This is a genomic window from Streptomyces sp. NPDC088553, from assembly GCF_044752965.1.
GTDB lineage: Bacteria > Actinomycetota > Actinomycetes > Streptomycetales > Streptomycetaceae > Streptomyces.
On the sequence record NZ_JBIVMG010000017.1, the window covers coordinates 1 to 55,975 of the forward strand.

Genomic DNA, 55,975 nt, shown 5'->3' on the forward strand with positions numbered 1-55,975 from the left:
CGCCACCATCGACTGGCCCACACTCCTCCAGCCCTACCAGGCCCGCACCGTCGAACTCCCCCCCTACCCCTTCCAGCGCCAGCACTACTGGCTCGCACTCGAAGCTCCCGCGGCGGCGCCCAGCGCACCCCGTCCGGTGGCGCAGGCCGCCGAGTCGGCAAGCCTGCTGGGTGTGCGGCTCCCGTCGTCGCCGCTCGCGCAGGCGCAGTTCTCCCCGCCGCTCGACCCGTCGGCGCACCCCTGCCTCGGCGACTTCGTGGTCGGCGGGCGGCCGGTGGTCAGCGCCGGAGTGTTCGTGGAGTCGCTGATCGAGGCGGTCACCGAACTCGCCGGACCGGGACCGGTGTCCGTCCAGGACCTGGAACTCCCCGCCGATCTCGCGCTCGCACCGGCCGGTACCGAGCGCGCGGCTCAAATCATCGTGAACGGAGACCAGTTCAGCTACTACGCGCAGGACTCGGCCGGTGGATGGGAGCTGCACGCGCAGGCCCGGGCCCAGTCGGGCGCGGCGGCCGCGGCGACGGTGGCGCTCGCGGCGGGCGGGTCCGGCCGGGAGCTGACCGGCGACGAGCTGTACCGGCTGCTGTGGCAGCGCGCCCTCTACCTGGGCTCCGCCGCCCGCTGGGTGGAACGGATCAGGCTCGGCCGTAACGAGGCCACCGCCGAGATCCGGTCCGCCGTGCCCGGTGAGACCGAGGCGTACGTGATCCACCCCGGGCTCGTCGACGCGATGTTCCAGACCGCGCTGGCCTGCTTCCCTGCGGACGGCCCGGCCCTCGTGCCGGCCGGACTCGAACGCTTCGTCCACTACGACCGCGGCGGCCCCCAGGACGGGCTGCGATGTCACGCCGAACTGTTCGAAGGCGGCACCCGGGCCCGTATCCGGCTCGTCTCGGCCAACGGCCGGCTGGTGGCCGAGGCCGACGGCGTACGGTTCGTCCCCGCCCTGACCCGGCCGGTGACGGAGCCCGGGGCGCGCCAGGCCGTGGTGGCCCCGGCTGGCGTCACCACGACGGCCCCGGGTGTCGGCACCACGACGGCCCCGGCTCACGTCACCACGACGACCCCGGCCGCAGCGGACGAGGCGCCACCCGCCGTGGAGCCCGAGGCGGCGCGGACCCTCGTGACCCGGACCGTCGCCCGTGCCCTCGGGACGACGGCGGCCCGGCTCGACGCCCAGCAGTCGCTGCAGGCGCTCGGTCTGGACTCGCTGATCGCGATGAAGATCCGGACCTCGCTGAACAAGGAGTTCGACGTCCTGCTGCCGATGGCGGCGTTCCTCGAAGGCCGCACCACCGAGGACATCGCCGACGACATCCTGGCCGCCCTCGGCTCCGGCACGCAGAGCCACGAGGGTACGGAGGCGGAAGTCCCGCAGGCCGGCGGCGAAGTCCCCCAGAGCGACGGTGGAGCCGTCGTCGTCGAGGACGACTCCGAGGCCTACGAGCCGTTCGGTCTGACCGACCTCCAGCAGGCCTACCTCGTGGGCCGCGGCGACGCCTTCGAACTCGGCAACACCTCCACGTACTTCCAGATCGAGATCGACCTGGAGAACGTGGACCTGGACCGGCTCGGCGCGTCCTTCCGGGCGATGATCGAGCGCCACGACATGCTGCGGGCGGTCTTCACCGCCGAGGGCGAGCAGCGCATCCAGCGCGAGGTCCCGGCCTATGTGATCCGGGAGACCGACGCCTCCGCCCTGGACCCGGCCGAGCGCGAGGCCGAACTGGTCGCCGTGCACGAGGAGATGCGGCACCAGGTCTTCGACACCACGCGCTGGCCGCTGTTCGACGTGCGGGTGACCCGCGTCGACGAGCGGGTGATCCGGCTGCACGCCGGCTTCGACGCCCTGATCATCGACGGTTTCAGCACGTCGATCCTGTTCAAGGAGTGGGCGGCGCACTACCGCGGTGAGGCGCTGCCCGAACTGCGGCTGCGCTACCGGGACTACGTCAGGGAGGCCCGCGCCCTGGAGGCCGGACCCGAGTACGACCGGGCGCTCGCCTACTGGCGTGACCGGCTCGACACCCTGCCGCCCGCGCCCCAGCTGCCTCTGGCGGTCGACCCGTCGAGCCTGGACCGGCCGGTGTTCAACCACCGTGGCGCGACCCTGGCCAAGGAGGACTGGGACCGGTTCAAGCAGCACGCCGCGGCGGCCGGGGTCAGCCCGTCGGCGGCGCTGTGCACCGCGTACGCGCAGGTCATCGCGGAGTGGAGCGCCACTCCCGACTTCTCCCTGAACCTGCTCTACTTCAACCGGCTGCCGCTGCACCCGCAGGTCGGTGATGTCATCGGTCAGTTCTCCACGACGCTGATGCTGGAGATCCGCGACGTGGCGACCGACTCGTTCGCCACCCGAGCCTCCGCGGTCCAGAGCCGGCTGTGGAGCGACATGGAGCACAGCCAGGTCAGCGGTGTGCAGGTGCTCCGGGAGCTGAACCGGGCGCGTGGCGCCTCGGTGCGGGCCGCCGCACCGGTCGTCTTCACCAGCCTGGTGAACATGGCCGGTCAGCAGGACGGCGAGCGCGGTGGCGTCGTGCGGCACCTCGCCGGGATCGGTGAGAACGGCCGCCAGGTGAGCAGCTCGGTCCGCACCCCGCAGGTGTGGCTCGACCACCAGGCGGTCGAGGAGGCCGGTGAACTCCTCCTGAACTGGGACGTGATCGAGGAGCTGTTCCCGGCGGGCTGCATCGACGCGATGTTCGCGGCCTACCAGCGGACGCTGCGCGATCTGTCCCGTGACGCGGCGGCCTGGCAGCGGCCCAGGCCGGCCCTCGCACCCGTCGCCGACCTGGAGGTACGGGCCGAGGCCAACGCCACCGACGGGCCGGTGCCCGACGGGCTGCTGCACGACGCCGTGCTCGCCCGGGCGGCGGAGACGCCCGACGCGCCCGCGGTCATCACCGGGTCGCTGACCCTGACGTACGCGGATCTGGAGCGCAGGTCCCACCAGGTGGGTCACCGGCTGCGCGCGCTGGGGGCCGGCCCCGGTGACCTGGTCGGCATCGTCATGGACAAGGGCTGGGAGCAGGTCGTCGCGGCGCTCGGCATCCTGCGGGCGGGTGCGGCGTACGTGCCGATCGACGCCCGGGTGCCCGCCGAGCGGCTGCATGTGCTGCTGGACAGCGCCGGGATCAGCCGGGTGGTCACCCAGCCGTGGGTGGACGACATCGCCGACTGGCCGCAGGACGTGGCCAGGACCGTGGTGCGGGCCGACGAAGGGGCCGGCGAGCAGGGCGACGGCGCGGGCCGGGAACCGGGCGACGAGCTCGAACCCCTCGGGCCGTCCGGGGCCAAGCCCACCGACCTCGCCTATGTGATCTTCACATCGGGCTCCACCGGGCTGCCCAAGGGCGTGATGATCGAGCACGGCGCGGCCCTGAACACGATCGTCGACGTCAACGAGCGATATCGCGTCACCGCGGCGGACCGGGCCCTCGGACTGTCCGCGATGCACTTCGACCTGTCGGTCTACGACGTGTTCGGACTGCTGTCCGCGGGCGGCGCCCTGGTGCTGCCCGAGCCGTCGGCGCACCGCGAGCCCGCCCGCTGGGCGGAGCTCGTCACCGAGCACGGGGTGACGATCTGGAACAGCGTGCCCGCGCTGATGGAGATGTTCACCGAGCACGCCCTCGCGAACCGGCTCACCGGGCTGCCGCTGCGGCTGGTCATGATGAGCGGGGACTGGATCCCGGTGACCCTGCCGGGCCGGATCCGGCTGCTCCTGGAGGACGCCGAGCTGTGGAGCATGGGCGGCGCCACCGAGGCGTCGATCTGGTCGATCCTGCACCCCATCGGGGAGGTCAACGAGGACTGCGTGAGCATCCCCTACGGCAAGGCGATGCGTAACCAGCGCTTCCACGTGCTCGACGCCGCGATGCGGCCGTGCCCGGTGTGGGTGCCCGGCGACCTGTACATCGCCGGGGTCGGGCTGGCCCGCGGGTATCTGAACGACGAGGCCAAGACCAGCGCCGCCTTCCTGCACCACCCGGTCACCGGTGAGCGGCTCTACCGCACCGGCGACCTGGGGCGCTTCCTGCCGGACGGCACCATCGAGTTCCTCGGCCGGCAGGACTCGCAGGTCAAGATCCAGGGCTACCGCATCGAGCTGGGCGAGGTGGAGGCCGCTCTCACCCAGTGCGAGGGCGTACGGGCCGCCGCGGTCGTCGCGGCGGGCGAGCAGCACGGCCCCAAGCGGCTGATCGCGTACGTCGTCCTGGACGACGGGCGCGACGACACCGAGCAGCGGATCACCGAGTCGCTGCGCAAGGTGGTGCCGCAGCACCTGGTGCCGCAGCGCATCCTCGTCCTGGACGAGCTGCCGCTCAGCGACAACGGCAAGGTCAATCGGGCGGCGCTGCCCGCACCCGACGAGGTCGCCGTCGAGGGCGCCGGCTTCGTCGCCCCCCGTGACGAGGTGGAACGCCGACTCGCGGACATCTGGGCGGAGTTCTTCGGTGTCACCGAGGTCGGGGTGACGGCGAGCTTCTTCGACCTCGGCGGGGACTCGCTGCTCGCGGTGCGTCTGATGGCCAGGATCGCCCGCGGTCTGGGCCGCAGCCTGCCGCTGTCCAGCCTCTTCGCCCGGCCGACGATCGAGCTGCTCGCCCAGGCGGTACGGGAGGCCGGCAGCGTCGAGGACGGCCGCCGGGCGCTGGTGCCGGTGCGCACCACGGGCTGGCGGACGCCGCTGGTGTTCGTCCACCCGGTCGGCGGTGATGTGCTCTGCTACGCGGAGCTCGCCGAACTCCTGGGCCACGACCAGCCGTTCTACGCGCTGCAGCTCCCGGACACGGAGCTGTTGAGCGTCGAGGACATGGCCGCCCACTATGTCGCCGCGGTGCGTGAGGCGCTGCCCGACGGCCCGTACCGGGTCGGCGGCTGGTCGATGGGTGGTGTCATCGCCCTGGAGATGGCGGCCCAGCTGACCGCGGCGGGGGCCGAGGTGGAGCTGCTCGCCGTGGTCGACCTGATGGAGCGGCCCGGACCGGCCGAGGGCGCGCCGGTCTCCGACGAGGTGCTGCTGTCCTGGTTCGCCCGGGACCTGGCGGGCCTCGCCGGGGTGGAGTGGGAGCTGCCGGCCGAGGCGTTCGACGGCCGTCCGCCGGTGGAGGTGCTGCACGCCGAGGCGCGTGCGGCGGGGGCGTTGTCCGAGGACATCGACCTCGACACGCTGAGTTCCATCGTCGGCCGGTTCCAGAGCAACTACCGTGCCCTGCTGCGGTACGCGCCCAGCTCCTTCGCCGGCCGGGTGCTGTCGCTGCGGGCGGCGGACGGCGGCGCGTCCGTCGAGACCGCGTCCCGCTGGATGGAGTACTTCCCCGGCGACGCCGCCCTCGTCGACGTACCGGGCGACCACTACACGGTGATGCGCGGTGAGCGGCTGCGGGTCCTGGCGGACGAGCTGAGCCGGGCTCTCGACGCCCACTGAACCGTCCCGGCCGGGCCGCCCCTCCGGCGGCCCGGCCGGTCCACCCCGGGCCGGTCCTTCGGGTTCCACGGGTCCAGGTCCAAGAAGTGAGGACAATCGGTATGGGAATTGATCAGGCCGACCCGGTACGCCGGGAGGCCGGTGAGCGGACGAGCGCGCTGCCGGCCACCGTGCCGGTCGCCGTCGTCGGAGCGGGCCAGTCGGGGCTCGCCGTCGGGTACCACCTCCGGCAGGCCGGCGTGGAGTGCGTGCTGCTCGACGCGGGCGGCGCGGTCGGCGAGACGTGGGAACGGCGCTGGGACTCGCTGACGCTGTTCACGTCCGCGCAGTTCTCGGGGCTGCCGGGCCGGCCCTTCCCCGGCGACGGCAGGCATTACCCCGGCAAGGACGAGGTGGTGGCGTATCTGCGGGACTACGCCGAGCGGTTCGACCTGCCGGTGCTGCCGGACCACCGGGTGCTGTCGGTACGCAGGGACGGCGACGGCTATCTGCTGAGCACGACGCACGGCGACTGCCGGGCCGGGCAGGTCGTGATCGCGACCGGGGCGTTCGGCATACCCCGTCTTCCGGAGTTCGCCGCCGCGCTGAGCCCGGAGGTGCCCACCCTGCACACCACCGAGTACCGGAGCCCCGCGCAGGTGGCGCCGGGGACCGTGGTGGTCGTCGGCGACGGCAACTCCGGCCGGCAGATCGCCGCCGAGCTGTCCGCGACCCACGACGTGGTGCTCAGCTGCAGCGAGGCCGTCTCACCGCCGCTGCCGCAGACGGTCGTCGGCCGGGACATGTTCTGGTGGATGAGCGTCCTCGGGGTGATGCGGCTGCCCGTGAGCATGCAGGCGCCCGATCCGGTCGTCGGCGACCGGGTGCCGGAGCTCGTCGCGGCGGGCGGGATCCGGACCGTGGGCCGGATCACGGCGGCCGACGGCGCCGAGCTCCTGGTCGCGGACGGCGAGCGCGTGAAGCCGTCGACGGTGATCTGGGCGACCGGCTTCCGTACCGACTGGAGCTGGCTCGACCCGGAGATGCTCGACGCCGACGGGCAGCCGCGGCACACCGAGGGCACGGGGGCCGTGCCCGGCAGCCACTACGTGGGGCTGTACCGGATGCGGACCCGCGGCTCGGCGCTGATCGGCTTCGTCGGCCGTGACGCCGAGCATGTCGCGACGGCGCTCGTCGCCGCCGCCCGGGGCAAGGACACCACGACCGCTCCGTCCACTCCGACCACTCCGACCACTCCGACCACGACAGAAGGCCGGCCGTCATGACCAGTGCCATCTCCACCGAACTCGATGTGCTGGGGGCGCTGCTGGCGTTCGACTTCATCGGGTTCGCCCAGAAGTCGGCCGCTCTCGACCCCACCGAGCCGCGGTACGGACAGGCGGTCGGCGTCGCCTTCGGGATCGCGGCCCGCCGTCGCTTCCCGGAGGGCGCGACGCCGCCGGAGATCAGCGGTTACGTCGCGGAGGTCCTCGGCTCGCTGGACGCCGGCGCGGAGGACTTCGACCCGGTCTTCCTCGAAGGGCTGGTCGCCGCCGGACTCGACGGGGGTGCGGCGCCCGGCGGTGAGCACCCGGACCCCGAGACGACGATCCAGGCCCGGCTCGTGCTGACGCTCCGGCTGGTGAGGGAGCTGGGGCTCGACGCCGGCCAGCAGCGGGAGCTGCTGGCCGAGACGGCGGACCGGCTGGCGGCCTGAGGCCGGCGGACCGGCGACGGCTGAGGGAGCGGCGATCCGGACGGTCCTGGTGCTCCAGGGCGTCCGGGGCGCCGCTCCGTCGTTCACTCCCGGGGCGCGCCGGGCCCCGCGGGCGTCTGCGCGTCGGAGTCACCGGGGCCCGGGAGCCAGACGTCCAGCGACCCTTCGGCGTACAGGGTGCGTACGGCCCGCTTGTCGTACTTGCCGACGCTGGTCTTGGGCACCGCGTCCACGAACGACCAGCGCTCCGGCACCCACCAGCGTGCCACCCGCCCGGCCAGGAACTCCCGCAGCTCGTCCCCGCCGGCCTCGGCGCCCGGCGCCAACGACACGCAGGCCAGGGGGCGTTCCTCCCAGCGCGGGTCGGGGACCCCGACCACGACGGCTTCCAGGACGGCGGGGTGCTCGATGATCGCGTTCTCCAGCTCGATGGTGGAGATCCACTCGCCGCCGCTCTTGATGCCGTCCTTGAGGCGGTCGCTCACCACCACCCAGCCGCCGGGCTCGATCACGCCCAGGTCGCCGGTGCGCAGCCAGCCGTCGTGGAACTTCTCCGGGGAGTCGGGGGTGTTGTAGTACGAGCCGGTGACCCAGGGCCCGCGCAGCTCCAGTTCGCCCACCGAGGTTCCGTCCCAGGGCTGTTCGGTGCCGTCCTCGGCGATCAGCCGTACGTCGACGTAGGGCATCACCCGGCCGCTCTTGGCCAGCCAGCCGACCTCCTCCTCGTCGGGGGTGCCGTACGGGGGGACGGCGAAGGTGGCGAGGGGGCTGGTCTCGGTGAGTCCCCAGCCCTGCGTGAGGCGGACCCCGTAGCGGTCCTTGAGCTGCTGCAGCAGGGCGCGCGGCGGGGTCGCGCCGCCGCAGCCCGCGAGCCGTACGCTGCTGAGGTCGAGCGGGTGCTGTTCGCCGTGGTGGACCAGGCTGTTCCAGATCGTGCAGATCGCGGCCACCGCGGTGGGCCGCTCCTCGTTGATGATGCGGACCAGGTCCGGGGTGTGCAGCTGCCGGCCGTTCATGATCAGGTCGGAGCCGGCGAGCCAGGCGGAGTACGGCCAGCCCCAGGCGTTGGCGTGGAACATCGGCACGATCGGGAGGACGCGGTCGCCGTCGTGCATCGCGAAGCCGGAGCCGCCCGAGACGCCGAGGGTGTGCAGGGAGATCGAGCGGTGGCTGTAGGCCACGCCCTTGGGGTCCCCGGTGGTGCCGGTGGTGTAGCAGAGCGCGGCCGCCTCCCGCTCGTCCAGGTCGGGCCAGACGTAGCCGGGCCGCTCGGCCGCGAGGAGGTCGTCCCAGCGGTGCACGGCGATGTGCCCGGGCAGGTCGACCTCCGGCGCGTCGCCGATGACGACCACGTGGCGCACACTGCCGAGCCGGTCCCGCAGGGGGGTGAGCATGTCCTGGAGGGTCGAGTCGACCAGGAGGACGGAGTCCTCCGCGTGCTCGACGATGTAGCCCAACTGGTCGGGGTGGAGGCGGAGGTTGAGGGTGTGCAGCACGGCGCCCATGCTCGGTACGGCGAGATAGGCCACCAGGTGTTCTGGGGTGTTCCAGGCGAGCGTGGCGACGCGCTCGCCGATCCGCACGCCCAACCCGGACAGTGCGGCGGCGAGTTGCTCGGCCTGGGCGGCGATGTCGGCGAAGGTCTGTAAGGACCGTTCGTTCTGGGCGTCGGCACATCGGATCACCCGGCTGTCCGCGTGGACGCGTTGCCCGTGGGCGAGGAGGTCACGGACGAGCAGCTCGCGGTCCTGCATCGTGCTCTTCATGGTGCGGCCCCTTGGAGGTTGCGCCGTCAGAAGGGCGGAGCCGGCCCCTGGGGGGAGCCGGCTCCGGTGGCGGTCGACGGCGACGTGCCGTCGACCGCCCCTGTGTTGTGGCCCCGGTCGGGGTCAGCCCGTGAAGAAGATGTCCCCCAGCATCTTGGAGGTGACGTGGTCGTGGTCCAGCAGGTTGACCCGGGCGTTCATCTTGCCGCTGCCGGTCGCGAACGCGAAGTTGCCGGTCCCTCCGGTGATCTGGAACGTACCGGTCGGGTAGACCAGGGTGTCCGCGGTCAGCGGCGCGGTGAGCTGGTACGTGAGGGTGAGCTGGTCGCCGTCGCTCTCCGTGATGGTCGCCGTCCCCTTGATGTCGTACTTGCCGGGGATGGTCGCCGTACACACCACCTCGGTCTGCGTCCACGTCCCGCCGGTGGTGGGCTTGCCGGTGGCGGTTCCCGTGCCGGTCACGTTGTAGCCGTTGCAGCCCACGGTGTCGGGGTGCGTGGTCGCGACCACGGCGAAGTTCGCGGTGCTGTTGACCGGCGGGTCGTAGGCCACGACGGTCGCGGCCGCGCGGTCCGTCTCGGCCGCGAACGAGGCGCCGGCCGTGCCGCCGGTTATCAGTACCGCCGTGGCCGCAATGCCTGCCGTACGCGCCAGCCACATGTGAGCGGTTCTCTTCATCTTCTCCCCCGGAATGATGCGGAATGTGCTCAACTGCGCCTATATGAAGGCCTGTTGGGGACAGCTTCCCTGATCGAAAGCCCTTCCGTCGAGGCATTCCGGCTTTTCCGTCCGGGAGGCTCGGATTCCGAAACATGCCCTCTCCATCCATCCGCGCGGGGAGCCCATCAGCCGAGCTGGCGGCGTACGAGCGCGTGGAACGGACCGCTCGTGTCGGCGAGCAGTTCGGCCGGCGGTCCCTGCTGGGCGACCCGGCCGTCCGCCATGACGATCACCCGGTCGGCGTCCATGATCGTGGACAGCCGGTGGGCGATCACGACACGCGTGGCGCGCAGCGCGCGCGTGGACTCGATGACGACGCGCTGGGCCTCGTTGTCCAGGGCGCTGGTGGCCTCGTCCAGGAAGAGGACCCGCGGCTTGCGGATGAGGGCCTGGGCGATCATCAGCCGCTGACGCTGGCCGCCGGAGACCGTGCCGCCGCCGTCGGACAGCATGGTGTGCATGCCCATGGGCATGGCCTTGATGTCCTCGGCCAGACCGGCCATCGCGGCCGCCTCCCATGCCTCCTCCGGCGCGTACGGCTCCGCCCCGCGGATGCAGTCGAGGATCGAGCCGGAGAACGGCTGCGCGTTCTGCAGGACGACGCCGCACTGTCGGCGTACGGCCGCCCGGTCGAGCGCCGCCAGATCCTGACCGTCGTACAGCACACTGCCCGCGACCGGCCTGTCGAAGCCGATGAGCAGGCGGAGCAGGGTCGACTTGCCGCAGCCGCTGGCCCCGACGATCGCGACGAACTCGCCGGGCCGCACCTGCACCGACACGTCGTCCAGGACGAGCGGGCCGTCGTCGGTGTACCGGTAGGACAGGTTCTTCGCCTCGACGGCCCCGCTCAGCACCCCCGGCCGGGTACTGGAGCCGCGCACCTCGGGGGTCTCCCGGAAGACCGGCCCGATCTGCTCGAACATCGGCTGCACGGCGGCGGCCGAGATGAGCGCGCCGGTCAGCTGGGTGACCGAGGACAGCAGGATCGTCACGGCCGTGCTGAAGGTGAGGAACTCGGCGGCGGACATGCTGCCCCGGGCCGGTCCCGCGAGCAGCATGAACATCACCAGCATGCACAGCGGCGAGCAGACCGCGTTGAGGACGGTGATGGCGTTCTTGATCCGGCCGATCCGCTGCTGGAGCTCCCGGGTGCGGGCGAACTCCCGCGCCCAGGCGGCGTAGGCGAAGCTCTCGGCGGCGGCCACGCGCAGCTTGGGCAGCCCGCGCAGGGTCTGGAACGCCTGGTTGTTGAGCTTGTTGCCGAGCGTGAGCAGCCGCCGCTGGTAGCGCAGTTGCCACAGTCCGAGCCCCAGGAAGAGGGCGGCGATGACGAACAGCATGGCGAGCGCGGCCAGGGCCAGGGGCACGCTGTAGAAGAGCAGCAGGACGAGGTTCATCGTGCCGACGGTGCTCGCCTGCAGACAGACCGAGCCGATGCCGGAGAGCACGCTGCGGATGGCGCTGACCCCCATCGCCGCGCTCGCCAGCTCTCCGGTGGAACTGCCGGCGAAGAACGTCACCGGCAGCCTCAACAACCGGTCCCAGACAGCCGGTTGCAGGGTGGCCTCGATACGGCCCTCGATCCGCAGGATCGCGATGTTCTGCAGCAGCATGAAGGCGGCCGAGACGACACTCGCCGCGACGAGCGCGAGCGCCGTCTGCACGATGAGGCTGTCCTCGGCGCGCGGTACGTACTCGCCGAGGACCTTCCCGGTGGCGATGGGGACGAGCGCGCCGAGGCCGACCGCGACCAGACCGCCGACGAAGAGGCCGCGCAGGTCCCCGCCGTTCCCCCGCAGGCTGAACCGGAGCAGCCGCGGCAGGCTCGGCCTCCCGTCGGGCAGCGGTCGGTAGAACATGACGGCGCCGGGTTCGAAGGAACCCTCGTCGGCGGCGCCCACCCGCTCCCGGGTGCCGGTGGCGGGGTCGACGGCCTCGTAGCCGCCGCGCCGCCACAGCAGGGCGACGGGTGCGCCGTCCCGCTCCCGCCTGCCCACCAGGGGTCCGCTGTTCTCGCGCCACCAGCGGCCGTGGAGGCTGACGACCCGGGTGCGGATCCGTGAGGCGAGCGCGATGCGTTCGACGGGGTCGGTCCGCCCGGCGTCGGCCCCGGTCCCGACCGGCTCCGACAGGGTGATGCCCGCCTCGCGGGCCACCAGCCGGCAGACGGCGAAGGCCGCGTCGTCGCCCCCGCCGCGCCCGGACGCCCCGCGCGACCGGCCGCCGGGGCGGCCGATGGAGGCGAGCAGGGCCTGGTCGGCCTGGGTCCGGGCGGCCTCACCGGCCTCGATGCCGGCCGCCGTGCGGTCCTCGTGGGCGCGCTCGACCTGCTCGATCCAGTGGTCCAGGGCGTACAGCAGCCGGTACTGCTGGTCGACCATGCCCTGCCACATCGCCCCGTCGACGAGGAGCGCGGCCGCGGTGTCGTACCCGTCGTACCCCTCGTACACGGCGCCGTACCGGACGCTGCCCGGGGTGATCTGCATCCACAGGACGTCGTCGTCGGCCGCGCCCGGGCCGGCGGTGGCACGGCTCTCCAGAGGTGCCTGGTAGAGGACGCGCAGTCCGCGCCCGATGCCGAGCGCGAAGGCGTTCTCCAGGGGGCTCAACGGCACCTCGGCGACGCCGTACTCCCCCGGTCCGTACGCCTCCGGCCCGAACCGGCCCTGCCCGTACGGGTCGTAGCCGTACTCCCCGTGGCCGTACTCCCCCTGTCCGTAGTCCCCGTGGCCGTACTCCCCCTGTCCGTACGGCTGCAGCTCGCGCAGTTCGATGCGGCGCAGCAGGCAGCCCTGCAGGGGGCGGCCGATCAGGGTGTGGCCGGGGCCCTCGGCCGGGCCGAGCAGCAGCGTGCCCGGTGCCAGGCGGCCCAGGAAGTGCCAGTGGCCCTCCTGCGCCGCGTCGATCGCGAACAGGTCGAGTTCTCCCTCGACGACGAGCCACAGCACGAGCGGCCCTTCCAGGGACAGGCTGCGCGTGCCCGTGCAGTCGAGGGGCGTGCCGAGCCCGCCCAGGGCGGCCACGACCGGGTCCACGGCGACGGGTGCGGGGTGGGGGGACGTCACCTCAGTGCTCCTTGACCAGTTCGGCGTACGCGCCCCGCGCCGCGAGCAGCCGCTCGTGCCGCCCGCGCTCGACGACGGTGCCCCGCTCCAGGACGACGATCTCGTCGCTGTCGCGGACGGTGCTCAGCCGGTGGGCGATGACCACACAGGCGCAGCCCCGGCGCCGCAGGTTGTCGATGACGAGACGCTCGGTCGCCGCGTCCAGGGCGCTGGTCACCTCGTCGAGGACCATGACACTGGGACGACGCACCAACGCCCGCGCGATCTCCAGGCGTTGGCGCTGGCCGCCGGAGAAGTTGCGGCCGTCCTGCTCGACCCGGCTGTGGATGCCGCCGGGGCGGCGCGCGATCACCTCGTACACGGCGGCGTCCTGGAGGGCGGCCACGACGGCCTCGTCGGGGATGGACGGGTCCCAGAGGGCGACGTTGTCGCGGACGGTGCCCTCGAAGAGGAAGACGTCCTGGTCGACGAAGGAGACGGAGGCGGCGAGCGCGCCGCGCGGGATGTCCTCCAACCGCATGCCGTCGATGCGGATGGTGCCCTCCCAGGGGGCGTAGAGCCCGGAGATCAGCCGCGAGACGGTGGACTTGCCGCTGCCGGAGCCGCCGACGAGCGCGACCTGCTGCCCGGGGCCGACCGAGAGCGAGAAGTCCTTCAGGAGCGGGGCGTCCAGCGGGCTGTAGCCGAAGGTGATCCCGTCGAGCACCACATGGCCCTTGAGGCGCCGGGTGGCGGCGGGCGGCTCGCGCCGTGAGTAGATCGGGTCGACGGGGAAGTTCTCGACGTCCTTGAGCCGGGCGACGTCGGCCGCGAAGTCCTGGACGCGGCCGGCCACGCCGTTGAGGCGGGTGATCGGCGTGGTGAAGCTGGTGATGAGGGCCTGGAAGGCGACGAGGAGGCCGACGGAGAGGTGCCCCTCCACCGCGCGCAGGCCGCCGATCATCAGGATCAGCGCGCTGTTGAGCGCGGCGAGGGTCGGGGCGACGATCGCCAGCCACATGCTGGGCACGCCGAGCCGCTGCCGCACGTCGAGGGTGACGGCGTGCTGGCCCGCCCAGCGGCGGAAGAAGCCGTCCTCGCCGCCGGTGGCCTTCATCGTCTCGATGAGCTGCAGGCCGCTGTACGAGGTGTTGGTCAGCCGGGCGCTCTCGGCGCGGAGTTTCTGGGTGTCGGTGGCCCTCACGTGGATCACGATCCGCATGGCCACGACGTTGAGCAGCGCGATGCCGATGCCGACGACCGTCAGCTGCGGGTCGTAGGTCCAGAGCAGCACCGCGTAGAGGACCACGACCACGGCGTCCACGCCGGCGGCGGCGAGGTCCCGTGCCAGGGTCTCGGCGACCGCGTCGTTGGACTGCAGGCGCTGGACCAGGTCGGCGGGGTTGCGCTGGGAGAAGAAGGTGACGGGAAGGCGGAGCAGATGCCGCAGGAAGCGGGCGCTGCCGAGCGTGGAGGAGATGATGCGGCCGCGCAGCAGGTTGGACTGCTGGAGGAGGGTGAGCACGGCCGTGAGCAGCAGGGCCGCCGCCATCGACGCGAAGAGCACGCCGAGCAGTGAGGTCTGCTCGCCGATCAGGAACATGTCGATGTACGTACGGCTCAGCGCGGGTATCGCGGCGCCGACCACGACGAGGAGGAGGCTGGCGAGCACGGCGGCGAGGAGGGTGCCCGAGGTGCCGCGCAGGCGGGCGGGCATCGCACCCATGACGCCGGGCTTCCGCCCGGTGCGGCGGAAGCCCTCGCCGGGCTCGAAGGTGAGCACGACGCCGGTGAAACTGGTGTCGAACTCGTCCATGGGCACGAAGCGCCGGCCCTTGGCCGGGTCGTTGATGTGGACGCCGCGGCGGCCGAGGCGGCGGCCGACGCCCTCGTAGACGACGTAGTGGTTGAACTCCCAGAAGAGGATGGCCGGCGGCCCCACTCCGGCGAGCGCGGCCAGGTCCATCTGCATGCCCTTGGCCTTGAGGCCGTAACGGCGGGCCGCCTTGAGGAGGTTGCTGGCGCGGGATCCGTCGCGGGAGACGCCGCAGGCGATGCGGAGCTCCTCCAGGGCGACGAACCGGCCGTAGTGGCCGAGCACCATGGCGAGCGCGGCGGCGCCGCACTCCACCGCCTCCATCTGCAGCACGGTGGGGGTGCGTACGGGGCGGGGCGTACGGCCCTTCGGGACGGTCCCGCGGCGCCGGGGGCTTCGGCCGGCCGGCTCGGGGCGGCGGCGCCGGCTGCCGCCCTGCGGCGCGGGGCGGTGCCGCCGGCGCCCGGCGGGCGGGAGCTGGGGGGTCTGGGTCGTGTCGGGCGACGCGGTCACGGGTGCGGCCAATCGGGCTGGGGGGTCGTGTCGGGCGACGCGGTCACGGGAGCAGCCAGTCGACGGGGCGCTGCGCGGCGAGGTGGACGGTTCCGGTGACGGGCGTCGTGGAGTCGAGGGCGTACGGGGGCCCGTCGGCCGAGGACCACCGGTAGCCGGACGGGGTCGCGGCCGAGCGCTCCAGCTGGACGAGCACCGCGACGGGGTTGCCGTTCCGGGCGAACTGCGCGGCGAGCCTGCTGTCGCCGAGGAAGCCGCTGATCTGGGCCGGTGTCTGGGGGGCGCGGCCGACCGCCGTGACCCGGCCGCGGAGCACACCGAACCGCTGCTGGGGCGCGGACTGGACGCCGAGGTCGACCTGGGCGCCGACGGGGATCGCCGCGCCGCTGCCGCCGGGCACGTAGAGCATGGCCACGAGCGGGTCGTCCGGGTTCCTCACCCGTTCCACGGTCGCCACGTCGGCGCCGGTGGTGACGACGAGACCGGTCTTGGCGAGGAGGGCCGTCACCCGCCCTCCTTCGACCGCACGGACGTCCCGGTCGCCCTGTGGCGTCCGGACCGTGAGCAGGGGCGCGCCCGGGGACACCAGCTGCCCCTCCTCGGCGCGGACGGCGGTGACCTGTCCCGCGTACGGGCTCTGCAGGAGGTAGCCGCCCTCGGGGCGGGTGAGGACGCCGGGTGCGCTCAGCTTGGAGGACACGGATCCGGTGAAGGCCCAGAACGTCGCGGCGGCCATCACGACGACGGTGACGGCGAGGACGAGCCGGCCCTGCGGGCGGGCGAACCGTACCGGCAGGTCGAGTTCTTCGGGCGATTGCAGCTTGGAAAGCGCCTTCTGACGGAACTGCACGGACTCTTCCTTCGACTGCATTCTTCACGGGCTGCCGAATTGACCGGCGGAAGCCCGCCCTTCAGGGGCGGGAAGGGCAGCCGTGAACCCCGGAACGGGAATGCGTTCCGGGGTTCACGGATATATCGCTCAGAGACCGGCGATACCGACGTTGACACCGGCGAGGCCCGTGACGACGCCCGGCAGGGACTGCACGCCCTGGACGGTCTGGAGCGAGGTCACGGTGCCGAGGACGGTGCTGACGTCGCCGACCACGGCGCCGGCGAGGCCGCCGGAGATGGCGAGGCCGCCGGAAACGGCGTCAAGGTCGGCGTCGGCGATCTCACGGGTCTCGATGTCGTTACGCATGTGTGCGCACCCTTCAATTCAAGTGAATGTTTTTACCCGGCCGGAATCAAGCACCGTTCGGCGGTGGCCGCGATGTGCAGATGTAAGCACGCGAACGGGTTGCCCGGCCAACCGAGTTGAGGTGCCGCGGCACACGAATTCATCACCGGATCGAAGGGCGCTTCGATCTATTTGGCAGATCGCCAGGAGATCGCCACAGGTTCTCCGCAGGATCGAGTAACAAAATCGACGCTCCGTCGCCCCGGCGGAACACAAGGGGACATAACCGCCTCGAACGACGGGAGCGCGGCCGTCGTGTCGGGGGGCGACACAAGGGGAGGGGTTCCCTCCTCTTGCACGATGTGAAGATTCGCCGGAGCGACGCTCGGTGAGGGGGCCGACACCCCGGGTGCCGGCCGAACTTCGAGCGCCGCTCCGGCGACGAGGGCCCGACTAGGACACCGACGCCTTCTCGGGAGCGGGGGCGGTGGCGGCCGACGGCGTCTCCGCGGCGGGGCGGGGCGCCGCGCGCCCCCGCAGGCCGAGGCCCGCGATCAGCGCGACCAGGGCGAACGCCGTGGCGCCGATCCAGAAGGTGAGGGTGAAGCCGGACTCCGCCGGCAGCGGCGGGACGCCGGCCGGGAGGTGCTCGATGGTCGCCGAGGCGAGGATCGTGGTGACGACCGCGCTGCCGATCGCGCTGCCCGTGGAGCGGGAGATGGAGTTGATGCCGTTGGCGATGCCGCTCTGGTGGTGCGGGACGCTCGACATGATGACGGCCGGCATGGCCGCGTAACCGAAGCTGACGGCCGCGCCGACGACGATCCCCGCCCCGATCACCGAGGCCGTGTGGCCGTGGCCGAGGGCGAGCCAGGCGAAGCCGACGGCGCCGAGGCAGGCGGCGAGGGCGAGGGCCGTGCGCGGTCCGCGGTGGCGGACCAGCTGGCCGCCGATCGGGGAGGCGAGCAGCGAGACGATCGCACCGGGGAGCAGGAACTCCACGGAGGCACGCAGGATGGACGCGTCGAAGCCGTAGCCGGTGAGGGCCTCGGGCATCTGGACGAGGTAGGAGACGCCCAGGAAGTTCGCGAACATGCCGAAGCCGACGAGGATGCCGGCCAGGTTGGCCATGAGGACCGGGCGGTGGACGAACATCCTCATGTCGACGAGCGGTTCGCGGACCTTGCGCTCCACGAGGACCCAGACGACGGCCATGACGGCCGCGCCGGCGAAGCTGCCGAGCGTCCGCGCCGAGGCCCAGCCCCACTCGTGGCCCTGCGAGATGGGCAGCAGGAGCAGCAGCAGCGTGATGCCGAGGGTCAGCGCGCCGAGGAAGTCGGTCCGGCCGCCGGTCTTGTGGCGGGTGGCGGGGACGAGGAACACGACCGCGAGCAGGGCGAGCGCGGCGAAGCCGGTCGCCATCCAGAAGGCGCTGCGGTAGTCGGCGTCGGAGCCGGAGGTGAGCAGGCCGGTCGCGACGAGCGCGAGGCCGCTGCCGAAGGCGAGGGTGCCGCTGACCAGGGACATGGCGCCGGGCAGCTTCTGCGGCCTGACCTCCTCGCGCAGGACGGAGAGGGCGAGCGGGAAGATCGCGGTGGCGGCGCCCTGGAGGACGCGGCCGAGGATCAGCAGGGGCAGCGAGGTCGCGAGGGCGGCGACGACGGAGCCGACGACCATGACGCCGAGGACGGCGACGAGGGTGGGCTTCTTGCCGTGCTGGTCGCCGAAGCGGCCGAGCAGCGGCGTGAAGACGGCGGCGGAGAGCAGCGTGGCGGTGGTCACCCAGCTGACGTTGGCCGTGGAGGTGCCGAGGTCGGTGCGGATGAGGCCGAGGATCGGGACCGGCAGGGTCTGCATCATCGAGACGACCATGGCGGCGAGACTCAGGGCGAAGACGATGACCGTCTCGCGCCGGGCATCGGCGGCGGGCGGTGCGGGGGCGTGACTCATGGCAGGGAGGGCCTTTTCCGGTGACGCGGGAGCTTCAGATCATCGATGTTTGATGTCATCAAGTACTTCGTCGAAGGTAGACCCGGATACTTGAGGTGGTCAAGTAAACAATTGATAATGTCAAGTGTTCTGAGTACGCTCGACCCATGACCGCGACGACCTCCCCGGCCCCCACCAAGCTCCAGCTCATGGAGCTCCTCGCCGCCATCGGCACGGCCCAGTGGCGCGACTTCGCGGCCGCCGCGGCCCACCACGGTCTGACCTCCACCCAGGCCAAGGTCCTCGCGCAGCTCAACGGCCCGCTGCCGATGCGCGCCCTGGCCACCCTGCTCGTGTGCGACGCGTCCAACGTCACCGGCATCATCGACCGCCTGGAGGCCCGCTCCCTGGTCCGCCGCGAGCCCGACCCCTCCGACCGCCGCGTCAAGAACGTCGTGGCGACCGACGAGGGCCGGGACATCATCCGGCGCGTCCGCGAGGAGATGCAGGCCACCAGCGGCGCGCTCGACACCCTCGACGCGGCCGAGAGCACGACCCTCTACGAGCTGCTCGCCCGGCTGCGCCCGGGCATGGAGAAGAACACCTGACCGAGAAGGTCGGGGACCCCTCGTCGACACGCCCCGACCGACAGGCCAGGACCCGTCGTCGACACCGCCCGCCCGAAGGTCAGGGGCTCGTCGTCGAGACCGCGTACACCCGGGGGAACGCCGGCTCGGTGAGGTCGACCGTCAGGTCGGTCGCCGGGCGCGGTTCCTCGCGCTTCACCGTCGTACCGGCCCAGTTCATGCCCTCGACGAAGCTCCAGCCCGCGATGTCCGTGTCACGGTCGCCGACCGTGATCCGGCCCGGGGTGAGCGCGGCGCGGCTCGTGCCGGACTCGGCGAGGAAGGCGTCCAGGCCGGAGGCGGTCGTCGTGAACTGCACGTACAGCCGGCTGGTCTTCCAGTTGCTGGTCTCGTAGTACGCGACCCCCCACGCCCCGGCCGGGATCGGGACCTCGAAGATCCGGCGCTTCATCAGCGAGGGCCAGTTGTCCTGGAGGCCCGCCGCCGAGGACTCGCGCTCCTTGTCGCGGCCGCTGTCGCGGCTCTGGCCCGCGGAGATGACGAGATAGCCGGCCGGGATGCCCACGAGCAGGACGATGATGACGGCGGTGAGCCAGCGGCGGCGGATCATGTGCCGGTGGTCCTCGGGGAGCTTGCCCCCGGGCTCGCGCGGCGGGCTGGACTGGTGGGGCAGGGTCATGAAGGCGGGTCCTCGGGGATACGGGCGGCCCGGCCCGAGGTCCCGTTGCGCAGGGCCTGGGCGTAGCGCTCGTACCGTTCGTACCGCTCCACCCGGCGCCGGTTGGCGCGGCGGAAGCGGCGGGCGACGAGCCGGGCGAGGTCGGCGGCGCCGACCATCCCCGCCTCGGGGCCGAGCTGGGCGCGGGTGATACGGGCCTCGGGACGGTAGCCGCGGCCGGTGAGGTGGCGGCGGAAGGAGTCCCTGGCGGGGCCGATGAGCAGGTCGTCGGCGGCCGAGACACCACCGCCGATGACGAAGCAGGAGGGGTCGAGGGCGGCGGCGAGGTTGGCGATGCCGACGCCGAGCCACTGGCCGATGTCCTGGAACAGCTCCACGCACATGGCGTCGCCCTCGCGGGCGAGCTCGGTGATGAGCGGTCCGGTGATCTCGGGAACGTTCCCCTTGACCCGTTCGATGATCCCGTACGCGACCGGGGAGTCGGCGGCGGCCAGCTCGCGGGCCTCGCGGACCAGGGCGTTGCCGGAGCTGTACTGCTCCCAGCAGCCACGGTTGCCGCAGGGGCAGCGGTGACCGCCGGGGACGACCTGCATATGGCCGAACTCGCCGGCCACCCCGAACTTGCCGCGCTTGACCTGGCCGTCCTCCAGGATGGCGCCGCCGATGCCGGTGCCGAGGGTGATCATGACGAGGTGGTCCTCGCCGCGTCCGGCGCCGAAGCGCCACTCTGCCCAGGCTGCGGTGTTGGCGTCGTTGTCCACCATGACGGGGACGGCGAGGCGGCTCTGGAGGGCGTCCTTGAGCGGCTCGTTGCGCCAGGCGAGGTGCGGGGCGAAGAGCACGGTGGCGCGCTCGGCGTCGACCCAGCCGGCCGCGCCGATGCCGACGGCGTGCACGTCGTGCCGGTCGGAGAGGTCCAGGACCAGCTCGACGATGGTGTCCTCGACGACCTTGGCGCTCTTGGACTTGTCCGGGGTCTCCGTACGGAGCTTCTCCAGGATGTTGCCGTCGGCGTCCACGACGCCGGCCATCACCTTCGTACCGCCGATGTCGATGCCGACGGTCGGCACCCGCGGCGCCGTCAGATGGGAGCGCCGCTCCCGGGAGCCGACGGTCCGCAGCACGGTGCCCCGGGCCGATCCCCGGTGGGCGAGGTCACGGTAGGTACTCATCGGCTCCGATTCTGCCAGGTGGGGTGTCAAGGGGCCGTTCGATCGCGGCCGCGTCCGTCACGTCCCGGACGGCCGCTCCAGTTCGTGCCGCAGGTCCTCCAGCTCGGTGCCGCCGGCCATCTGCCGGGTCAACTCGTCGAGCGTGACGGAGCCCTTGGTGTGGCTGCCGGCCATGACGCCCCGCTTGAGCAGCACGAAACGGTCGCCGACCAGGTACGCGTGGTGCGGGTTGTGGGTGATGAGGACCACGCCGAGACCCTGGTCGCGGGCGGCGGCCACGTACTTCAGGACGACGCCGGACTGCTTGACGCCGAGCGCGGCGGTGGGCTCGTCGAGGACGAGGACCTTCGCGCCGAAGTGGACGGCCCGGGCGATGGCCACGCACTGCCGCTCGCCGCCGGACAGGGTGCCGATGGGCTGGTCGACGTCGCGCAGGTCGATGCCCATGCGGAGCAGCGCCTCGCGGGTGGTGGTCCGCATCAGGCCGACGTCGAGCCGCTTGAAGGGGCCGGAGCCCTTGGTGGGCTCGGAGCCGAGGAAGAAGTTCCGCCAGACGGGCATCAGCGGGACGACGGCGAGGTCCTGGTAGACGGTGGCGATGCCCCGGTCGAGGGCGTCGCGCGGGTTGGCGAGGGTGACCTCCTCGCCCTCGATGCGGAAGGTCCCCGTGTCGTGCTGGTGAAGACCGGCGACGATCTTGATGAGGGTGGACTTGCCGGCGCCGTTGTCGCCGAGGACACAGGAGATCTCGCCGGAGCGGACCTCCAGGGAGACCCCTTCGAGGGCGCGGATGTTGCCGTAGTACTTGCTGACGTCGTCGAGCTCGACGAGCGGAGCGGACTCGATACTCGTGGCCGTCGTCACTTGGTGGCCTCCACGCGCTTGCGGATCCAGGCGTTCAGCAGGGTCGCCAGGAGGAGCATCGCTCCCAGGAAGAACTTGAACCAGTCCGGGTTCCACTCGGCGTACACGATGCCCTTGCTCGTCATGCCGAAGATGAGGGCGCCGACCGCCGAGCCGATGGCGGAGCCGTATCCGCCGGTGATCAGACAGCCGCCGATGACGGCCGCGATGATGTAGATCAGCTCGTTGCCGACGCCCTCGCCCGACTGGACGACGTCGAAGGAGAAGAGCAGGTGCTGGCCGGAGATCCAGGCGCAGAACGCCACGCCCAGGTAGAGGCCGATCTTCGTCCGGTAGACCGGGACGCCGACCGCGCGGGCCGCGTCGGCGCCGCCGCCGACCGCGAAGATCCAGTTGCCGAAGCGGGTGCGGAGCAGGATCCAGGTGGCGAGCGCGACCAGGCCGAACCACCACAGGATGGTGACCTTGAACTCGACGCCGCCGATGGTCAGCTGCGAGGCGAAGAGCTTGCGGGCGGAGGAGAAGCCCTCCATGTCGGCGATGGTCTTGGTGGAGACGGTGCCGCTGATCAGCTTGGTGAGGCCGAGGTTCAGGCCGGTCAGCATGAGGAAGGTGCCGAGCGTGATGATGAAGCTGGGCAGCTTCGTACGGGTCAGCATGACGCCGTTGAAGGCGCCGATCGCCAGGGTGACGAGCAGCGAGACGCCGACGCCGACCCAGACGTTCGCCGTCATCTGGTAGCTGAACATCGACGAGATCAGGGCCGAGCTGGTGACCAGGACGCCTGCGGACAGGTCGAACTCGCCGCCGATCATGAGCAGCGCGACGGGCACCGCCATGATGCCGAGGACGGAGGCCGCGTAGAGCACGGTGCCGAGGCTCGACGGGTTCAGGAAGCTGTCGGCGGCCACGGAGAAGAAGACGAAGACGGCGATCGCGCCGACGACCGAGCCCAGTTCGGGGCGGGCCAGCAGCTTCTTCAGCGGGGTGGTGCGCAGCAGCCGTTCGTCGACGTGGTCGAGCCCGTCCGACGGTGGGGCGGTGGAGCTCATCGGGTGCCCCGCTCGGCGTACTCGACGAGCTTCGCGGCGTCGTCCTTGGTGATGATCTGCGGGCCGGTGAGGACCGGCTTGCCGCCGCCGAGGACGTTGGCGTTGTAGCGGTAGAGCCAGAGCAGGTCGACGGCCTCGTAGCCCTGGAGGTAGGGCTGCTGGTCGACGGCGAAGCCGAGGGTGCCGGCCTGGAGGGAGGTGGCGACCTTGGCGTTGAGGTCGAAGGTGTCGATCTCGGCCTTGCTCCCGGCGCTCTTGGCGGCCTGGACGGCGGCGTCGGCGAAGGGGGCACCGAGGGTGACGACGGCGTCGAGGTCCTTGTCGGACTGGAGCTTGGCCTCGATGGAGGCCTTGACGTCCGGCATGTTGGTGCCGTCGACGTAGAGGTTGACCAGCTCGCCGTCGAAGGTCTTCTTCGTGCCGGCGCAGCGCTGCTCGTGACCGACGTTGCCCTGCTCGTGCAGGACGCAGAGCGCCTTCTTCTTGCCCCGCTTGTCGAGCTCCTCGCCGACGGCCTCGCCGGCGACGGTCTCGTCCTGGCCGATGTGGGTGAGCGCCCCGTAGGCCTTGGACTGCTCGGCGCCCGAGTTCACGGTGATCACCGGGATGCCGGCCTTGACGGCCTTCTCGACGGCGGCCTTCATGGCGTCGGGCTTCGCGAGCGTGACGATCAGACCGTCGACGCCCTTGGCGACGTACGAGTCGATCAGCTGCGCCTGCTGCTGTGCCTCGTCGCTGTGGGCGTAGAGGAAGTTGATGTTGTCCTTGGCGGCGGCCTGCTTGGCGCCCTTCTGGACGATGTCCCAGAAGGTGTCGCCGTCACCCGAGTGGGTCACCATGGCGAAGGTCCAGCGGGGGGTGTCGACGGCCGCCCTGCCCTGGGCCTCGGCGGCCTTGCGGGCGTCCTCCGCCCGCTTTCCGCCGGTGCTGCTGCACCCGGCGAGCGCCCCGGTGAGCGCGAGCGCGAGCACGGCGCCGACTGCGGCGCGTACCCCTCCTGTCCGAAGCCTGGTCACGAGGCCGTGCCCTCCTTTGTGTCCTTTGCGTGCATTGCAGTCGTGCATTGCAGTATCGGTCATGCGGGTCGTGGCGCTCGCCAGGGGGCCGGTGTCCGGCTCTCGGGCCGGTGGGGTACGGCCTACGGACGGACCATCAGCTGGAACTCGAAGGAGTAGCGGCCGGCCCGGTAGAGGTGGGAGCCGTACTCGACGGCGCGGCCGGTGTCGTCGAAGGTGACGCGCTCCATCGTCAGCAGCGGTGCGCCCTCCCGTTCGTCGAGCAGGTCGGCCTCGGCGGCGGTCGCGGCGCGGGCGCCGACGGCCTGGCGGGCGCTGTGCAGGGTGAGCGCGGCGGAGCGGAGCATCCGGTAGAGGCCGGTGGTCTCCAGGAGCGCGGTGTCCGGTTCGCCGGGGCCGAGGAGCCCTGCGGGCAGGTGGTTGCGCAGGTACGCCATGGGTGCGCCGTGCGCGGTGCGGAGCCGTTCGAGGTAGACGACCTCGCTGCCCTCGGGAACGCGGAGGGCCGCGGCGACCGGGCCGGTGGCGGGCTCGACGCGGTTGACCAGGACCCGGGTGGCGGGGAGCTGCCCGGCGGCGTCCAGGTCGTCGTACAGGCTGCTCAGCTCCAGCGGCCGGCGGACCGTGCTGTGCACGACCTGGGTGCCGACGCCCCGGCGGCGGACCAGGAGGCCCTTGTCCACGAGGGTCTGGATGGCCTGGCGGACGGTGGGGCGGGAGAGGCCGAGGCGGGTGGCGAGGTCGATCTCGTTGCCGAGGAGGGTGCCCGGGGTCAGCGTGCCGTTCTCCACGGCGCTCTCCAGCTGCTGGGCCAGCTGGAAGTAGAGCGGGACCGGGCTGGTGCGGTCCACGGAGAGCGGGGGCAGGGCGGAGCCTGACTGCTTGGACACGGGGGGAGCGTAGCCCGGGGCGCTGATGACGGGAAGTCGTGACGTCCGGTTGTCCTGACAAATCCTTGACACCGGGGACGGACGGCTCCACGGTGGGGCCATGCGCATCGGACTCATCGGTACGGGCCGGATCGGGAGCTTCCACGCGGGTGTGCTGGCCCGCCACCCGGAGGTCGAGTCGCTGGTCGTGGCGGACGCCGACGCCTCGCGGGCGGCCGGGGTCGCCGGGGCACTCGGCGCGGAGGCCGCGCCGGACGTCACCGCGCTGTTCGCGCACGCCCTGGACGCCGTGGTGATCGCCTCGGCGACGGCGGCGCACGCGGAGCTGATCGCCCGCGCGGCGGGCGCCGGGCTCCCGGCCTTCTGCGAGAAGCCGATCGCCCTGGACGTGCCGGGGACGGCGATCGCGCTCTCGGCGGTGGCCGGGGCGGGCACGGAGCTCCAGCTCGGCTTCATGCGCCGCTTCGACTCGGGGTACCGGGCGGCGCGCGAGTCGGTGCGCTCGGGGCGGCTCGGCCGGCTGCACACCGTACGGGCGGCGACCTCCGACCCGGCGCCGCCGCCGGCCGCGTACCTCCCCCTCTCCGGCGGGCTCTTCCGGGACTGTCTGGTGCACGACTTCGACATCGTGCGCTGGGTGACCGGGCGGGAGGTCGTGGAGGTGTACGCGACGGGCTCGGACGCCGGTCCCGCGATGTTCCGGGAGGCCGGGGACGTGTCCACGGCCGCCGCGCTGCTCACCCTGGACGACGGCACGCTCGTCACGGCGACGGCGACCCGCCGCAACGGCGCCGGGTACGACGTCCGCATGGAGCTGGCGGGCGAGCTGGACCAGATCGCGGTGGGCCTGGACGACCGCACCCCGCTCACCTCGGTGGAACCCTGGGCGTCGGCGCCGCCGGGGAAGCCCTGGACCGGCTTCCTGGAGCGGTTCGCCCCCGCGTACGAGGCGGAGCTCGACGCGTTCGTACGGCTGGTCCGCGGCGAGGCGCCCAACCCGTGCGACGGCCGGGAGGCCCTGGCGGCGCTCCGGATCGCCGAGGCGTGCGAGCGCTCGCGGCGGGAGCGTCGGCCGGTACGGGTGGCCGACATCGGCTAGCGGGCCCTCGGCGCCGAGACCGGACCGGTCGACGCCGGCGCCGGACCAGGAGGCGTCACCACCGGACCGGTCGACGCCGATGCCCGGCCAGGGGGCGCCACCACCGGACCGGCAGACCTCACGATCGCACCGGGAGGTCCCGGCGCCGGACCGGGAGGCGTCCCCACCGGGCCGGCCGGCCTCACCAGCGGACCGGGAGGTGCCGGACTCCGCGCATCAGGAGGCCGGGGATCCACTCCCAGGGCTCGCCCTCGGGGTCGAGTTCCAGCTTCGGGAAGCGGTCGAGGAGCGTCCGGAGCGCGATCCTGCCCTCCAGCCGGGCGAGCGGGGCGCCCAGGCAGTAGTGGATGCCGTGCCCGAACGCCAGATGGCCCTTGGTGTCGCGGCGGATGTCGAAGCGGTCGGGTTCGGGGAACCGGGCCGGGTCGCGGTCGAGCGCCCCGATGGCGACCAGGACGTACTGGCCCGCCGGGATCTCGGTGCCGCCGAAGGTGACGGGCTCCCGGCTGAAACGGAAGGTGCTGGTCTCCACCGGCCCGTCGTACCGCAGGGACTCCTCGATCGTCCCGTCCAGGAGGCTCGGGTCGGCGCGCAGGGCGGCGAGCTGATCGGGGTGGGTGAGGAGATTGCGGACGGTGTTGGCGATCAGGTTGACGGTGGTCTCGTGGCCCGCGATGAGCAGCAGATAGGCCATGGCCCGGAGTTCGGGCCCGGAGAGCCGGTCGCCGTCCTCGGCGCGGGAGGCGATCAGACCGGAGAGCAGGTCGTCGGCCGGGCCCGCGGCCCGCTTGTCCTCGATGAGCGCGTCGAGGTAGGCGCCGAAGTCCACCATGCTCCGGGTGAAGGCCTCATCGCCGGTGGGGGTGACCAGCTCCGTCGACCAGCGGCGGAAGGTGTCGCGGTCCGCCGCGGGCACCCCGAGGAGCTCGCAGATGACGGTGATCGGCAGCGGGTACGCGAAGGCGTCGACGAGGTCGGCCCGGCCGGCCGGTTCCATCGCGTCGACGAGGTCCGCGGTGAGCCGCTCGACGCGGGGCCGCAGCGCCTCCACCCGGCGGCCGGTGAACTCGCCCGTGACCAGGCGGCGCAGCCGGGTGTGGTCGGGCGCGTCGGCCGAGAGGAGGTGGACGCCGATGATGTCCTCCTCCGGCGACCGTACCCCGATCACGTGCGGGGACTTGGCGAGCCGGGGGTCGGCGAGCGCCGCGCGGCCCTCCTCGTGCCCGACGACCAGCCAGAACCGGAAGCCGTCGGGCATCCGCACCTCGTGGACGGGGCCGGACTCGCGGAGCTTCGCGTAGTAGGGGTACGGATGCGCGGTGAAGTCCGCGCCGTACTCCCCCAGTTCGATGACGGACATCGACGCAGACTATCCGAAGGCGACGGACCCGAAACGATCAGTTCGGGCCGTTCTCGTCCCCTCCTGTGGACAAGAGGCCCGCGTCGTGGACGAGGAGGGCGATCTGGACGCGGTTGTTGAGGCCGAGCTTGGCGAGGACCCGCGAGACATGGGTCTTGACCGTGGGCACGCTCATGTACAGCTCGGCGGCGATCTCCGCGTTGGACAGGCCGCGGCCGACGGCGACGGCCACCTCCCGCTCGCGGTCGGCGAGTTCGGTGAGGCGTCCGGCGGCCGCGGTCCGCGGGGACCGCTCCGGCTGTCCGGCGACATGGCTCATGAGCTGGCGGGTGACGGCCGGGGACAGCACCGGGTCCCCGGCGGCGACCCGGCGGACGGCGGCGACGATCTCGGCGGGCGGCGTGTCCTTGAGGACGAAGCCGGCCGCGCCGGCCCGCAGGGCGCGCAGCACCTGTTCGTCGGCGTGGAAGGTGGTGAGGACGACGACCTCGGGGGCGCCGGGCTCGGCGCGCAGCCGTTCGGTGGCGGTGAGCCCGTCCACGTGCGGCATGCGGATGTCCATGAGGACGACGTCGGGGGCGTACCGGGTGACGAGTTCGGGGACCTCGCGGCCGTCGGCGCCCTCGCCGACGATCTCCAGGTCCTCGGCGCCGCCGAGCATCAGGGTGAGGCCCGCGCGGACCAGGGGGTCGTCGTCGACGATGAGCAGCCGGATGGTCATGGGGGCCACGGTAGCCAGGCGTGCAGGGAGAATCCGCCGTCGGGGGCGGGCCCGTGCTCCATCCGGCCACCGGCGAGTGCGGCGCGTTCGGTGAGCCCGATCAGGCCCTGGCCGGAGCCGGGGACGGGCGGGACCGGTCCCGCGGGTGCCGGGTTGTGGATGTCGACGGTGAGACCGTCGCCGGGGCGGCCGCGCACGGTGACGGTGACCGTGGTGCCGGGGGCGTGCTTGCGGGCGTTGGTGAGGCCCTCCTGGGCGATGCGGTAGACGGTGCGGCCGGTGGCGGCGGGCACGGTGGCCGGTTCGTCGACGGTGGTGTCGAGGACGACGTCCGCCCCGGCCTCGCGGGATTCGTCGATCAGCTCGTCGAGGGTGGCGAGGGTGGGCTGCGGCCGGTCGCCCGCGTCGCCGTTCTCCCCGGGGGCGCGCAGTACGCCGATGATCTCGCGGAGATCCTGGAGGGCCTCGTGGGCGCTGTCGCGGATGACGCCGGCGGCGCGGGCGACCTGCTCGGGTGGGGCGTCCGGCCGGAACTCCAGGGCTCCGGCGTGCACGCTGAGCAGGGTGAGCCGGTGGGCGAGGACGTCGTGCATCTCGCGGGCGATCGCCTCGCGGGCGAGCCGCTGGGCCTGCGCGGCGCGCAGCTCGGCCTCGGCCTCGGCACGGCGGGCGCGCTCCCTGAGGGCCTCGACGAGCTGCCGACGGGAGCGGACGAGCATGCCCCAGGCGGTGACGAGCAGGATGAGGGTGAAGCCGAGGGCGATGGAGAGCCCGGTGTTGGTGGTGGGGTCGGGCCGGACGAAGGCCTGCACGGTGGAGGCGGCGACGGCGAGCGCGCCGATCGCGGCGACCTCCCGGAAGGGCTTGCGTACGGCGACGCTGAAGAGGCTCGCGAGGAGGGCGCCGGCGGCGACCGGGGCCACGATGTTGAGCAACGACAGACCGATCGCGAGCCCGGCGGGCCAGCGGCGGCGCAGCCAGAGGGCGCAGCAGGCGGCGGCGCCCAGGAGCTGGTCGACGAGGGTGACGGCCTCGCTGGTGTACTGCGCGCTGGTGTCGGCGGCGATGAGGCCGACGAAGGCGGCGAGCAGGAAGAGCGAGGTGTCCACGATCCAGTCGCGGACGGTACGGCGGGGCCGGCCCTCCCCGTTCCCACCGGGTTCGGCCAGGTGGGAGGGGAGCAGCCAGTGCTGCCGGTCCGTGCGAGTCATATCGGCAATGTACGCAGCCGGGGGCGGCGTGCGGGGCATCGGCGGCCGGGCCGCTACCGAAGTCGCGGAGGTCGATACTTCGGTCGCGGTGCCTGTGGACCGGAGGCGGACGCGGCCGGCCTCCCGGCCGCGCCATGATCACTTCATGAGGAAGTTCCTGGAGGTCACCGGTTTCCTGCTCGCTCTCTTCGGTGTGGCCGGGGTGCTGCGCGAACTGACGGACGGCTGGTTCCGTCTGCTCGGCGTGACCCGGTTCCTCACGGAGAACGTGTGGTTCCTGGAGGGCCGTGAGCTGTTCGCCGACATCGTGATCGCGGTGCTCGGCCTGGTCCTCATGATCGTGTCGGACCGGGTGGCGAAGTCCTGATCGGTCCGCCCCTCGGGGCTCAGGCGCTCGTCGTGTTGAGCCGGGTCACCTCGGCGAGGTGCTCGGCCATCCGGTGCGCGACGGAGCCGCTGGTGTAGAGGGCGCCGCCGACCACGGCGAACGGCACGGAGCCGCCGAGGAGGGCGAGCATGCCGGGCCAGTCCCGGCTCTCGACGCACTCCTCGTCGTGGACGTACTCGCTGGCGAGCAGGGCGGGGCAGGGGCTGCCGCCGCCGTCCCCGTCCTCGTACGGCGTGAGGAGCAGGACGCCGAACCAGACCCAGCACAGGGCGGCGATCGTGAAGAGGCCGAGGCCCCAGCCCTGGGTGCGCCGGGCCTTGGCGCGGAACTCGTTGTCGTACACCAGTGAACGCATGGTCGAAGAAACTACCCGGCCCCGTTGTCGGCGGTTCGGCGGCCCCAACTGGTGCCCGCGAGCACGAGGATCGCGCCGGCGAGGCCGAGGACGCCGGGGCGGTCGCCGGCGAGGGCGATGCCCACGGCGGCGGCCCAGAGGGGTTCCGTGCCGAGGAGGAGGCTGACCCGGGACGGGGAGGTGCGGCGGACCGCCCACATCTGCACGAAGAACGCGAAGAGCGTGCAGAAGACGGAGAGGAAGATCAGCCCGGCCCACTCGCGCGGGCCGAAGTCGAGCGCGACCGCCCAGGGCGAGGCGCCGGTGCCGGGGAAGGCCGCGATGACGGCGAAGACGGCGACGGCGGAGCCCAGCTGCACGGTGGTGAGGGAGAGCGAGTCGGCCGACCGGACGGCCTTGATCCGGGACATCGCCAGGACGTGGACGGTACGGGCGAGGGCGGCGAGCAGCATGAGCAGGTCGCCGAGGGAGGGGGTGGTGAAGCCTCCGCCCTGGGTGAGGAGCACGACACCGAGGACGGAGAGCGCGGCGGCGCCGAGGAAGGCGCGGGGCGGTCGGACCCGGGTGACGGCGGCCTCGGCGAGCGGGGTGAAGATCATGGTGAGGCTGATGATCAGACCCGCGTTGGTGGCGGAGGTGTGGACGACGCCGTAGGTCTCCAGGAGGAAGATCCCGCTGAGGATCAGCCCGAGGGTCCCGGCGCCGCGCCACTGGGCGGTGCTCAGGGCCCGGAGCCTGGCCCGTCCGGCGACGACCAGGACGGGCAGCACCACCGCGAACCGCAGCACGAGGACCGCGATGACGGTGTGGGTGGTGGTGATGCCCTTGGCCGCGAGATAGCTGGCGCCCCAGACGACGGCGACGAGCAGCACGGGCAGGTCGGTGAGCCAGGCCCGGCGCGGGGCGCCGAGGGGCACGGGGGCGGCGATCGACGGAGCTGACATGGCGGCCGTATCTCCAACACTCGGGGCGGGGTGGAGACTTCGACGGCTCGCACGTGGAGCGATCACCGTACCGGGAGGGGCCGGTGGTGGCTACACCTTTCGGGGCCCCGCCCGTCCGTACGGGGCCCGCGGCGGGCGGACCGGTCAGGCGTAGCTGCCGTACTCGGGGCGGCCCGCGAGTTCGTACGTGGTGAGGGTGACGCCCGAGCCGGTGGTGCGCGCGTCGGTCAGCCGGAAGGCGGCGGGGCGTACGCCGTCGGCGAAGAGCCGGCGGCCGGTGCCGAGGACCACCGGGAAGACGAGCAGGTGCAGGGTGTCGATCAGGTCGTGGTCGAGCAGGGTCTGGGCGAGACCGCCGCTGCCGTGCATCTGGATCTCCCCGTCGGTGCGCTCCTTGAGCGCCCTGACCTCGTCGACGACGTCCCCGCGGAGCACGGTGGTGCCCTCCCACTCGGCGGAGTCGAGGGTGGTGGTGGCGACGTACTTGGGGAGCGCGTTGAGCTTCGTGGCGATCGGGTCGGCGGGGTCCGTCCGCTTGGGCCAGTAGCCGGCGAAGATCTCGTACGTGCGGCGGCCGAGGAGGAAGGCGGTCGGCCGGGCGAAGACCCCGTCCATGAACCGGCCGAAGTCCTCGTCCCCGAACGGCACGGACCAGCCGCCGCGCGTGAAGCCGTCGCTGGGGTCCTCCTCCGGGCCGCCGGGAGCCTGGTGGACGCCGTCGAGGGTCAGGAACTGGGTGAGGCTGAGCGTGGCCATGGTGGTGCCCTTTCGTCTCCGGTCCATCGTTTCTCAGCAGTTCGGACCGCGCCGTCCGGCGGAACTCATCGGTGACCGGGTCGGCGTCCGATTCGTGCCAGCGTCGGGACGCCCCGGCGACTTTCATTGAACCCGCAACCACTTATGGCTTCTTCTCACGGAGGTTCGGGATGTCCACGATGAACGGCACGGCGGTTCTGGTGACGGGCGGCAGCCGCGGGATCGGCGCGGCCACGGCCGTACGGCTCGCCCGGGCGGGCGCCGACGTCGCCTTCACCTACGTCCAGGACGAGGTGCGGGCCAAGGAGGTCGCGGCGCGGATCGAGGCGACCGGACGGAGGGCGCTGCCCCTGCGGGCCGACGCGGCCGACGCCGGGGACGCGGCGGGCGCGGTGAACTGGGCGGCGGACGCCCTGGGGCGGCTCGACGTCCTGGTGAACAGCGTGGGCGCCGGGGTCCTCGGCCCGCTGGAGTCGCTGACCCTCGCGGACGTGGACCGGGTCCTTGCCGTGAACGTCCGCGCGGCGTTCCTCGCCTCGCAGGCGGCGGCCGCGCGGCTTCCGGAGGGCGGACGGATCGTCACGATCGGCACCTGCATGACCCAGCGGGTGCCGGGCCCCGGCGGCACGCTCTACGCGACCAGCAAGTCGGCGCTGATCGGCCTGACGAAGAGCCTCGCGCGGGAGCTGGGCGGACGCGGCATCACGGCCAACATCGTCCACCCGGGCCCCATCGACACCGACATGAACCCGGCGGACGGCCCGTACGCCGCGGGCCAGGCGGCGATGACGGCACTGGGCCGTTTCGGCACCGCGGAGGAGGTGGCCGCGATGGTGGCGTTCCTGGCGGGACCGGAGGGGCGGTACGTGACGGGCGCGGAGTTCTCGGTGGACGGCGGGCACGCGGCGTGACGCCGTACCGGCAGGACCTCACCTGCGGCGGCGGGGCCCCGGCCCACCCGTGGGGGCCCCGGCCGAGGCAGGACCTCGGCGAGTGAGCCGAAGGGGCCCGCCGGGGGAACAGGGTCGAGCGCGCGGAGCCTCCTGAGGAACGAAGGAGGCGAGCACGGTCGGCCCTGTGAGCCCGGCTGTAGCGCCCCGGAGGCGAACCGAGCCCTCGAAGAAGGGGAGGCGCGAGGGCGCACCGGTGCTGTCGGGTCGGTGCGCCCTCGCGGGCCGGGCGGGGTGTCGTACCCGCCCAGTTCATGGGGCGGGCCGGGGGTGTCCCCCGGCCCGTCTGTTCGTACGGGTCCGGGGTCAGCCGCCCAGTTCCTGGTGGCGGGCCGTCAGGCGGGCCGTACCGGCGTCCGTGAGGGAGCCGAAGAGGCGGAGGCGGGAGATGCCGCCGTCCGGGAAGATGTCGATCCGGACGCGGGAGCCGACCGCCGGGGTGTCGAGGACGAAGCGGTGGTTGGTGTCGGGCTGGAGGCGGGTCCGGGGCAGGATCTCGGTCCACTCCTCCGAGCCCTCGGCCGCGACGGAGAGCGCGGCCCAGCCGGCGCTGTTGCCCTTGAGGTACGCGGTGTCGATCTCGACGGCGCGGATCTCGGACTCGGCGACGAGCTGGTAGCGGATCCAGTCGTTGCCCTTGTCGCGGCGGCGGCGGGTCTCCCAGCCGTCGTCCATCTTGCGGGAGCGGCCGGGCTGGATGGTGTTGGTGGCCGGGGAGTAGAAGCGGTCGGAGGCGTCCTCGACCTGGCCGCCGTTCTCCAGGGCCGCGAGGTCGAAGGTGCCGAGCACGCCGAGCCACTTCGGGTCGGGGGCGACCTCGCCGTGGACGCGGAGGCGGGCGATGCCGCCGTCGGGGTGCTGGTTGACGCGGAGGTGGGTGAAGCGCTGCTCGACGTCGACGGCGAAGCCGTTGGCGGCGTGGCCGCCGACGGCGGTGCGCGGGACGAGCGTCGTCCACTTCACGTCGTCGGCGAGGAGCTCCTCGGGCGAGGGCGAGCCGGGGACGGAGGCGGCCTCGACGGAGACGGCCTGCGGGTAGTTGCCGCGGAAGTGGGCGGTGTCGAGGACGATGCCGCGAACGACGCCGGGCGCGCCGAGCCGTACGAGGGCCCAGTCGTGGTCGTCCTCGGTGGGGTGCGGCTGCTGGGCGGAGATGCCACGGCGGCGGCGGGTCTCCCAGCCGTCCATGATCTTGCCCTTGTGGCCGAAGTGCTCGGGGTCGAACTCGGCGGCCTCGGGCTTGAGCAGGTTCTCGCGCTCGGCGAAGAACTCGTCGTTGGCGGCGATCACGCCCGCGCCGAGGCGCCGGTCGGCGAGGTCGGCGTACTGGGTGAAGGGGAAGTCGGCCGTCCGGTAGTCGGCGTAGGGGTCGCCACCGCCGTAAGGGCTGGCGTCGCCGGTGAAGGAGGGTATGCCGGTGCTCACGGGTCAGTTGTTCCTTTCGAGGAGGCGGCCGGAGGGCTCGGCGAGGGTGCCGTGGTCGGCGATCCGCTCGCCCCGCAGCCAGGTGGAGGTGACGACGCCGTTGAGGGTCTTGCCCGCGTAGGCGGTGATCCGGTTGCGGTGCTGGAGCTCGGCCGGGTCGACGGTGAAGGTGGCCTCCGGGTCGAGCACGGCGAAGTCGGCGTCGCGACCGGCCTCGATGGCGCCCTTGCGGGTGAGGCCGGCGAGCCGGGCCGGGCCCTCGGACATCCAGCGGACGACGTCCGTCAGGTCGAAGCCGCGGCGGCGGGCCTCGGTCCAGATGGCGGGGAGGCCGAGTTGGAGGGAGGAGATGCCGCCCCAGGCGGACGCGAAGTCGGGCGTCTTGAGGTCGGTCGTGGACGGGGAGTGGTCGGAGACGACGCAGTCGATCGTGCCGTCCGCGAGCCCCTGCCACAGCGCGTCCTGGTTGACGGCCTCGCGGATGGGCGGGCAGCACTTGAACTCGGTGGCGCCGTCCGGGATCTCCTCGGCGGTGAGCGTGAGGAAGTGCGGGCAGGACTCGACGGTGACCTTGACGCCCTCGGCCTTGGCGGCGGCGAGGACCGGCAGCGCGTCCGAGGAGGAGAGGTGCAGGACGTGGACGCGGGCGTTGAGCCGGCGGGCCTGGTTGATCAGGTTCTCGATCGCCGTGTTCTCGGCGTCGCGGGGACGCGAGGCGAGGAAGTCGGCGTACGAGCCGCCGGGGCGCTGGGGCGCGGCGGCGAGGTGGTGGGGGTCCTCGGCGTGCACGATCATCAGGCCGTCGAAGCCGGAGATCTCGGCGAGCGAGGTCGCGAGCCGCTCCTGGTCGAGCTCGGGGAACTCCTCGACGCCGGAGGGCGACAGGAAGCACTTGAAGCCGAAGACGCCGGCGTCGTGGAGCGGGCGCAGGTCCTTGACGTTGTCGGGCAGGGCGCCGCCCCAGAAGCCGACGTCGACGTGGGCCTTGGTGCGGGCGACCTCCTGCTTGACGCGCAGGTTCTCCACGGTGGTGGTGGGCGGCAGCGAGTTGAGGGGCATGTCGAGGAGGGTGGTGATGCCACCGGCGGCGGCCGCGCGGGTGGCGGTCCAGAAGCCCTCCCACTCGGTGCGGCCGGGGTCGTTCACGTGCACGTGGGTGTCGACGAGTCCGGGCAGCACGACGTCGTCGCCGACGTCCTCGAGCCGGGCACCGGCGGGTACCTCGGCGTCGTACGGCAGCACGGCCGCGATCGTCCCTCCGGAGACGGCGATCGACGCCGGGCGTGTCCCGTCGGGGGTGATGACACGCGTCGAGCGCAGGACCAGGTTGACGTCCACCCGTACCCCTCTTCCAGTGCTTCAAGAAAAAATTCAACGAACTGTTGAAGGAGTCTTCACTTCCGGACGACATGTCGTCAAGGGCACACTTCCAGCATCGCCGTCGGCGTCGGGCGCCGCCGCACGCCGCTTGGATGTTTCCACCAAGTGAAATGCAAATTCCGTACAGTAGAACGTAGCTCCGTACAGCCGGGACCGACCCGGACGGCTCCGGGCCGTCACCGACACCGGACAAACACGTCCTGACCGGCGCGGACGCCGACACCAGGACCATGTACCCCGGCCGATGGGCCGGTAGGCTGCTGCCTTGCCCGCCTGCCCCGAAAGGACCGTTGACGTGCCGACGTCCAGCGCCAGCACCACCGACGCCGCCAAGCCCGCCGCGAGCGGGGGCGTCCAGTCCCTTGAGCGTGCCTTCGACCTGCTCGAGCGGATGGCCGACGCCGGTGGCGAGGTCGGGCTGAGCGAGCTCTCCGCCAGCAGCGGACTCCCGCTCCCCACCATCCACCGCCTGATGCGCACCCTGGTCGCCTGCGGGTACGTACGCCAGCAGCCCAACCGGCGGTACGCGCTCGGCCCCCGCCTCATCCGGCTCGGCGAGTCCGCCTCCCGCCTCCTCGGCACCTGGGCCCGCCCGTACCTGGCGCGGCTCGTCGAGGAGACCGGCGAGACGGCGAACATGGCGCTGCTCGACGGCGACGAGATCGTGTACGTGGCGCAGGTGCCGTCCAAGCACTCGATGCGCATGTTCACCGAGGTCGGCCGGCGGGTGCTGCCGCACTCGACGGGCGTCGGCAAGGCGCTGCTCGCGCACACCCCGGCGGAGGAGGTCCGCGCGCTGCTCGCCCGGACCGGCATGCCGGCCGCGACCGAGAAGACCATCACGACGCCGGACGGCTTCCTCGACGCGCTCGTCGCGGTCCGCGAGACGGGGTACGCGGTCGACGACAACGAGCAGGAGATAGGAGTCCGCTGCCTCGCGGTCTCGGTCCCGGACTCCCCGACGGCCGCGGCGATCTCGATCTCGGGCCCGGCGGGACGGGTGACGGAAGCGGCGACGGAGAAGATCGTCCCGATCCTCCAGGAGGTCGCGCGGGAACTGTCCGCGGCACTGGCGAACACGACGGCGAACGGGGGCGCGTAGCCCTGCGGGGTGCGCCCGCCACCCCGCCCCGTGTGGGCAATCGCCCCGTTGGGGCGTGGGGGGGGGCCCCCCGGCCGCGCGGGGGGGCCCCCCCCCCCCCCCCCCCGGGGGGGCCCCCCCCGCGGGGGGGGGGGGGGGGGGCCCCCCGGGGGGGGCCCGGGGGCCCCCCCCCACGCCCCGAATGCCCACAACGGGGGGCGTGGCCCGCGGCAAGGCTCGCTGGGTCAGATGTGGGCCGGTTCCGACAGGTGGCCGTCCTTGACCTCCACCACCCGATCCGCCCGCCCCGCGTGCGCCCTGTCATGCGTCACCAGCACCGTCGCCGTCCCCCTCCCCACCGTGAGCCCCGCGAGCAGCTCCATCACCGCCGCCCCCCGTTCATGATCGAGCGCACTCGTCGGCTCGTCGACGAGCAGGACCGCCGGTTCGTTCATCAGCGCCCGCGCGATGTTGACCCGCTGCCGCTGTCCCCCGGACAGCTGGTGCGGCCGGCGCCCCGCCAGGTCCGCGAGGCCCACCGCGTCGAGGAGTTCCAGAGCCCGGCCGCGGGCCGACTTCGCCGGCCGCCCCGAGACGTGCGCCATCACCTGGAGTTGTTCCGCCGCCGTGAGCGACGGCAGCAGGTTCGGCTGCTGGAACACGATCCCGATCCGCTCCCGCCGCAGCGCCGCCCGCCCGGCCGCGTCCAGCTCCCCCGTCTCCGTACCGTCGACGACGACCCGTCCCCGGTCCGGTGTCACCAGCGTCGCGGCGACCGCGAGCAGGCTGGACTTGCCGGAGCCGGAAGGGCCGACGACGGCCGTGAGGGAGCCGGCGGGGACGGTGAGGGAGACCGCGTCGAGCGCGGTCAGCCGGCCGTCGCCGTCCGGGTAGGTGAGGGTGACGGCATCGAGGACGAGACTCATCGGGCACTCCCGAGCGCGGTGAGGGGATCGACGGCGGTGATCCGCCGGATGGACAGCGCCGCCCCGAGGACTCCGAGCACGACGATCACGGCGGCCGGCCCGAGCACGGTCAGCGGTTCGAGGACGAACGGCACGTTCCCGCCGCTGACCAGCGCCCCGACGCCGACGGCGAGCCCGGTCCCGAGCAGCGTGCCCGCCGTGAGCATCAGGACCGCCTGCCCGAGGGCGTCCTTGAGGAGGTACGGGGTCGAGGCGCCGAGGGCCTTCAGGACGGCCACGTCGCCGCTCCGCTGGATGGTCCAGACGGTGAAGAAGGCTCCTATGACGAGGGCCGAGATGGCGAAGAGGAAGCCGCGCATGAGCTGGAGCGAGCCGTTCTCGGCCTGGTAGGACCCTATGGCGGTGAGGGCCTCGGCGGGGGTCCGCGCCTCGGTGCCGACGGCCTCGTCGCCCGCGCCCCAGTCGGTGGCCCCGCCGCCGCGGAGCGCGACGACGGTGGCCTGCTCCTCCCCGCCGGTGCCGCTGTGGCCGAGCCGCTGCCAGTCGTCGAGGGTCGTCCACACGACCGGCGTGTGGCTGTACGAGGCATCGCCCGCGACCGCCGCGACGGTGAGCTCCACGGGGCCGAGGCGGACGGGGTCACCGACGGCGACGCCCAGCTCCTCGGCCGCCGACTCCGAGAGCACGGCCTTCCCCGGGGCGGGCGCCACGGGTGCGAGCCCGCCCTCCGGCTCCGTACCGAAGGCGGACACGGCGGCGGTGCGGTCCCCGGCGGCGCCGTTGAGCGTCCGGATGCCGAGCGGCGAGGCCGCGGTCACCCCGGGCCGCTCGGCCCACGCGTCCCACTGCTTCTCCGTCACCGTCGAGTTGGTGAAGGAGACCGACTGCCCGGACGGCGGCGCCGCGAAGGCGAGCCGGTCGGCGGGCAGGCCGGTGATCGCGGAGATGTTCTCCCGCGCGAGCCCGGCGGTCAGTCCGGACAACAGGCCCACGAGCAGGGTGATCAGCACGATCACGGTGCCCATGAGCGCGAACCGCCCCTTGGCGAATCCGAGGTCTCTCCATGCGACGAACATGCTGACCAGGGTGGTCGGCGAGGGCCTCGACGGGCATCGCGCCACGGATGGCTCCGTCATCAAACTTTTGGTTGAGCCCGGATTGTCTGCCGCTGTCTAGGCTGGAGGGGACATGGATCCCCACTCCTCCCCCCGCCCCGCGCCCCACTCCTCCCTCCACCCCACCCAGCGGCCCCTCACGCCCGTCCTGCGCGTGCTGCGCCTCTGTCTGCACCTGCTGATGGCGGGCCTGCTCGTCCTCGCGGCGGTACGGGCCGACTCGGCCGCCGGGACGGCGCTCGCGGTGGTGACGGGCGCGGTCTACGCCGCCGGGTCGTCCCTGCCGTCCGTACGGGACTCCCAGCGGGCCGCCGCGGTGTGGCTGGGCGTCCTGGGCTTGTGCTGGCTCGCGATGCTGTGGCTGACCCCGGAGGCGCTCTGGGTGGCCTTCCCGCTCTACTTCCTCCAGCTGCACCTGCTGCCCGCCCGCTGGTCGCTGCCGGCGGTCGCGCTGACGGCGGTCGCGGCGATCCTCTCGTACGTGGGGCACGGCGCCGCGCTCAACCCCGGGGTCTTCATCGGGCCGCTGCTCGGCGCGGCGGTCGCGGTGGCGACGGTCCTCGGCTACCACGCGCTGTACCGGGAGAGCGAGCGGCGGCGCCGGCTGATCGAGGAGCTGATCGAGACGCGGGCGGAGCTGGCGGCGGCGGAGCGGCACGCCGGGACGCTGGCCGAGCGGGAGCGGCTCGCCCGCGAGATCCACGACACGCTCGCGCAGGGCCTGTCCTCGATCCAGCTGCTGCTCCGGGCGGCCGAGCGGGCGCTGCCGCCGGACTCCCCCGCGGCGGGCCACATCGACCGGGCCCGGCAGGAGGCCCAGGGCAATCTGGCGGAGGCCAGGCGTTTCGTCCGGGCCCTGTCACCGCCGGACCTGGAGCGCGGCTCCCTGGCGGCGGCCCTGGAGCGCCTGTGCGAGCCGGGGGCCGGGCCGCGGGTCCGTTTCTCCGTCAGCGGCACGCCGGTCGAGCTGCCGACCCCGTACGAGGTGGCGCTGCTCCGCATCGCCCAGTCGGCGCTCGCGAACACGGTGCGGCACGCGGGCGCGTCGCGCGCGGAGATCACCCTGTCGTTCATGGACGCCTCGGTGACCCTGGACGTGGTGGACGACGGCGGGGGTTTTGAACCCGGCGCGGTACGGCCCTGCTCCGACGGCGGTTTCGGTCTTCCGGCGATGCGCTCGCGCGCGGAGTCGCTGGGCGGCACGTTCACCGTCGAGTCCGCCCCCGGCCAGGGCACGGCCGTCGCCGTGTCCCTCCCCCTCCCCGCTGGAGCGTGAAGAGCATGACCATCCGTCTTCTGCTGGCCGACGACCACCCGGTCGTACGGGCGGGCCTGCGCGCGGTCCTGGACACGGAGCCGGACTTCGCCGTCGTCGCGGAGGCGGCGACCGCCGAGCGCGCGGTGGAGCTGGCCGCGGCCGGGGGTGTGGACGTGGTCCTGATGGACCTGCAGTTCGGCTCCGGGATGCACGGTTCGGAGGCGACGGCGGCGATCACGGCGGTGCCCGGGGGACCGAAGGTGCTGGTCCTGACGACGTACGACACGGACGCGGACATCCTGGCGGCGGTGGAGGCGGGCGCCTCCGGCTACCTCCTGAAGGACGCGCCGCCGGAGGAGCTGGCGGCGGCGGTCCGTACGGCGGCGGCCGGGCAGTCGGCGCTCGCACCGGCGGTGGCGCACCGGCTGATGGACCGGATGCGGACCCCGGCGGAGGCTCTGACCAAGCGCGAGCTGGAGGTGCTCCAGCTGGTGGGCGAGGGACTGTCGAACCAGCAGATCAGCAAGGTGCTGTTCCTGAGCCAGGCGACGGTGAAGTCCCATCTGGTGCATGTCTTCGCGAAGCTCGGCGTGGACTCGCGCACGGCGGCGGTGGCGACGGCGACGGCCCGCCGGCTGATCAGGCGCTAGCCCCGGGTCACCGCACGCCCGTCCCGCCACGGCTGCCCTCGGACTCCCGCCGCGCCGCAGCCGCCACCGTAGACCTGTCACGCCACGGCCGCCCCCGCGCACCCGTCAGTCGACCGGCCCCCGGGGGGTCGGCGGCCCGAAGAGTTCCACCGCACGCCGGACCCCGTCGAGCCCGTCCGCGAGCGCGCTGACGGAGCCGACCGATCCCGCGACGAGCAGCAGCGAGCGGCGCAGCCGCCGTACCTCGGGGGCGCCGCTCAGCGCCATCGCGTCGAGCGCGGCGAGTTCGTCCTCGGCGATGCCCCGGTCGGCGAACTCGACCCGGTGGGCGGCCAGTTCACGGCGGAGCCGGGACACGGCGGACCGCAGTTCGGACACTCTCGGGTCCACGCCCTCGCCGGTCACTCGCCTCTGCCCCACGCTTCGCAACATGGTTCTCCCCCTCGCACGACACTGTGCGCAGAACTCCATACTCCGAACACCCGGAGCAGCGCTCCGAGCCGACCCCGGGCGGTGGTCGGGCGCCGTGAGTCGCGGGTCAGTTAACTCCTTCGCCACCCCACCGCGCCACCCTTCGCCCGGGTAATTCAGGCGACCGTGTGATTCCGCCTGATGAGGTATGCAGTCCCCATGACAACAGCGCATGACCGAACGGATGTCCACACGCCACTCGTCGCCGGACTGCTGCTCGCCGCCGGGGGTGGGCGGCGGCTCGGCGGGCGGCCCAAGGCGCTGCTCACGCATCGGGGGCGACCCCTGGTCGAGCACGCCGTGGGGGTGCTGCGCGCGGCCGGGTGCGATGTGGTGCATGTGGTGCTGGGCGCGTCCGCCGAGGTGGTACGGGAGCGGGCGGAGCTCCCCGGGTGCGTGCTCGTGGACAACCCGGAGTGGGCCGAGGGGATGGGGTCCTCGCTGCGGGCGGGGCTCGACTCGCTGGCCGCCGATCCGCGCGGGGTGGACGCGGCGCTCGTCCTGCTGGTCGACCAGCCGGGGATCGGGGCGGAGGCGGCGGCCCGGGTCCGGGCGGCGTACGTCTCGCGGGAGTCGCTCGCGGCGGCCTCGTACGACGGGCAGCGGGGCCATCCGGTGCTGTTCGGCGCCGGGCACTGGTCGGGGATCGCCGAGCTCGCGGTGGGCGACCGGGGCGCGCGGGACTATCTGGCGGCTCACCGGGATGCGATCACCCCGGTGGACTGTTCGGATGTGGCCGAGCCCTATGACATCGACACCGAGGAGGATCTGGCGCACCTGGAGTGAAGGGCGTGGCACCCAGCGCCATGGTCTGTCGATCCGGAGAATCTCGACATCAACAAACCATTGAACTTCCACCATGAGGAAACTAGTATCCACTGTTCAGAAGCGCCTGTCGGTTCAGAAGGCGCTTGCGGCCGTATCTCGGCGCCTGCGGCACTGCGTGCCGTCCCGCGACGCCCGGCGGCCGTCTGGCACCGCCCGTGAAGTCCGCTGAAGGAAGTGACAGTTCATGTCCGCACCAGCGCCGTCCCCCCTGGCCGTCGTCGATGCCGAGCCCCTGCCGCGTCAGGAAGAGGTGCTCACCGAGGCCGCCCTGGCCTTCGTCGCCGAACTGCACCGGCGGTTCACCCCGCGCCGGGACGAGCTCCTCGCCCGCCGAGCGGAGCGTCGCGCCGAGATCGCCCGCACGTCCACCCTGGACTTCCTGCCGGAGACCGCCGCGATCCGCGCCGACGACTCCTGGAAGGTCGCGCCGGCCCCGGCGGCCCTGAACGACCGCCGAGTCGAGATCACCGGCCCGACCGACCGCAAGATGACGATCAACGCGCTCAACTCCGGCGCGAAGGTCTGGCTCGCCGACTTCGAGGACGCCTCCGCGCCGACCTGGGAGAACGTGGTCCTGGGCCAGCTCAACCTGATCGACGCGTACGCCCGGAAGATCGACTTCACGGACCCGCGCTCGGGCAAGTCGTACGCCCTCAAGCCGGCCGGCGAGCTGGCGACGGTCGTCATGCGGCCCCGCGGCTGGCACCTGGAGGAGCGTCACCTCACCTTCGACGGCCGCCCGGTCCCCGGCGCGCTCGTCGACTTCGGCCTGTACTTCTTCCACAACGCCCAGCGGCTGATCGACCTCGGCAAGGGCCCGTACTTCTACCTGCCGAAGACGGAGTCGCACCTGGAGGCCCGCCTCTGGAACGAGATCTTCGTCTTCGCCCAGGACTACGTCGGCATCCCGCAGGGCACCGTCCGCGCCACGGTCCTCATCGAGACCATCACGGCCGCGTACGAGATGGAGGAGATCCTCTACGAACTCCGCGACCACGCCGCCGGGTTGAACGCGGGCCGCTGGGACTACCTGTTCTCCATCGTCAAGAACTTCCGTGACGGCGGCGCCAAGTTCGTCCTTCCGGACCGCAACGCGGTCACGATGACGGCCCCGTTCATGCGCGCGTACACCGAGCTCCTCGTGCGCACCTGCCACAAGCGCGGCGCGCACGCGATCGGCGGCATGGCGGCGTTCATCCCGTCCCGCAAGGACGCCGACGTCAACAAGGTCGCGTTCGAGAAGGTCAAGGCCGACAAGGACCGCGAGGCCGGCGACGGCTTCGACGGCTCGTGGGTCGCCCACCCCGACCTGGTCCCGATCGCGATGGCTTCCTTCGACGCCGTCCTCGGCGAGAAGCCGAACCAGAAGGACCGCCTCCGCGAGGACGTCTCGGTCGCGGCCGGCGACCTGATCGCCATCGACTCGCTGGACGCCAAGCCGACGTACGCGGGCCTGGTCAGCGCCGTGCAGGTCGGCACCCGCTACATCGAGGCCTGGCTCCGCGGCCTCGGCGCCGTCGCCATCTTCAACCTGATGGAGGACGCGGCCACCGCCGAGATCTCGCGCTCGCAGATCTGGCAGTGGATCAACGCCGGGGTGGTCTTCGAGAACGGCGAGAAGGCCACTCCGGAGCTGGCCCGCAAGGTCGCCGCCGAGGAGCTGGCCGCGATCCGCGAGGAGATCGGCGAGGAGGCCTTCGCGGCCGGCAAGTGGCAGCAGGCGCACGATCTGCTCCTGCACGTCTCCCTCGACGCCGACTACGCCGACTTCCTGACCCTCCCCGCGTACGAGCAGCTGGTCGGCTGATCTCGGAGCAGTACGGCTGACCCGACGGCCCGCACAGCGGTCGGACAGCACCTGAGCAGGGCTTCGTCCCGGTGTCGCACAGCACCGGAGACGGGGCCCTGTTCCCGTTCCTGTGGGCCCACAGGGGACGTGACGGAACCGAGATATGCAGCTACCTAGCGGTAACAAGCCGGCGGGTGACAGATTCCGCCATGCCACCGGCCGGCGGCTGTCCCCCACGTCACTGCGTACCGCAGGAGCACAGCCATGCCTTCGTCCCCCCACCGTGCGCTGCGCGCACTCCTGGCACTGTGTACCGCCGCCGGGCTCGCCTCCGTCGCCACCCCCTCCGCCCACGCCTCCGCCGGCACCGGGCCCACCGCCGTCGTCACCATGGGCGACAGCTACATCTCCGGGGAGGCCGGCCGCTGGCAGGGCAACAGCCTCACCAACAGCGGCAGCCGCAACGGCACCGACCGGGCCTGGACGGGCAGCGGTTACGACCCGTCCCGGGTGTACGGCGCCACCGCGGGCGGCTGCCACCGCTCGGACACCGCCGAGGTGAAGAGCGCCGGCGCGCTCGCGAGCTCCCTGGTCAACCTCGCCTGCTCCGGGGCGACCACGAAGAACGTCATCCGCGCCTCGCGGGGCGGCCAGGCGTACAAGGGCGAGGCCCCGCAGGCCGACCAGCTGGCGGCCGTGGCCGCCTCGCACGACGTGAAGCTGATCGCCCTGTCCATCGGCGGCAACGACCTCGGCTTCGCCGACATCATCACCACGTGCGCGACCGACTACATCGTCTGGTACTCCTACTGCCACGACGACCAGCAGGCCGCGGTCGACGCGAGGATCGACGGGGTGATGGCGGACGTCGGCACGTCCGTCGACGAGATCCGGGCCGTCATGTCCGCCTCCGGATACGCCGCGTCGGACTACCGGATCGTCCTCCAGTCGTACCCCTCCCCCATCCCGCGCGCGGCCGACAACCGCTACGGCGAGAGCGGCTGGACGCGGACCAACACCGGTGGCTGCCCCTTCTGGAACGCCGACTCCGACTGGGCCCGCGACTCGCTCGTCCCCCAGCTCGCCAACCGCCTCAAGGGCGTCGCGGCGGCCAAGGGCGTGCAGTTCATGGACCTGCGGGACGCGCTCCAGGGGCGCGAGGTGTGCGCGAAGGCGAGCCGTCAGGTGACGTCCACGGCGCCGGCGTCGGGGACGACGAGCGAGTGGGCGCGCTGGATCGACAGCCAGAGCACCCAGGGGCTCGTCCAGGAGTCCATGCACCCCAACGCCTACGGCCAGCAGGCCCTCGGCCGCTGCCTGGCCCTGGTCCACGCCCGCCCGACGGGCAATCACAGCTGCCGGAACACGGCGGGGTCGGGACCGTCGGCGATGTACCTCACGGCGGGGTAGGGACGACGGCGCCACGCGCGAGCGGGCCGAGGAGGACGTCGACGCGAGGCAGAGCGGGCCGACGAGGACTACGGCGCCAGGCCGAGCGGGCCGAGGACCCGCTCGGCCTCGTGGCGGTCGGCCGCCCGCATCGCCCGGACCAGGGCGGCGGAACCACCCGGCCAGGCGGCGGCCGCCGTGTCGAAGGCGGCACGGCGGGACTCCAGGGGCCCCTTCTTGGCGGGCAGCGCGTCGAGCACGAACAGCGCCCGTGCCGAGATCCCCACCTGGATCAGGTCGGAGGGCTCTCCCCGCGCGCGGAGGGCCTGATGGGCGTACGCGCCGATCACCGGGTCGCGGAGGGCTCCGCGCAGGGCCTCGGGCGGGGCGGCGGCGGTGTCGAGGACGGCGAAGAGCCCACGGGTGGCGGCGGCGTCCGTGGTGCCGGCGTGGACGGTGCCGAGGGCGGCGAGCAGCCGGGACCAGGCGTCGGCGGTGTCCCCGCGCGCGTGGAGCCAGTCGGCGAGCACGCGCGAGGCCACGCAGGTGGGCCAGCCCACGGCGGCGGCCACCGCGTCGGAGGCCGGCCACGCCCTGGCCTCGGCGGCGTCGGGGGCGGCGATCCCGCGTACCCCGAGGAGATAGCGGATGACGCCGGCGCCGCGCGGGGTGAGTCCGAAGGCGTCGCCGGAGCGGAAGACCAGTCCGGTGGCGGCGAGTCGGTCGAGGACGGCGGCGAGGTCACGGGCGGGGCCGATGAGCCGGGCTCGGTCGGCCTCCGTCAGATCGGCCGTACCGAGGAGCCGTACGAGCTCGGGGACGGGCGGGACGACGTGCGGGGACTCGGTCTCCCCGTCCGGCACCGCCGCCGGTACGGGTACGGCCAGGTCCTCCACGGCCGGATCGACGGCCCAGTCCTCGTACTCGGCGGCCTTGCGGCTGACGGACTCGGCCGAGCAGCCGCGCCGGTAGACGACGTACAGCAGATGCGGGGCCTCGCCCCCGTAGGGCTCGAACTCCTCCTCGGACAGCTCCTCGACGGCGGTGATGAGGGCGTTGGCGTCGTCCTCGACCGGCCCCGCCTCGATCGCGGGTGGCGGGGGTACGGGGACGGCGATGTCGCCGTGGTGGTCGAGGTGCTCGTCCAGGAGGGCGTCGGCCAGGACGAGGTGGGGGAAGTCGTCGGGGCCGGGCGCGAAGCGCGCGTACGGCCCGGCGAGCTGCTCGGCGAGTCCGGCGGCCGTCCACCGGTCCTGGAGCGCGGCGGCCACCTGCCCGATGCCGGTCGCGACGGCGTGGTCGGTGAGCAGCGGCCCGGCGGCGGGCGGCGCCTCGGCGTCCCGTACGTACGCGCGTGTGAGGGCCTCGGCGAGCAGGACGTCGGCGAGGGCCGTACGCCCCATGAGGTCGGCCCGGTGCACCCCGTCGGGCAGCGGCGCCCCGTCGAGGGCGGCGAGCCTGCGCCGTACGTCCTCGGGGTCGGTGAGGTCGGCGCCGCAGGTGCGCAGGAGCGAGGCGTACCACCGGTGCCAGGTCAGGTTCCCCGGGTCGGTCATGGCCCGCTCGAAGTCACCGGCCGCCTCCCGTAGGGCCTCGGCGACCCGTTCGCCCCGGCCCCCGTCGAAGCGGGCCGCGAGCCGGCCGACCACGGCGGGATAGACGGCGAGCGCCCCGGGCGGCACGTACACGAAGGTCGGCAGGTCCTCGACGAGCAGCTGCCGTACGAGTCCGGGTGTCGGCTCGGGCACCCCCGACTCCCGGTCGGCCCCCCGGAGGGCGAGGAGACCCAGCACCGCCTCGGCGGCACGCACGAAAACGGGATCGCGGCGCTCGGGTGCTCCGTCGAGGAAGCTGTCGAGCCCGGTGTTGGTGAGAACGGTCTCGGCCACGCTTCCCAGGGTAGTTCGGCGGGGGACGAATCGGACGTACGACGCAGGGGGCGGGGGCGGGGAATCGCCGGCGTCGGGGGCGTCTCCGCAGGGCGCGGACGACCTGGGCCGTGTACGGGGGGTGGCAAGGGGGCGATTCCGGCCCGTCCGCGGGCCGTGCCGCGGCGCCGTCAGCGCACCACCACCGTCCGGGGTGCCGAGAGGTCGCCCCAGGTGCCGTCCGGGAGTTGGGCGCGGAGGGTGACGGTGTAGCGGGTGCCCGGGGGGTCCTGGACCGGGAAGGTGTAGGTGGCGCGGCCGGGGGGCGGGGCGGTGCCCCAGATGATGGTGGTGGCGAACCTGCCGTTGAGGTGGAGTTCGTGGTGGGTCACCGGGGCGCCCGTGTCCGGTGGGGTCCAGGTGACGGTGATCTCGCCCTTGGCCGCCGTCGCGGTGAGGCGGGTGGGGGCGGTGTTCGCGGGCGCGCCCGGGGACGGCGCCGTGGTGAGGTCGGCGGGGACGCTGTCCGGGGAGGAGTTCTCGGCGGCGTCGCGGGCGCGGACGGTGAACGCGTAGGCGGTGCCGGGGCGCAGGCCGGTGACGTGGGCGGTGGTGGCGGTGCCGGGCACGGTGTGGATGCGGGTGTCGGCCTGGTAGACGTCGTAGGCGGTGACCCGGGTGTCGTCCTTGGCCGCGGACCAGCGGAGGGTCACGGCGCGGCTGCCGTCGGGGGTCGCGCGGAGCGCGCCCGGCCTGGTGGGGGGCGTGCGGTCCTGGGCGGTGGCGCGGAGGGTGGTCGCGGTGACGGTGGCGCTCGGGGGCGAGACGTTGCCGGCGGCGTCCCGGGCCCGGACGGTGAAGCGGTGGAGGGTGGCGGGGGCGAGGCCGGCCACGTCGGTCATCAGGGTGGTGGCGGGGAGGTCCTTGATCTTGCGGCCCTCGCTGTAGACCGCGTATCCGGTGACGGCCCGGTCGTCGGTGGCCGCGCTCCACATCACGTGGACCGTGCCGGCGCTGCCCGCCGTCGCGGTGACGCCGGAGGGGACGGTGGGGGCGCGGGTGTCCTTGGCCTCGGGAACGGCGGTGCCGGAGCATCCGGTGAGGGTGAGCGTCAGCGCGAGGGTAGTCAACAGGCTTGCGGCGAGCGGGCGTTGCACGGGCCGGCCTCCGTCCGTCGGAAAGGTCCAGACCTATATCGCACAGTCGGGCCGGGCTCGACAAGGGGGCGTTGTCAGTGGCGTGCGCTTCACTGAGAACATCACTCTCCGTAGTCGAATCTGGGGGAATCATGACGGACCGTACGACCTATGTGAGCCACGCCGGTGTACGGCGGCGCGGCTGGACCGACACGATGGTGCGGGAGCTGCTCGGCACACCCGATGTGCAGGGCCGCGACCCGCGCCGCTGGTCCCCCGCACCCCTGCGGCTCTACCTCCTGGCGCGGGTCGAGACGGTGGAGCGGACACCCGAGTTCGCCGAGACGTCGGCGCTCCCACCGGCCCGCTCCTCGGCCGCCGCGGCCTACGCCGAGCGGCGCCGGGCCGCCGTCCTGGCCGCGATCCGCGCGGAACCGATCGAGGTCCCCCGGCTGCCCGGTCCGGAGCTGGAGCGGCGGGCGGTCCGGCACCGGCAGCTCCTGGGCGCGCGGAGTCCCGGGACACCACCGGGCGAAGCGGCTCCGGCCGGCGCGCTCGTACGGTGGCAGGTGAGCTACCTCCGGCACGCCCTCGCGCGGTACGAGGCACTGCTCGACGGCCTGTACGGGGAGACCGGGCGCGGCGAGGCCGAGCGGCTGCTGCGGCGACGGCTGTACGAGGCGATCGGCGCCGCGTATCCGGCGCTGGCGCGGGAGTGCCGCCGCAGGATCGCGGTGGAGGGGTGAGCGGGCGCGCGGCGAGCGGGGCGCGGCCGGGCGCCGCCACCGTCGTCGGGTGCGCCGGAGCGCGGGCGGGGCGCCGTTCGCTTCACCGGGGTCCGGGTGGGCCGCCCGTCGGCCGGCACCCCTGCAGCAGGCGCGCGAGCGCCCGGCACGCCGCCGGGATCGGGGCCACGATCCTGACCGCGCACCGGGTGCGGAGCTCCTCCGCCGCGTCGCCCAGCGGGCCGCCGCCGATGACCACGGCTCGTGCCCCGTCCCGTTCCACGCACGCGCGGACCGCGCGCTCCAGTTCGTCGAGAAGCAACTCCGGTTCGGTGGAAAGGCGTTCGGGGCCGCCGGCCGTCAGGCGAAGGCCCGTGTACCGGTCGGCGAGGCCGAGCGCCGTCACATGGGCCGCGATGGCCTCGGCCAGCAGCGGTGTCGTGGTGGCGACGCCGAAGGGGGTGCCGCCTGCGGCCGCTTCCCCGAGGGCCGCCTCGCCAAGGCCCACCACGGGCACGTCGGTGACCGCGCGCAGCTCCGCCGCGCCCGGGTCTCCGAAGGCGCCGACGAGGAGGGCCACGCAGTCGTCGGCGGCCGTGGCGCGGAGGCCCGCGGCGACGACCTCCGGGGCGGCGGCGTCCAGCGCGGCGGGGTCGGTGAGCATGCGCGGGCCCCGGGTCACCGTCACGCCGCGGACGGGGAAGGCGCCGCCCAGGGTGCGCCGGGCGAGGGCGGTCATCATCGCGGTCGTGGCGGCGGAGGTGTTGGGGTTGATCAGCACCACGGCCCCGGGCCCCGCGGCGTGCGCGGGGACCGGGGCGTGCGGTGGGGCAGCGGGCGGGTTCAGTGGACGTGCGCCGCCTTCGCCGTGTGGCTGCCGGAGATCTCCTCGCCGGGCTCCATCGGCGCGGTGACCTCGTCGTCGTCCCGGCCCCGGCCCAGGTGGTTGAAGACCACGTTGAGCAGGACAGCCGCGACGCAGCCGGTCGAGATGCCCGAGTCCAGGATGATCTTCGCCGTCTCCGGGAAGGCGTGGTAGAACTCCGGCGCGGTGATCGGGATGATGCCCACGGCCAGCGAGACGGCCACGATGAGGACGTTGTTGTCCTTCTCCAGGCCGGCCTTGACCAGGGTCTGGATGCCGCTGGCGGCGACCGAGCCGAAGAGGACGACGCCCGCGCCGCCGAGGACCGGCCGGGGGACGACCGAGATCAGTGAGGCGGCGACCGGCGAGAGGCCCATCAGGACCAGGAAGCCACCGCCGCAGGCGACGACGAAGCGGCTGCGGATCCGGGTCATGGCGACCAGGCCGATGTTCTGCGCGAAGGCGCTGCACATGAAGCCGTTGAAGAGCGGGCTGATCGCGGAGCCGAGGGTGTCGGCGCGCAGTCCGGCCGCGATGGTCTTCTCGTCGGCGGGCCGTTCGACGATCTCGCCGAGGGCCAGCATGTCGGCGGTCGACTCGGTCATCGACACCAGCATGACCACGCACATCGAGATGACCGCGGCGAGGGCGAACTGCGGGCCGCCGAAGTGGAACGGCGTCGGGAAGCCGACGATGTCCGCCTCGGTCACCGGGGAGAAGTCGGTGACGCCGAACGGTATGGCGATGACGGTGCCGATGACGAGGCCCAGGAGGACCGCGATCTGCTTGACGAAGCCACGGGTGAAACGGCGGAGCAGGAGGACGACGACGAGCGTGATGCCGGCGAGCGTGAGGAACGTGGTCGAACCGTAGTCCTCGGCCGCGGGGTTGGGCCCCTGGGCCCAGCCGAAGGCGACCGGGAGGAGGGAGACACCTATGAGGGTGATCACGGTGCCGGTGACGACCGGCGGGAAGAACCGCACGAGCCGGGAGAACCAGGGGGCGGCGAGGAAGCCGAGCAGGCCGGCGACGATGATCGCGCCGAAGATCACGGGGAGCGCGTCGGACTTGTCGTCGGTGGTGTCGACGATGGCGAGCATCGGCGCGACACCGGCGAAGGTGACGCCGTTGACGAAGGGGAGCCGGGCGCCGATCTTCCAGATCCCGAGCGTCTGGAGGAAGGTCGCGAGCCCCGCGGTGAAGAGGCTGGCGCCGGTCAGGAAGGTGAGTTCGGTCCCGGAGAGGCCGACGGCCGCTCCGACGATCAGGGGCGGGGCGACAACCCCCGCGTACATGGCGGCCACATGCTGGAGGCCGCTGGTGAGCATCTTCAGTGGGGGCAACGTCTCGTCGACCGGATGCGTCTCGCGGTCGTCGGGGGCGGAGCCTGCGTCTTGTGCATTGCGAACCTGGGGCTTGGCGGCCACGGCGGTTCCTCCGGTCGGTTACACGTCGGCGGTGACGCGGGGTTCAGGGAGGTGGTGCGATGCGGTGCGGGGTGCAGGAGGTGCGGCTCGTTGCGGGGTGGTGCGGGGGTGGTGCGGTGCGCGCGTGGAGAGTCCGCGACACGGGGACGGGTGCCCGGTGGGGGTGCGGGCGGGTGTCACCGTCCCGGGAGGTGCCGTACGTCTTCTGCGTACGGCACCTCCCGGTCGGGCTGCCGCGGACCCCGCTCGGGTCCGCGGCGACCGACCGAGGGCCGTCCCCCTCGGTCGGACTCCATGGGGAGGGTCAGCCCTGGGCCGCGATGCGGGCCAGGCGCTGGGCCTCCGCGCGCGCGTCGCGCGCGATGGTGTCCTCGTCGACGGTGAGCAGTCGGTTGTTCTCGACGATCTGCTTGCCGTTGACGAAGGAGGCCGTGACCGGGGCCGCCGCACCGAAGACGATGGCGGTGACCGGGTCGGCGATGGTGGAGTGGCCGAGGCCGTCGATCTTCCACAGGACGAAGTCGGCGAGCTTGCCGGCTTCCAGGGAGCCGATGTTGTCGGCGCGGCCGAGGACCTGGGCGCCGCCGTAGGTGCCGAGGCGCAGGGCCTGGCGGGCGTTGAGCGCGGCCTCGCGGTGGGCGCCGAGCCGGTTGATGAGGAGCGCGTTGCGCAGCTCGGTGTGGAGCTCACCGGACTCGTTGGAGGCGGTGCCGTCGACGCCGAGACCGACGGGTACGCCCGCCTTCAGCATGTCGGGGACGCGGGCGATGCCGGCGGCGAGACGCGCGTTGGACGAGGGGCAGTGCGCCACACCGGTCTTGGTGCGGGCGAAGGCCGCGATGTCGGAGTCGTTCATGTGGACGCAGTGCGCCATCCACACGTCCTCGCCGAGGAAGCCGGTGGACTCGAAGTAGTCCGTCGGGCCCATGCCGAACAGCTCGTGGCAGAACTTCTCCTCCTCCACGGTCTCCGAGCCGTGGGTGTGCATGCGCACACCGAGGCGGCGGCCGAGCGCGGCGCCCTCCCGGAGGAGTTCGGTGGAGATGGAGAAGGGCGAGCAGGGGGCGACGGCGACCTGGGTCATCGCGTCGAAGGAGGCGTCGTGGTACTTCTTCACCGTCTCCTCGGTCGCGGCGAGCGCGCCCTCGGTGGTCTCGACGGCGAAGTCCGGCGGCAGGCCGCCGTCCTTCTCGCTGCGGTCCATGGAACCGCGGGCGAGGGTGAAGCGGACGCCCATCTCGGAGGCGGCGCCGATGATGGCACCGGACAGGTCACCGGAGTTCACCGGGTACACGTAGTGGTGGTCCATGGCGGTCGTGACACCGCCGCGGGCCATCATGGCCAGCGAGCCCTGCGCCGCGGCGCGCACCATCTGCTCGTCGATCCGCGCCCAGGTCGGGTAGAGGGCGACGAGCCAGTCGAACAGGTTGTGGTCGGTCGCCAGGCCCCGGGTGATCCACTGGTAGAAGTGGTGGTGGGTGTTGACGAGACCGGGCGTCACGAGATGGCCGGTGGCGTCGATGCGCCGGACCACGTTCTCCAGGCCCTCGGGAGCCTTGCCGGCGCCGATGGACTCGATCTTGTTGTCCGCGACGACGAGGTGGCCGGAGGCGTACTCGGTGTCGTTCGCGTCGACGGTCGCGATCGCCGCGTTCTCGATGACGATGCGCTGGGCTGCCGAAGGTGCTGCCATGGCGGTGCTTCCTTCATTCCTCGGGGGTGGTGTGGGCACGGCAGGACCCTAGGAGGATTTGAGTGCCGGAGCCGTGTGGCGGCTCCGGGTGCCGAGATGGTGGAAGAACAGATTCAGCAGGACGGCGACGAGCGCGCCGGCGCTGATGCCGGAGCCGAGCACGGTCTGCGCCCAGGCGGGGAACTCGGCGTAGAAGGTGGGCGCGGCGAGCGGGATGATGCCCGCTCCCAGCGCGACGGCCACCAGGATGATGTTGGAGCTGTCGTCGAGTCCGGCTTCCGACAGGGTACGGATGCCGCTGACCGCGATCGAGCCGAAGAGGACGATGCCGGCGCCGCCGAGGACGGGCATCGGGACCATGGAGACGACCGCGCCGAGGACCGGGAAGGCGCCGAGGACGAGCAGGGCGCCGCCGGCGACGGCGACCACGTACCGGGAACGCACCCGGGTCAGCGAGACGACGCCGACGTTCTGGGCGAAGGCCGAGGTCGGGAAGCCGCCGAAGACGGGGCCGATCAGGGTGGCGATGCCGTCGGTGCGCAGGCCGCGGGTGATGGTCCGGCCGTCGCTGCGCCGTTCGCAGATCTCGCCGAGGGCGAGCATGCCGGCGCTGGACTCCGTCATCAGGACCAGCATCACGATGCACAGGGAGAGGATCGCGGCGGGCTGGAACTCGGGGGCGCCGAAGGCGAAGGGGGCGGGCAGGGCCGCGACGGGCGCCTCGCGCAGGGCGGTGAAGTCGGCCATCCCGAAGGGGATCGCGGCGAGGGTGCCGATGAAGAGGCCGAGCAGCAGGGCGACCTGCTTGACGAAGCCCTTGCCGAAGCGCTGGAAGAGCAGGATGACGACGAGGGTGAAGCAGGCGAGTGCCAGGTACCTCATGGCGCCGAAGTCGGCGGCGTTCCGGTCGCCGCCCTGCGCCCAGCCGACGGGCACGGGCATCAGGGTGACCCCGATGAGGGTGATGACGACGCCGGTGACGAGCGGCGGGAAGAAGCGCAGGAGCCTGCCGAAGAAGGGCCCGACGGCGAGGCAGAACACTCCGGCGACCATCACCGCACCGTAGATGGCGGGGAGTTGGTGACCGGGGGCGCTGGTCTCGGCGATGGCGAGCATCGGCGCGATGCCGGCGGAGGACGCGGCGTTGACGAACGGCAGCCGGTTGCCGGCGAGGCCGCGGACACCGAGCGTCTGCAGGATGGTGGCGCAGCCGGCGATGAGCAGGCTGGCGGCGATGAGCCGGGTCATTCCGGCGGCGTCCAGGCCGACCGCCTGGCCGATGATGAGCGGAGGGGTGACGACGCCGGCGTACATCGCGGCGATGTGCTGGAGTGCCGCGGGGACGAGCCGCGAGGCGGGGAGCTTTTCGTCCACCGGGTGGACCTGGTCGGTCGTGTCCGGCGGGGTGGAACACGGGCCTTCGGCGAGTGCCGGCCCCTTTGCTGGCTGTGCCATGAGAATCCCTCCGGTCCGGCGCGGCCCCCGCCCGACTGCGGGCGGGCGGGGGCCGGTCACGCGGACGCCGCTTAGAGGTTGGTCATGTCGACCGGGATCTGCGCCGTGGCTCCGTCGCGGAGGACGGTGGCCTCGATGAGGCCGTACATGCGGTCGGCGGCGTAGTAGACCTCGTTGTCGTTCTTGAGGCCGAAGGGCTCGAGGTCGACCAGGAAGTGGTGCTTGTTCGGGAGCGAGAAGCGGACTTCGTCGATCTCCGAGCGGTGGTTGATGATGCGCGTGGCCATCTGGTACAGCGTCTGCTGGAGGGAGTACGAGTACGTCTCCGAGAAGGCCTCGAGCATGTGCTTCTTGGTCTGCTCGTAGGACCGCTCCCAGTTGGGCATGCGCTGCTCGTCGTCGGTCCAGTTGAACCGCCAGCGGGCGGACACCTGCGTGGCCAGGATGCGGTCGTACGCCTCCTGGAGCGTCGTGTACTGGTCCTTGATGTAGCCCCAGAACTCCGAGTTGGTGGAGTTCATGACGACGAGGTCCTTGAGGCCGGAGATGACCTCCCAGGTGGCACCGTCGTAGGTGATCTGGGTGACGCGGGTCTCCTGGCCCTTGCGGGCGAAGGAGTGGTTGACCTCGTCGGCGCCGATGAACTTGGAGTTGGCCTCGGAGGACGCGATGCGCTCCCAGGCGTACTCCTCGATCCGGATGCGCGCCTTCTTGATCGGCTCCTGGCTCGTCACGAAGTGGCGGGCGAGGTGGATGCCGAACTGCTCGGCGGACTCGATGCCGTACTCCTTGGCGAACGCGAAGACGGTGTTCTTCGTCGTGTCGGTGGGGAGGCAGTGGGCGTTGGAGCCGGTGAGGTGGACGTCGTCGAGGTCGCCGGAGAGGGCGACGGAGACGTTCAGGTCCTTGATGTGGTGGGTGTCGCCGTCCCGCGTGATCTTGACGACGCGGTTCTCTGCTTTGCCGTACTGGTTCTGGCCGAGAATCGTGGGCATGTCTGCTAGCTCCCTCGGTATACGGAGTAGCCGAACGGGTTGAGCAGCAGCGGTACGTGATAGTGCTCGCCCGGCGTGACGGCGAACGTGATCGCCACCTCCGGGAAGAACGCACCGCTGTCCCTTACGCGGGGGGCGTCCTGCTGCGCCTCGGCTTGCTTCTTGGAGAAGTAGGTCTCGACCTCGAAGTCGAGACGTACGTGGGTGGTGCCCTCCGGCAGCGCCGGCAGGTCCTTGCAGCGCCCGTCCGCGTCGGTGGCGGAGCCGCCGAGCGCGACCCACTCCGCGTCGAGGCCGCTGCGGGCCGCGAGCGTGATGGCGACGCCCTCGGCGGGGCGGCCGATGCTGGTGTCCAGGATGTGCGTGGACACCGAGGCCGTGGTGTCGGTGCTCATGCGGAGCTCTCTTCCTCGGAGGTCTCTACGAGACGGGTCAGCCGGATGCGGTTGATCTTGCCCAGTTCGGTGCGGACGATCTCCCGCTCCTCCTCGGGCGAGTTGCCGATCCGCTGCCGGAGCGCGTCGCGCATCTGCTCGCCGGTCCGGCCGGTGGCGCAGATGAGGAAGACGTGTCCGAACGTGTCCTGGTAGGCCAGGTTGAGTTCGAGCATCTCGGCCTTGAGCTCCGCTGAGGCGCCGGCCATCCCGCTCTGTTCGCGGGAGGAGGTCGGGTCCCCGGCCTTCGGACGACCGATCGGCGGGTGCCCCGCCATCGCCTCGGCCAGGTCCTCGGCGGTCAGCGCGGCCATGGCGGCGTCGCTGGCGAGGAAGAGCGCTTCGGCGGTGGTGTACGGGCGCTGGGCGAGGATCTCGCTCCCCCACGCCGAACTGGAACACACCTCGTGGAGCGCGGCGAGGGCCTCGCTGTCCGCGGAGGTGTTGAACCGGGTGAGGCCCGGTGTCGTACCTGAAGTCACGGGAAGCCTCCGTGGCTGTTTTTCGCTGTGCGTCGGACGGGCTGCGGATAGCTAACGCCCTCCGCAACACAACGTCAACACTTTGTTGAAAACTCGGCCATACAAAAGCCGTCGTCCCGACATCCGGACGACGGCTGATGGCCACACATGATCAACTACTCGCCCTTGGCGGCCTTTTCCCTGCTCAGAGCGGTCTCCCTGTTCAGGTAGTTGTACACGGTGAAGCGGCTGACACCCAGTGCCCCCGCCACCGTCTCCACCCCATGGCGTACCGCGAAGGCCCCGCGCGCCTCCAGGAGGCGGACGGCCTCCTGCTTGGCCTTGCGGTCCAGTTCGGCCAGCGGCATTCCGTGCCGCCGCTCCATCGCGGCGAGGATGTGGTCGAGGGATTCGGACAGCTGCGGCAGCCGCACGGCGAGCACATCCTCGCCCTCCCAGGACAGGACG

General features: G+C 72.6%; 48 protein-coding genes (1 of these 48 cut by a window edge). 14 read left to right on the forward strand and 34 right to left on the reverse strand.

Annotated features, from left to right (window positions below; all coding sequences use genetic code 11):
• From ACIP8Z_RS36660 to ACIP8Z_RS36670, 3 genes are all read left to right on the forward strand, one after another.
• Window positions 1-5,431: amino acid adenylation domain-containing protein (locus tag ACIP8Z_RS36660; RefSeq protein WP_402091163.1), on the forward strand; the 5,431-nt coding region annotated here is incomplete at its 5' end.
• A gap of 101 nt (window positions 5,432-5,532) precedes the next feature.
• Window positions 5,533-6,696, forward strand: a complete 1,164-nt coding sequence (locus ACIP8Z_RS36665) for a flavin-containing monooxygenase (RefSeq protein WP_402091165.1) — start codon at window positions 5,533-5,535, stop codon at window positions 6,694-6,696.
• Window positions 6,693-7,127, forward strand: a complete 435-nt coding sequence (locus tag ACIP8Z_RS36670) for a hypothetical protein (protein WP_402091167.1) — start codon at window positions 6,693-6,695, stop codon at window positions 7,125-7,127. Before ACIP8Z_RS36665 ends, ACIP8Z_RS36670 begins: the two co-directional genes overlap by 4 nt.
• An 83-nt stretch (window positions 7,128-7,210) precedes the next feature.
• Here ACIP8Z_RS36670 and ACIP8Z_RS36675 read toward each other — a convergent pair whose 3' ends face one another.
• The 7 genes from ACIP8Z_RS36675 to ACIP8Z_RS36705 all read right to left on the reverse strand — a co-directional run bounded on the left by ACIP8Z_RS36675 (window position 7,211) and on the right by ACIP8Z_RS36705 (window position 18,113).
• Window positions 7,211-8,893: a long-chain fatty acid--CoA ligase gene (locus tag ACIP8Z_RS36675; protein WP_402091170.1), complete on the reverse strand. Its 1,683-nt coding sequence runs from the start codon at window positions 8,891-8,893 to the stop codon at window positions 7,211-7,213.
• 123 nt (window positions 8,894-9,016) lie between these two features.
• On the reverse strand, window positions 9,017-9,571 hold the full coding sequence (locus ACIP8Z_RS36680) for a hypothetical protein (RefSeq protein ID WP_402091172.1): 555 nt from the start codon (window positions 9,569-9,571) through the stop codon (window positions 9,017-9,019).
• 167 nt (window positions 9,572-9,738) lie between these two features.
• Window positions 9,739-12,678 carry an NHLP bacteriocin export ABC transporter permease/ATPase subunit gene (locus ACIP8Z_RS36685; RefSeq protein WP_402091174.1) on the reverse strand — a complete coding sequence of 980 codons (2,940 nt, stop codon included), beginning with the start codon at window positions 12,676-12,678 and terminating at the stop codon, window positions 9,739-9,741.
• A gap of 1 nt (window position 12,679) precedes the next feature.
• Window positions 12,680-14,986, reverse strand: coding sequence for an NHLP family bacteriocin export ABC transporter peptidase/permease/ATPase subunit (locus ACIP8Z_RS36690; protein ID WP_402091177.1), 2,307 nt, complete (start codon window positions 14,984-14,986; stop codon window positions 12,680-12,682).
• Between the two features lie 43 nt (window positions 14,987-15,029).
• The gene (locus tag ACIP8Z_RS36695) at window positions 15,030-15,836 is read right to left on the reverse strand and encodes an HlyD family efflux transporter periplasmic adaptor subunit (protein WP_402091179.1); all 807 of its coding nucleotides are present in this window, start codon (window positions 15,834-15,836) and stop codon (window positions 15,030-15,032) included.
• Between the two features lie 129 nt (window positions 15,837-15,965).
• A complete protein-coding gene (locus tag ACIP8Z_RS36700) occupies window positions 15,966-16,184 on the reverse strand; it encodes a hypothetical protein (protein WP_402091182.1) in 219 nt (72 codons plus the stop codon).
• A gap of 432 nt (window positions 16,185-16,616) precedes the next feature.
• The gene (locus ACIP8Z_RS36705) at window positions 16,617-18,113 is read right to left on the reverse strand and encodes an MFS transporter (protein WP_402091185.1); all 1,497 of its coding nucleotides are present in this window, start codon (window positions 18,111-18,113) and stop codon (window positions 16,617-16,619) included.
• Window positions 18,114-18,259: 146 nt separating this feature from the next.
• Between ACIP8Z_RS36705 and ACIP8Z_RS36710 the strand changes: the two genes are divergently transcribed.
• On the forward strand, window positions 18,260-18,700 hold the full coding sequence (locus ACIP8Z_RS36710; protein WP_402091187.1) for a MarR family winged helix-turn-helix transcriptional regulator: 441 nt from the start codon (window positions 18,260-18,262) through the stop codon (window positions 18,698-18,700).
• 79 nt (window positions 18,701-18,779) lie between these two features.
• On the opposite strand, the gene ACIP8Z_RS36715 is transcribed toward ACIP8Z_RS36710, so the two are convergent.
• The 6 genes from ACIP8Z_RS36715 to ACIP8Z_RS36740 all read right to left on the reverse strand — a co-directional run bounded on the left by ACIP8Z_RS36715 (window position 18,780) and on the right by ACIP8Z_RS36740 (window position 24,313).
• Window positions 18,780-19,358 (reverse strand): hypothetical protein, encoded by a 579-nt coding sequence (locus tag ACIP8Z_RS36715; protein WP_402091190.1) that lies wholly within the window; start codon window positions 19,356-19,358, stop codon window positions 18,780-18,782.
• Window positions 19,355-20,530, reverse strand: coding sequence for an ROK family glucokinase (locus ACIP8Z_RS36720; protein WP_402091193.1), 1,176 nt, complete (start codon window positions 20,528-20,530; stop codon window positions 19,355-19,357). Before ACIP8Z_RS36720 ends, ACIP8Z_RS36715 begins: the two co-directional genes overlap by 4 nt.
• Before the next feature lie 57 nt (window positions 20,531-20,587).
• On the reverse strand, window positions 20,588-21,394 hold the full coding sequence (locus ACIP8Z_RS36725; RefSeq protein ID WP_402091196.1) for an ATP-binding cassette domain-containing protein: 807 nt from the start codon (window positions 21,392-21,394) through the stop codon (window positions 20,588-20,590).
• Window positions 21,391-22,446: an ABC transporter permease gene (locus ACIP8Z_RS36730; RefSeq protein WP_319321509.1), complete on the reverse strand. Its 1,056-nt coding sequence runs from the start codon at window positions 22,444-22,446 to the stop codon at window positions 21,391-21,393. Before ACIP8Z_RS36730 ends, ACIP8Z_RS36725 begins: the two co-directional genes overlap by 4 nt.
• The gene (locus tag ACIP8Z_RS36735; protein ID WP_389041032.1) at window positions 22,443-23,462 is read right to left on the reverse strand and encodes a sugar ABC transporter substrate-binding protein; all 1,020 of its coding nucleotides are present in this window, start codon (window positions 23,460-23,462) and stop codon (window positions 22,443-22,445) included. The genes ACIP8Z_RS36730 and ACIP8Z_RS36735 overlap by 4 nt, the downstream gene beginning before the upstream one ends.
• Window positions 23,463-23,584: 122 nt before the next feature.
• The gene (locus ACIP8Z_RS36740) at window positions 23,585-24,313 is read right to left on the reverse strand and encodes a GntR family transcriptional regulator (RefSeq protein ID WP_319321746.1); all 729 of its coding nucleotides are present in this window, start codon (window positions 24,311-24,313) and stop codon (window positions 23,585-23,587) included.
• A gap of 139 nt (window positions 24,314-24,452) precedes the next feature.
• Between ACIP8Z_RS36740 and ACIP8Z_RS36745 the strand changes: the two genes are divergently transcribed.
• Window positions 24,453-25,451 (forward strand): Gfo/Idh/MocA family oxidoreductase, encoded by a 999-nt coding sequence (locus ACIP8Z_RS36745; RefSeq protein ID WP_402091200.1) that lies wholly within the window; start codon window positions 24,453-24,455, stop codon window positions 25,449-25,451.
• Window positions 25,452-25,632: 181 nt separating this feature from the next.
• Here the strand turns inward: ACIP8Z_RS36745 and ACIP8Z_RS36750 are convergent, their stop codons facing one another.
• From ACIP8Z_RS36750 to ACIP8Z_RS36760, 3 genes are read right to left on the reverse strand one after another with little or no spacing between them, the layout of a single operon-like run.
• Window positions 25,633-26,811 (reverse strand): cytochrome P450, encoded by a 1,179-nt coding sequence (locus ACIP8Z_RS36750; RefSeq protein ID WP_402091202.1) that lies wholly within the window; start codon window positions 26,809-26,811, stop codon window positions 25,633-25,635.
• A gap of 37 nt (window positions 26,812-26,848) precedes the next feature.
• Window positions 26,849-27,532, reverse strand: a complete 684-nt coding sequence (locus tag ACIP8Z_RS36755) for a response regulator (protein WP_402091205.1) — start codon at window positions 27,530-27,532, stop codon at window positions 26,849-26,851.
• Complete coding sequence (locus tag ACIP8Z_RS36760) at window positions 27,529-28,743, reverse strand: sensor histidine kinase (protein WP_402091208.1); 1,215 nt, start codon at window positions 28,741-28,743, stop codon at window positions 27,529-27,531. Before ACIP8Z_RS36760 ends, ACIP8Z_RS36755 begins: the two co-directional genes overlap by 4 nt.
• 145 nt (window positions 28,744-28,888) lie before the next feature.
• Between ACIP8Z_RS36760 and ACIP8Z_RS36765 the strand changes: the two genes are divergently transcribed.
• A complete protein-coding gene (locus tag ACIP8Z_RS36765) occupies window positions 28,889-29,110 on the forward strand; it encodes a hypothetical protein (protein WP_402091211.1) in 222 nt (73 codons plus the stop codon).
• 19 nt (window positions 29,111-29,129) lie between these two features.
• Here the strand turns inward: ACIP8Z_RS36765 and ACIP8Z_RS36770 are convergent, their stop codons facing one another.
• The 3 genes from ACIP8Z_RS36770 to ACIP8Z_RS36780 all read right to left on the reverse strand — a co-directional run bounded on the left by ACIP8Z_RS36770 (window position 29,130) and on the right by ACIP8Z_RS36780 (window position 31,186).
• Entirely contained in the window at window positions 29,130-29,486 is a 357-nt protein-coding gene (locus ACIP8Z_RS36770) for a hypothetical protein (RefSeq protein ID WP_402091213.1), read from the reverse strand.
• Between the two features lie 11 nt (window positions 29,487-29,497).
• On the reverse strand, window positions 29,498-30,430 hold the full coding sequence (locus tag ACIP8Z_RS36775) for a DMT family transporter (RefSeq protein ID WP_402091216.1): 933 nt from the start codon (window positions 30,428-30,430) through the stop codon (window positions 29,498-29,500).
• Between the two features lie 144 nt (window positions 30,431-30,574).
• The gene (locus ACIP8Z_RS36780; protein ID WP_402091218.1) at window positions 30,575-31,186 is read right to left on the reverse strand and encodes a dihydrofolate reductase family protein; all 612 of its coding nucleotides are present in this window, start codon (window positions 31,184-31,186) and stop codon (window positions 30,575-30,577) included.
• 170 nt (window positions 31,187-31,356) lie between these two features.
• On the opposite strand from ACIP8Z_RS36780, the gene ACIP8Z_RS36785 reads away from it, so the two are divergent.
• Window positions 31,357-32,097, forward strand: a complete 741-nt coding sequence (locus ACIP8Z_RS36785) for an SDR family NAD(P)-dependent oxidoreductase (protein ID WP_402091220.1) — start codon at window positions 31,357-31,359, stop codon at window positions 32,095-32,097.
• 345 nt (window positions 32,098-32,442) lie between these two features.
• Here the strand turns inward: ACIP8Z_RS36785 and alc are convergent, their stop codons facing one another.
• Window positions 32,443-33,561 (reverse strand): allantoicase, encoded by a 1,119-nt coding sequence (gene alc / locus ACIP8Z_RS36790; protein WP_402091222.1) that lies wholly within the window; start codon window positions 33,559-33,561, stop codon window positions 32,443-32,445.
• Window positions 33,562-33,564: 3 nt separating this feature from the next.
• Complete coding sequence (gene allB / locus ACIP8Z_RS36795) at window positions 33,565-34,899, reverse strand: allantoinase AllB (RefSeq protein ID WP_402091224.1); 1,335 nt, start codon at window positions 34,897-34,899, stop codon at window positions 33,565-33,567.
• A 337-nt stretch (window positions 34,900-35,236) separates the two neighbouring features.
• Between allB and ACIP8Z_RS36800 the strand changes: the two genes are divergently transcribed.
• Complete coding sequence (locus tag ACIP8Z_RS36800; RefSeq protein ID WP_030323875.1) at window positions 35,237-36,043, forward strand: IclR family transcriptional regulator; 807 nt, start codon at window positions 35,237-35,239, stop codon at window positions 36,041-36,043.
• Between the two features lie 224 nt (window positions 36,044-36,267).
• On the opposite strand, the gene ACIP8Z_RS36805 is transcribed toward ACIP8Z_RS36800, so the two are convergent.
• Window positions 36,268-36,948 carry an ABC transporter ATP-binding protein gene (locus ACIP8Z_RS36805; RefSeq protein ID WP_402091226.1) on the reverse strand — a complete coding sequence of 227 codons (681 nt, stop codon included), beginning with the start codon at window positions 36,946-36,948 and terminating at the stop codon, window positions 36,268-36,270.
• A complete protein-coding gene (locus tag ACIP8Z_RS36810; RefSeq protein WP_402091229.1) occupies window positions 36,945-38,024 on the reverse strand; it encodes an ABC transporter permease in 1,080 nt (359 codons plus the stop codon). The genes ACIP8Z_RS36805 and ACIP8Z_RS36810 overlap by 4 nt, the downstream gene beginning before the upstream one ends.
• A 112-nt stretch (window positions 38,025-38,136) precedes the next feature.
• Here ACIP8Z_RS36810 and ACIP8Z_RS36815 point away from each other — a divergent pair, with 112 nt between their 5' ends.
• Entirely contained in the window at window positions 38,137-39,339 is a 1,203-nt protein-coding gene (locus tag ACIP8Z_RS36815; RefSeq protein WP_402091231.1) for a histidine kinase, read from the forward strand.
• Window positions 39,340-39,344: 5 nt separating this feature from the next.
• Entirely contained in the window at window positions 39,345-39,971 is a 627-nt protein-coding gene (locus ACIP8Z_RS36820; RefSeq protein ID WP_319321549.1) for a response regulator transcription factor, read from the forward strand.
• 105 nt (window positions 39,972-40,076) lie between these two features.
• Here ACIP8Z_RS36820 and ACIP8Z_RS36825 read toward each other — a convergent pair whose 3' ends face one another.
• Window positions 40,077-40,403 carry a DUF5955 family protein gene (locus ACIP8Z_RS36825; RefSeq protein ID WP_319321552.1) on the reverse strand — a complete coding sequence of 109 codons (327 nt, stop codon included), beginning with the start codon at window positions 40,401-40,403 and terminating at the stop codon, window positions 40,077-40,079.
• 198 nt (window positions 40,404-40,601) lie between these two features.
• On the opposite strand from ACIP8Z_RS36825, the gene ACIP8Z_RS36830 reads away from it, so the two are divergent.
• The 3 genes from ACIP8Z_RS36830 to ACIP8Z_RS36840 all read left to right on the forward strand — a co-directional run bounded on the left by ACIP8Z_RS36830 (window position 40,602) and on the right by ACIP8Z_RS36840 (window position 44,469).
• A complete protein-coding gene (locus tag ACIP8Z_RS36830; RefSeq protein ID WP_402091234.1) occupies window positions 40,602-41,228 on the forward strand; it encodes an NTP transferase domain-containing protein in 627 nt (208 codons plus the stop codon).
• A gap of 226 nt (window positions 41,229-41,454) precedes the next feature.
• The gene (gene aceB, locus ACIP8Z_RS36835) at window positions 41,455-43,077 is read left to right on the forward strand and encodes a malate synthase A (RefSeq protein ID WP_402091237.1); all 1,623 of its coding nucleotides are present in this window, start codon (window positions 41,455-41,457) and stop codon (window positions 43,075-43,077) included.
• A 246-nt stretch (window positions 43,078-43,323) separates the two neighbouring features.
• The gene (locus ACIP8Z_RS36840; RefSeq protein WP_402091239.1) at window positions 43,324-44,469 is read left to right on the forward strand and encodes a GDSL-type esterase/lipase family protein; all 1,146 of its coding nucleotides are present in this window, start codon (window positions 43,324-43,326) and stop codon (window positions 44,467-44,469) included.
• Window positions 44,470-44,537: 68 nt separating this feature from the next.
• Here the strand turns inward: ACIP8Z_RS36840 and ACIP8Z_RS36845 are convergent, their stop codons facing one another.
• Both ACIP8Z_RS36845 and ACIP8Z_RS36850 read right to left on the reverse strand, forming a co-directional pair.
• On the reverse strand, window positions 44,538-46,337 hold the full coding sequence (locus tag ACIP8Z_RS36845) for a hypothetical protein (protein WP_402091241.1): 1,800 nt from the start codon (window positions 46,335-46,337) through the stop codon (window positions 44,538-44,540).
• Window positions 46,338-46,507: 170 nt separating this feature from the next.
• Window positions 46,508-47,473, reverse strand: coding sequence for a fibronectin type III domain-containing protein (locus ACIP8Z_RS36850; protein WP_402091243.1), 966 nt, complete (start codon window positions 47,471-47,473; stop codon window positions 46,508-46,510).
• A gap of 131 nt (window positions 47,474-47,604) precedes the next feature.
• Between ACIP8Z_RS36850 and ACIP8Z_RS36855 the strand changes: the two genes are divergently transcribed.
• A complete protein-coding gene (locus ACIP8Z_RS36855; protein WP_402091245.1) occupies window positions 47,605-48,198 on the forward strand; it encodes a hypothetical protein in 594 nt (197 codons plus the stop codon).
• Between the two features lie 82 nt (window positions 48,199-48,280).
• Here the strand turns inward: ACIP8Z_RS36855 and ACIP8Z_RS36860 are convergent, their stop codons facing one another.
• The 8 genes from ACIP8Z_RS36860 to ACIP8Z_RS36895 all read right to left on the reverse strand — a co-directional run.
• Entirely contained in the window at window positions 48,281-48,961 is a 681-nt protein-coding gene (locus ACIP8Z_RS36860) for an aspartate/glutamate racemase family protein (RefSeq protein ID WP_402091247.1), read from the reverse strand.
• A 59-nt stretch (window positions 48,962-49,020) separates the two neighbouring features.
• Window positions 49,021-50,469: a nucleobase:cation symporter-2 family protein gene (locus tag ACIP8Z_RS36865; RefSeq protein ID WP_402091248.1), complete on the reverse strand. Its 1,449-nt coding sequence runs from the start codon at window positions 50,467-50,469 to the stop codon at window positions 49,021-49,023.
• A 304-nt stretch (window positions 50,470-50,773) separates the two neighbouring features.
• Window positions 50,774-52,162, reverse strand: coding sequence for an 8-oxoguanine deaminase (locus ACIP8Z_RS36870; RefSeq protein ID WP_402091250.1), 1,389 nt, complete (start codon window positions 52,160-52,162; stop codon window positions 50,774-50,776).
• A gap of 48 nt (window positions 52,163-52,210) precedes the next feature.
• Window positions 52,211-53,617 (reverse strand): nucleobase:cation symporter-2 family protein, encoded by a 1,407-nt coding sequence (locus tag ACIP8Z_RS36875; RefSeq protein ID WP_402091253.1) that lies wholly within the window; start codon window positions 53,615-53,617, stop codon window positions 52,211-52,213.
• Window positions 53,618-53,688: 71 nt separating this feature from the next.
• Window positions 53,689-54,612 carry a factor-independent urate hydroxylase gene (gene pucL / locus ACIP8Z_RS36880; protein ID WP_402091255.1) on the reverse strand — a complete coding sequence of 308 codons (924 nt, stop codon included), beginning with the start codon at window positions 54,610-54,612 and terminating at the stop codon, window positions 53,689-53,691.
• 5 nt (window positions 54,613-54,617) lie between these two features.
• Window positions 54,618-55,007, reverse strand: coding sequence for a hydroxyisourate hydrolase (gene uraH, locus ACIP8Z_RS36885; protein ID WP_402091257.1), 390 nt, complete (start codon window positions 55,005-55,007; stop codon window positions 54,618-54,620).
• Window positions 55,004-55,528 carry a 2-oxo-4-hydroxy-4-carboxy-5-ureidoimidazoline decarboxylase gene (gene uraD / locus ACIP8Z_RS36890; protein WP_402091259.1) on the reverse strand — a complete coding sequence of 175 codons (525 nt, stop codon included), beginning with the start codon at window positions 55,526-55,528 and terminating at the stop codon, window positions 55,004-55,006. The genes uraH and uraD overlap by 4 nt, the downstream gene beginning before the upstream one ends.
• Before the next feature lie 155 nt (window positions 55,529-55,683).
• Window positions 55,684-55,975, reverse strand: the 3' portion of a protein-coding gene (locus tag ACIP8Z_RS36895) for a helix-turn-helix domain-containing protein (RefSeq protein ID WP_051820705.1). It continues 47 nt past the right edge of the window; 292 of the gene's 339 nt are visible here — the last part of the coding sequence; its start codon lies off the right edge, out of view — the gene reads right to left on this strand; its stop codon occupies window positions 55,684-55,686.

What these genes read in the sequence shown, in the direction of transcription:
- ACIP8Z_RS36770 (WP_402091213.1), bottom strand. Translation starts at nt 29,486, where the DNA reads ATGCGTTCACTGGTGTACGACAACGAGTTCCGCGCCAAGGCCCGGCGC.
- ACIP8Z_RS36705 (WP_402091185.1), bottom strand. Translation starts at nt 18,113, where the DNA reads ATGAGTCACGCCCCCGCACCGCCCGCCGCCGATGCCCGGCGCGAGACG.
- ACIP8Z_RS36665 (WP_402091165.1), top strand. Translation starts at nt 5,533, where the DNA reads ATGGGAATTGATCAGGCCGACCCGGTACGCCGGGAGGCCGGTGAGCGG.
- ACIP8Z_RS36750 (WP_402091202.1), bottom strand. Translation starts at nt 26,811, where the DNA reads ATGTCCGTCATCGAACTGGGGGAGTACGGCGCGGACTTCACCGCGCAT.
- ACIP8Z_RS36785 (WP_402091220.1), top strand. Translation starts at nt 31,357, where the DNA reads ATGTCCACGATGAACGGCACGGCGGTTCTGGTGACGGGCGGCAGCCGC.
- ACIP8Z_RS36765 (WP_402091211.1), top strand. Translation starts at nt 28,889, where the DNA reads ATGAGGAAGTTCCTGGAGGTCACCGGTTTCCTGCTCGCTCTCTTCGGT.
- ACIP8Z_RS36815 (WP_402091231.1), top strand. Translation starts at nt 38,137, where the DNA reads ATGGATCCCCACTCCTCCCCCCGCCCCGCGCCCCACTCCTCCCTCCAC.
- ACIP8Z_RS36680 (WP_402091172.1), bottom strand. Translation starts at nt 9,571, where the DNA reads ATGAAGAGAACCGCTCACATGTGGCTGGCGCGTACGGCAGGCATTGCG.
- ACIP8Z_RS36820 (WP_319321549.1), top strand. Translation starts at nt 39,345, where the DNA reads ATGACCATCCGTCTTCTGCTGGCCGACGACCACCCGGTCGTACGGGCG.
- ACIP8Z_RS36710 (WP_402091187.1), top strand. Translation starts at nt 18,260, where the DNA reads ATGACCGCGACGACCTCCCCGGCCCCCACCAAGCTCCAGCTCATGGAG.
- ACIP8Z_RS36730 (WP_319321509.1), bottom strand. Translation starts at nt 22,446, where the DNA reads ATGAGCTCCACCGCCCCACCGTCGGACGGGCTCGACCACGTCGACGAA.
- ACIP8Z_RS36870 (WP_402091250.1), bottom strand. Translation starts at nt 52,162, where the DNA reads ATGGCAGCACCTTCGGCAGCCCAGCGCATCGTCATCGAGAACGCGGCG.
- ACIP8Z_RS36715 (WP_402091190.1), bottom strand. Translation starts at nt 19,358, where the DNA reads ATGACCCTGCCCCACCAGTCCAGCCCGCCGCGCGAGCCCGGGGGCAAG.
- ACIP8Z_RS36825 (WP_319321552.1), bottom strand. Translation starts at nt 40,403, where the DNA reads ATGTTGCGAAGCGTGGGGCAGAGGCGAGTGACCGGCGAGGGCGTGGAC.
- ACIP8Z_RS36780 (WP_402091218.1), bottom strand. Translation starts at nt 31,186, where the DNA reads ATGGCCACGCTCAGCCTCACCCAGTTCCTGACCCTCGACGGCGTCCAC.
- pucL (WP_402091255.1), bottom strand. Translation starts at nt 54,612, where the DNA reads ATGCCCACGATTCTCGGCCAGAACCAGTACGGCAAAGCAGAGAACCGC.
- ACIP8Z_RS36755 (WP_402091205.1), bottom strand. Translation starts at nt 27,532, where the DNA reads ATGACCATCCGGCTGCTCATCGTCGACGACGACCCCCTGGTCCGCGCG.
- ACIP8Z_RS36810 (WP_402091229.1), bottom strand. Translation starts at nt 38,024, where the DNA reads ATGTTCGTCGCATGGAGAGACCTCGGATTCGCCAAGGGGCGGTTCGCG.
- ACIP8Z_RS36875 (WP_402091253.1), bottom strand. Translation starts at nt 53,617, where the DNA reads ATGGCACAGCCAGCAAAGGGGCCGGCACTCGCCGAAGGCCCGTGTTCC.
- aceB (WP_402091237.1), top strand. Translation starts at nt 41,455, where the DNA reads ATGTCCGCACCAGCGCCGTCCCCCCTGGCCGTCGTCGATGCCGAGCCC.
- ACIP8Z_RS36830 (WP_402091234.1), top strand. Translation starts at nt 40,602, where the DNA reads ATGACAACAGCGCATGACCGAACGGATGTCCACACGCCACTCGTCGCC.
- ACIP8Z_RS36675 (WP_402091170.1), bottom strand. Translation starts at nt 8,893, where the DNA reads ATGAAGAGCACGATGCAGGACCGCGAGCTGCTCGTCCGTGACCTCCTC.
- ACIP8Z_RS36745 (WP_402091200.1), top strand. Translation starts at nt 24,453, where the DNA reads ATGCGCATCGGACTCATCGGTACGGGCCGGATCGGGAGCTTCCACGCG.
- ACIP8Z_RS36775 (WP_402091216.1), bottom strand. Translation starts at nt 30,430, where the DNA reads ATGTCAGCTCCGTCGATCGCCGCCCCCGTGCCCCTCGGCGCCCCGCGC.
- ACIP8Z_RS36760 (WP_402091208.1), bottom strand. Translation starts at nt 28,743, where the DNA reads ATGACTCGCACGGACCGGCAGCACTGGCTGCTCCCCTCCCACCTGGCC.
- ACIP8Z_RS36855 (WP_402091245.1), top strand. Translation starts at nt 47,605, where the DNA reads ATGACGGACCGTACGACCTATGTGAGCCACGCCGGTGTACGGCGGCGC.
- uraH (WP_402091257.1), bottom strand. Translation starts at nt 55,007, where the DNA reads ATGAGCACCGACACCACGGCCTCGGTGTCCACGCACATCCTGGACACC.
- ACIP8Z_RS36840 (WP_402091239.1), top strand. Translation starts at nt 43,324, where the DNA reads ATGCCTTCGTCCCCCCACCGTGCGCTGCGCGCACTCCTGGCACTGTGT.
- ACIP8Z_RS36720 (WP_402091193.1), bottom strand. Translation starts at nt 20,530, where the DNA reads ATGAGTACCTACCGTGACCTCGCCCACCGGGGATCGGCCCGGGGCACC.
- ACIP8Z_RS36670 (WP_402091167.1), top strand. Translation starts at nt 6,693, where the DNA reads ATGACCAGTGCCATCTCCACCGAACTCGATGTGCTGGGGGCGCTGCTG.
- ACIP8Z_RS36700 (WP_402091182.1), bottom strand. Translation starts at nt 16,184, where the DNA reads ATGCGTAACGACATCGAGACCCGTGAGATCGCCGACGCCGACCTTGAC.
- ACIP8Z_RS36805 (WP_402091226.1), bottom strand. Translation starts at nt 36,948, where the DNA reads ATGAGTCTCGTCCTCGATGCCGTCACCCTCACCTACCCGGACGGCGAC.